Raw genomic sequence first — 56,028 nt, forward strand, 5'->3', positions numbered from 1 at the left:
TCCGCAGTAGCTCAGTGGTAGAGCTATCGGCTGTTAACCGATCGGTCGTAGGTTCGAATCCTACCTGCGGAGCCAAATGGAGAAGTACTCAAGTGGCTGAAGAGGCGCCCCTGCTAAGGGTGTAGGTCGCGCAAGCGGCGCGAGGGTTCAAATCCCTCCTTCTCCGCCATTTTTCTGGCCCGTTGGTCAAGCGGTTAAGACACCGCCCTTTCACGGCGGTAACACGGGTTCGAATCCCGTACGGGTCATTTTTTAAAGAGGTCTAATAAAGACCTCTTTTTTATTTTCCACAAAACGAAAGACCGCCATCATAGCGGTCTTTTCTTACATATTCATGGAATAGATCGTATAAGACAAGTATGTCGCAAAGAATCCCCATAAAACATAAGGAATCAATAAAATTGGGACAGCATTGCTTAGTTTACGTGAGACGATGACAAGTGCGAGTGCTGTCAGTGCTACAAGCAGGCAGTCGATCGTAGCTGCAAATAAATCTTTTTGTGTAAATTGAAAAAAGCTAAAGGCTTGATTGAATACATAATTTAAAAGAAACAGAATCCAAAATGGTAATGTGATTTTTTGAAAACCATACTTTGCATAAATGATGGCGGCAGATAACGAAATGATGGCGAATAAGACAGCCCAGACCGCACCGATGACACCACCACTAGGTGTCCATTCAGGTTTATTTAGTGCGTCATACCATTCTCTGTCGATAGGGAACAGGAACCCTGCAATAGAAAATAATGCGTATGTAATAAAGAAGACGATAACCGCCCAAATGATACTTTTTTTAGCCATCCAGAAATCTCCTCCCAATCAATTCACTCTTCAACTTATTTCCCAATTATTACATGATATAAACATCAAGCCCCCAATATGTGGGGACTAATCATTTTTTTTAGTATAAGGTTCTTCTTCGTAAGGCTTCAAGTCACCAAACACCGTCATGACGCCTTCTTCATCTAATGCTTCTTCATAAGCTTCGTGTGCTTTATTTGGATAGACCTTGCTTGCTTTTCCTTCAATATCAGCAGCTGCAAACCCTTCATAGTCTTCCACATAATCTTCATCTTCTGATTGTGTATACACATCATCGTATGTCAATGGAGGAAATTCCATATCGGATGGGGTATCAGAGTTCCCATAGCGTTCTACGTCTTGGTAGGCATCTTCACCATCATATGCAGCACTTTCTTCATTTTCAAATTGCCCTGAGGGCGGACTTAATAAGTCCTCTTCAATGGGACGGTTTTGTGAAACGGTCTGTTCTTTTGAATGCTCTGTGCATGTGACAGCGGTGGGAAGGGCTTCTAAGCGTTCTTTAGGAATAGGGGCTTTACACACTTTACACAAACCATAAGAGCCGTCTGCCATTGCTTGGAGTGCTTCATTGATATCGGACAGATGCTCATGTTCCAAACTGTTTAAGGCAATGTCTTTTCCGCGTTCGAATAGTTCTGTCCCTTGGTCGCCAGGGTGGTTATCATAGGCTGACAGTTCGCCCACTGAATCATAAGGAAATGATACTTTCTGTTCATCATCATGGCTTTTGGCTTCAATTTCTTGTTTTTCATCGAGAAGTCGCTGCTTCAACTGATGTAATTCGTTTTTAGACAACAAAGCGATCACCCTTTCATATCAAACATATTGTTAGTATGAGCAAATTTTGATGTAAGACTTGTGCCAATTTGAAGCAATTCTTCAATAAAAAACGCCTGCGGCTGCAGGCGTTTCGTGTTATGCGAGATAATATTGTAAGATCAATGCGATCGTTAACAGGAAACCAAAAAACGTATTGGTTTGTGCTGTCGACTTCATGGCATTCATTAATTCAATTGGTTTTTCTTTTTGCTTAAATTCTTTAATGGCTGTATAAGCTTTTGGCACACTGAGTAAGACAAGAAGACTCCAAAGACCCACGATATCCATAAAGATATAAACAAAAATGAGTACATATGAGATCACAAACATGGAAAGTAGGATGTTGACTGCCGCTTTACGTCCAGCTAGGATAGCAAGTGTCTTTCGTCCATTCTCTTTATCACCGTCTAAATCACGGATATTGTTCGACAGTAAGATGGCACCAACTAAAATAGAGATGGGTAATGAAATGAGCACAGCTTTTGATGTCAATGTTCCTGTTTGGATATAGAAACTAATTAAAATGATGCCTAGTCCCATAAAAGCACCTGATACAAGTTCTCCAAATGGTGTATAAGCAATTGGTACAGGGCCACCGGTATAAAAATAGCCTGCTGCCATACAAATTAGTCCTATGAGTGCAATCCACCAGCTAGACATCATGCAAATATAGATCCCAAGTAATAAAGAAAGCGCGAATAAGGCATAAGCGAGTCCTAAAACTGTTTTTGGTTTTACACCGTTTCTCACGATCGCTCCGCCGATACCGACAGATTTCTCATTGTCCAATCCGCGAACATAATCAAAGTACTCGTTAAACATGTTCGTTGCAATTTGGATAAACATCGATGCAAATAGCATAGCTAAAAATAGCCCAACATGTATTTGACCACTCGGAAGTGCTAGGACAGTTCCTAAAGTAACGGGAATAAATGCCGCTGTTAATGTATGCGGTCGTAGTAAATTCCACCAAATCCGCCAGTTTTTATCAGGCTTAATTGGTGAAAGCTGATCTGATATCGATTGATGCTGCATAAAATATACTCCTTTAAATAAAAAAATACGTACACGTCCAAATTCCAGTTTAGCAAAGTTCAAAAAGGTGTCAATATATTGATGCGATGAAACAAGAAAAAGATGTTTGCTAATCGTTCCCATCTAGAGAGAAAGCTTGATCTTCGAACAGGTCTTACCATTTTTTAAGGGATGTTCTCATTTCAATAAGCGGGAGCGAAAAAATCTTGAAAGCGTGATATAATAAGGATTCGAGGTTTTAAAAGCTGTTTTCTTTACTAAGTTCATCTGTTAAGGTTTATAATAGAAAAGCAGGTCATTCGACATACTCGAATGTTCATGTATTTTTTTACATGATGGTTTTATTTTTATATGTTATTTCATGGATTTTGGAGGAATGTATCATGGTGACAACAGTGCAAAGTACTTTCCGGCAGGAAGCGCTTGCGACATTAGAAGAAGCGAATAACGTCAACCATGCTGTTTTGATAAGCTACTCCAGAAGAGTTGACGATCTGGATCCTCTTGCCTTTTTCCAAAGCGGCGAAGCGGATTTTTTAGGCGAGCGGTTTTTTTGGTCTGATCCAGAAAGCCAAATGATATTTTCTGGACTTGGCAGAGCGGCCGTGATTAAATCATCAGAGCAAGGCAAAGAACGATTCAATATCGTCCATCAAGAATGGGAGCAGCTGAAACAGCATATGTTCCATTTTCATGATGAGAAGGAGTTAAAGCAAGCGGCAGTTGGTCCGCTTTTATTTGGAGGATTTTCATTTGATCCATATGAAGAGAAGGTGCGTCACTGGGAAGCATTTGGCGAGGCTCATTTTTTTGTGCCATCGATGATGCTGACTGTTTCAAAAGAAGGCACGTTTCTAACGATCAATGAATGGAACGAGGTGGACGGGAATGTTCATCAGCTCATTCAAGAATTAGAACAGAAAGCTTCTAATTTTGATGCATTGCCTGTCAGAAATCATGGACAAGCTGAGCTTGTTCATATGGAAGAGTTAGATGTCCAGGAATGGATGAAAGCAATCCATGAAGCGACAGAACACATTCGTGTGAACGAATATGAAAAGGTTGTTTTAGCAAGAGAAGTTTTGCTTCACTATAAAAATCAAATAGAACTCGCTCCACTATTAGCAGAATTACTAAAACATCAAACAACGAGTTATGTATTTGCTATAGAGCAGGGAAGACAAGCATTTGTCGGGGCGACGCCTGAACGTTTAGTGAAAAAAAGCGGTGGTGAAGTGTTTTCATCGTGTTTGGCAGGTTCCATTGTACGTGGTCAAGATGAAGTAGAAGATCAGGCACTAGGTGAGGAACTGCTTCATGATGAGAAAAATTTGATTGAACATCAAATTGTCGTGAATATGATTGAGCAGGCATTTGAAGCAAACTGCCATCATGTGCATAAGCCAAATCAACCAAGTCTTTATAAAACGAAAAACATTCAGCATTTATTTACACCCATTGTGGGAGAAATTAAAAGCAGCTGTTCACTCTTTTCATTAATTGAACAGCTTCATCCAACACCAGCACTTGGAGGATATCCTAAGGAAAAAGCGGTAGAGGTGATTCGTGAAATCGAACCGTTGAAACGCGGTTGGTATGCGGCGCCAGTGGGATGGATTGATTCTAAGGACAATGGAGAATTTGCTGTCGCCATTCGATCAGGTCTTATTGAGGAAGACCAAGTTCGTTTGTTTGCTGGATGTGGAATTGTAGAGGATTCCCTTGCAAAACAAGAGTATGAAGAAACGCAAGTGAAATTAAGACCAATGCTGTCTGCTCTTGGAGGTCGTCCTATTGAATAATCAAATCATGACAAGATATATTGGCAGATTAATGGATGAATTTGTGCAAAGTGGTGTGAATGAGGCAGTTGTTTGTCCTGGCTCCCGTTCAACACCGCTTGCGATGCTGGCTCTTGCTCATCAAGAAATCAATGTCCATGTGTTAGTGGATGAACGGTCTGCTGCTTTTTATGCACTGGGTCTTGCGAAAGCGAGCCAAACACCAGTGCTACTCATTTGTACATCAGGTACGGCAGCAGCTAACTTTTACCCAGCTGTTGTCGAGGCGCATTATTCCCGAGTACCATTGATTGTTTTAACTGCTGATCGGCCGCACGAATTGAGGGAGGTTGGGGCACCTCAAGCGATTGATCAGCAATTCTTATTCGGTAAGTTTGTTAAATGGTTCACAGACTTAGCCTTGCCAGAAGAAAGCCAAACGATGCTGCGGTATGTCCAAACTGCTGCTGCTAGGGCAAGTCATGTGTCAACGCAGGAGCCAAAGGGACCAGTTCAGGTGAATGTGCCGCTGAGAGAACCATTGCTACCTGACTTGTCTATTGATCCTTTTGTTAGAGAAGAAGGAGTTGCGAACAAAGTTTTAGCAGCAGGTCAAGCTCGTCCGGATGATCGGGTTATGTCAGAATTAGTGTCTATCATGAACAAAGCGGCAAAAGGAATCATTGTTGCTGGTGAACTTCACTCGCCGGAAGAGCAGGCGTCAGTGTTACGTCTTGCAAAAGCTTTGCATCTGCCAATTTTAGCTGACCCGCTTTCTCTTTTGCGAAATGGACATGAAAGTGAAGAATACATCATAGATGCATACGATTCTTTGTTAAAAGATGAGGCATTGCAGCAGCACCTCTTGCCTGAAATGGTCATTCGTTTTGGACCGATGCCTGTTTCTAAGCCTTTATTTAAGTGGCTAGAAAAGCATGCGGAAGTGAAGCAGATTGTCGTCGATGCTGCGGGTGGTTATCGAGATCCTGGTTTAAGCGCATCATACATGATTGAAAGTCATACAGCCTCTTTTGTAGAAGAAGTCTTGATGAGAGCGGAAAAGCGTCAGGATACATCTTACTTACGACGCTGGCAGAGTATCAATTCTTCTTTTAGAATGCATGCAAATCAATACAATGATGAGGACCTGACATTTGAGGGAAATGTCTATCGTCAGCTGCAGCACCTTTTGCCAAAAGAGAGCGTGCTCTTTATCGGAAATAGTATGCCTATTCGAGATGTCGATACCTTTTTTGAAACGCAGTCAAAACCGTTTCGGATGATGGCGAATCGCGGAGCAAATGGCATTGATGGTGTTGTGTCCACAGCTCTTGGAACATATGCAGCCTTGAAACAACCCATCACTTTAGTCATCGGCGATTTGTCTTTTTACCATGATATGAACGGTCTTCTTGCAGCTAAGCTAATGGACATTCCGCTCACGGTTGTGTTGTTAAACAATGATGGAGGAGGAATCTTTTCTTTCCTTCCGCAGGCATCCGATGAACCGTATTATGAAAAGCTCTTTGGTACGCCGACTGGGTTGAATTTTGAGTATGCATCAAAGCTATATGGGGGAACCTATTCGAAGCCGACAACGAAAGAAGAGTTAAAAGATGTGTACTTGGCGCATATCCAAGAACCAGGGCTTCATTTAATTGAGATTGAAACTGACCGGCATTCTCGCGTGGGCAAACATCGCCAAATGATGGACGAGATATTGAGGGAAGTGAAAAAAGAATGCCTTCACTCATAATACGAATGCACGATGGTGTGGCGTATGAGGTGATAGACCATAACCCATCTGCTGAAAATGCCACGTTATGTTTACATGGCTTTACAGGGAGTACAGCTTCTTGGGCTTTTTTGAATACTTATACAGAAAAACATACGAGATTGATTCAGGTCAGCTTGCTTGGACATGGCCGCACAGACTCACCAAAGAGTATAAGAAGATATGCAATGTCCCAGCAGCTGGCAGATCTTGCTGAGATTTTAGATCAATTAAAGCTTCACAAAGTGAACATTCTCGGATATTCTATGGGAGGGCGTATTGCTTTATCATTTGCCTCCCGTTATCCAGAACGAGTAAACAAGTTGATTCTTGAGAGTACATCTCCAGGGCTGAACTCTTTTAAAGAGCGGATGGAGAGGCTGAATCATGATCATCAGCTAGCTCAAAAGATCAGACATGAAGGATTAGCGCAATTTGTGGATTTTTGGGAGAACATTCCGCTGTTTGCTTCGCAGAAATCCTTGCCAGCGGACAGGCTAACGCAACTGAGAGAGGGAAGGCTAAAAGCCGATCCTAACGGGCTGGCTCGCAGCTTAGAAGGTATAGGAACGGGCTCACAGCCGTCTATGTGGGAAGCATTAAAGCAGATAAAACAGCCTGTTTTACTCATTTGCGGAACACTTGATAAAAAGTTCTGTGACATCGCCAAACGTATGCAGCAGGAGCTTGAATACAGTCAATTCACAGTAGTAGAGCATGCCGGGCATACAGTTCATGTGGAACAACCACATTTTTTTGGTAAAATAGTAAGTGAGTTTATTTTATCGCAAGATTAGAGGAGGAAATATTGATGGCTATTGAATGGCAAACTGAGCGTCAGTATGACGAAATTTTATATGAAACATATAATGGGATTGCAAAAATCACCATTAACCGTCCGCATGTACATAATGCATTTACACCAAAGACTGTAAGTGAATTAATTGATGCATTCTCACGTGCTCGCGACAATTCAGATGTTGGTGTCATTGTCCTTGCAGGTGCTGGAGGAAAAGCATTCTGTTCAGGTGGAGACCAAAAAGTACGCGGTCATGGCGGCTATGTAGGAGACGATCAAATTCCACGTCTAAACGTCCTAGACTTACAGCGTTTAATTCGTGTCATTCCAAAACCAGTTATTGCGATGGTTGCGGGCTATGCGATTGGCGGCGGGCATGTGCTTCATGTCGTGTGTGACCTTACCATTGCAGCAGACAATGCGATTTTTGGACAAACAGGACCAAAAGTGGGCAGCTTTGATGCTGGTTATGGATCTGGCTATCTTGCACGTATTGTGGGTCATAAGAAAGCAAGAGAAATCTGGTACTTATGCCGTCAATACAATGCACAAGAAGCGCTTGATATGGGACTTGTCAACACAGTTGTACCATTAGAGCAGCTGGAAGAAGAAACAGTGAAGTGGTGTGAGGACATGCTAGAAAAGAGCCCTACTGCTTTACGATTCTTGAAAGCTGCATTTAATGCGGACACAGATGGATTAGCTGGTATTCAGCAATTTGCAGGAGATGCGACCCTTCTTTATTACACAACAGATGAAGCAAAAGAAGGACGCGATTCCTTTAAGGAAAAACGGAAGCCAGACTTCGGTCAGTTCCCTCGTTTCCCTTGATTCAATGATATGGATGAAAACAGCTTAGTGCATCAGACTGAGCTGTTTTCTTTTATGAAAAGGAGGTGTCATGATGAAGCAACCGAATTGGCTGCTGCACCGTGCGTATTTAACGCCAGACCGGGTCGCACTCATTTATCAAGACAAAGAGTGGACATTTCGTGATTTAGCGAATGATGTAGACCAACTTGCAAATCGACTGACACGTGCATCTTTTAAAAAAGGGGATACGGTTGCGATTTTAATGAACAACCATCCTCACATGGTCATGCTTGTTCACGCTTGTTTTTTATTAGGCTTCAAGATTGTGTTATTGAACAATAAGTTAACAAAAGCAGAGAGACGTTTTCAGCTGAAAGATGCGAAAGTCATGGCTTTATTAACAGAACCTGCATATGAAAATGAGCATCATGGTGATTTACCTGTTTATACAATAGAGACTTTACCTGATGCAGATCATGATATGGAAAAGAAGGTCTTACATGATATTGATTTAAATGAGACGGCGACGATTATGTATACATCTGGAACGACAGGACGCCCTAAAGGGGTGGAGCAAACGTTTGGCAATCATTTTCATAGTGCTGTTTCCTCGGCATTGAATTTAGGGATCAGGGAGGACGACCGCTGGCTCATTGCCTTGCCTCTTTTTCATATAAGCGGTTTATCCGCTATATTTAAATCTGTCATATACGGTATGACTGTCGTGCTTCATCAAAAGTTTGATGTCGATGAAGTCAAGAATGCTATTGAACAGCATCGAGTGACGATGTTGTCAGTTGTTCAAACCATGCTGTCCCGTTTATTAAGTGGACTTGAAGAATGTCCGTCTTCTTTGCGCTGCCTGCTGTTAGGCGGAGGCCCTGCGCCTTATGCGATGCTTCAAGAGAGTAAGGAGAAAGGATTTCCTGTGTTTCAATCGTACGGTATGACGGAGACCTGCTCGCAAATTGTGACACTTGCGCCAGAATTTAGTGTGGAAAAGCTTGGATCAGCGGGAAAGCCCCTTTTTGGGTGTGAATTAAAGATTCAAGATGAGGACCGTCCGTGTCGTCCTTTTGAGCATGGTGAAATCATGGTAAAAGGTGCAAATGTCATGAAAGGCTACCTTCATCGTCAAGAGGCAACAGCTGCTGCATTTGAGCAGGGCTGGCTGAAAACGGGTGATATTGGCTATGTAGATGAGGACGGATTCTTATTTGTGCTTGATCGGCGGTCAGACTTAATTATTTCTGGCGGAGAAAATATTTATCCAGCAGAAATTGAAGCAGTTCTTTTAACACATCCAAATGTAAAGGAAGCCGGAGTGACGGGTATATATGATAAAAAATGGGGAGAGGTACCTGCTGCCTTCCTTGTGACAGATGAGCAGATTCCGGAGAATGAGCTCTATGCTTTATGTCAGTCGCAATTAGCCAAGTATAAATGGCCCGCCGCTTTTCACTTTGTGGATGAGCTGCCAAGGAATGCGTCGAATAAATTGCAAAGGCACAGACTCAAATCAAAGGGGTTTTTAGATGATTCAAATTGAACGTGTGATCTTATATCATGTCACGATGAAACTCAAACAGCCATTTACAACGAGCCTTGGGACCATTTCAGAGCGTGAGTTTATTATTGTCGAGGTCAAAGATCAAACAGGATTAACTGGATGGGGAGAGGTATCTGCCTTCTCTTCTCCGTGGTATACAGAAGAAACCATCGAGACCTGCTATCACATGCTGAGGGCATTCTTTATCCCGAACGTGCTGACCCGATCTTTTACACATCCTTCGGACATACCAGACAGCTTGTACCATTTTAAAGGCAATAGAATGGCCAAAGCGGGAATTGAGGCAGCTGTGTGGGATATTTATGCGAAGCGAGAAAATAAGTCCTTACGTGACGTCTTAGGCGGTACTAGAGATAGAATTCCATCTGGTGTCGTTGCGGGGTTAGGACCAATAGATGATATGATTCAGCAAATAGAGCAGTTTGTTGATCAAGGCTATCAGCGTGTGAAAGTGAAGATTAAGCCGGGACAAGATATTGGACTTCTACAAAAGATAAGAGAGTCTTTCCCTCACCTTCCGTTAATGGCGGACGCAAACTCTGCTTATGAATTAAAAGATATTAGCAAACTGAAGCAGCTCGACGATATTCGTTTATTAATGATTGAACAGCCTTTAGCCGCAGATGACATTGTCGATCATCGGCATTTGCAAAAGCATTTAAAAACACCAATCTGTTTGGATGAAAGTATTTGTTCTTTAGATGATGCGAGAAAAGCTGTAGAACTTGGAAGCTGTCAGATTATTAATGTGAAGCCTTCACGAGTTGGAGGGCTGACTGAAGCTCTTAAGATTCATGCGTTCTGCAAGGAGCAGCAGATTCCGTTATGGTGCGGGGGAATGATTGAAACAGGCATTTCTCGCGCGCAAAACGTGGCACTTGCATCACTTCCGCAATTTACGATTCCTGGGGATATTTCAGCATCGTCGAAATATTGGGAGCAGGATATCATTTTTCCTGAAATTAAAGTTGAAAATGGGTTTATTGAAGTACCGCGTTCTCCAGGTATGGGTGTAGAAGTTGATTATCAAGCGCTTCGTTCTTTCTCAGATAAAATTGATGTGTTTACAAAACATGATTTTGTGAAATGAAAACGAATGAATCGCCATTTGCACCATCCATAGAACCACTGTATAGTTGAGGAAAGTTTTTCCTTCCTGTCTGAACAAAAAGAAAGAGCGGTCATTTGCTCTTTCTTACTCTTCTACAAGCCCGCTGTCGTAAGCAAGCTGGCCAATATACTGATGCATGTCATTGGGCATGTCGGAAACATGTCCGTATTCATAATCCCAAAGATTTAAAAAGGAGTGAGCTGCTTGATAAAATGCAGCCTCGTCCGCGTCCTGAATTTCTTCAAGAAACGTTTGAGCAAGCCGATCGTTTTTCAAAGCGAAGCGCCTCCTTTAATGAGACTTAAAGGTCTTGAGGTTTAAACGTTTTACAGTCAGTTTCTTCACTTTTCTCAGCCGTATTTCCTGTATGGCTGACGACATAAATTGCATCTGCACCACAACGATTTCCAGCATTCCAGTAGGAACAGTTGTTTACTTCACAAAGGATTTTTTGACTCATACAGATGACCTCCTTTTGAGTATGTCTTTCATCTATAATGTAACCGAAGTAAGGGGCGTTCATTCATGTTAATCTTCCTGACGAATATAACGCTTATCTTTCATAAACAATTTCCAGAAGAAGTAGAACCCAGGGAATAGGATGATAAACCCTACAATATACGTAATAAATAATGCCCTAAATGTGACGGGATCTGTAAACCCAGACATGATGGTAATATCAGGATAGGCCATATAGGGCAAATGCGCATGTCCATACACATAGCTTGCTAAGAAATATTGAATTGTAATGGCGATAACCGCTAAACGTGGTCTCCCTTTCCGATGTTTAAAGCGACTGTTTGGTAAAAATAGAGCCAAACCTGCAAGCAAAAACATGAGTAGAGAAACAAGCAGGATCGGGATGTTCTGCATCATTTTAGTGAACAGCCAATTGGCCTCACTTCTCAGTGTGAGCATGATAAAGAAAGCCATCATGAGAGAAAGCGGACCTGTAATCAGTGCTCCTCTTCTATAAATGTTATAAGCCTCATCTTCGTTTGCAACATTAGAAAAATCAGCTAAAAGCAAAGATGAGAGAAAAAGGGTACTGAAAATCGCAAAACCTATGAAAGAATAGACATTTGCGCTTGTAAAGACCAATCCTAAATCTAATGAGTAGACATTATTCTCCTGAAAGATGAATCCACCATGTGTAATGGGGAGAACCATGATGAGGATGGACGGAATAATAAAGCCGCTAATTCCTGAAATATATGTCACGGCTTTTCTATATTTTTTAGGCAGTGAATGAGAGAAGACGAGAAATCCGCTTCGCAGTGCAAGAAGCAACAAAATAATGCTGCCGGGTATTAATAGAACAGTGCCTAGCACAAATGTTGCACCTGGAAACAAGCTAAACAAGGCAACGACGATTGCCACAATGAAGACGTTTGTTACTTCCCAAGTGGGAGAAAGATACTTATTTGCGATATTTGCGGCCTTTGTCTGCTCTTTATTCATGTAAATCATTGACCAAAATCCTGCACCGAAATCCATTGATGCCATCACTGCATAGATAAACACGAATCCCCATAAGATGGTGATTGCAATGAGTGCATCAGTTGTTACATCCATTTGCATCAAGATCGCTCCCTTTTTAAGATTCTGTTAACCGTAAGTCTTCTTCAATTGAATGTTTTCTAAAGTAGTACGTCAGTACAATCACAGTTGCGATGCCTAAAATGAGATAGACAATGGCAAAAAGGATGAAAAGTGTACCGATAGATCCTGATGATGTGACGACTTCAGAGGTTTTGAGCATTCGATAAATCACCCATGGCTGACGGCCAGTACAGGCAAAGATCCAGCCAAATTCAATCGCCAAGAGACTAAGAGGCCCGCCAAATAAATAAAGGACAAGCAGCCATTTTGGATAATGTTCGCGTTTTAAAATTTTGCGGTAAAACAGTGCTAACACAGCAAAGAAAATGAGCAATGAGCCGATAATGACCATTCCGTTAAATAATGTGTGAATAAATAAAGGCGGCCACTCGTCTCTAGGAAAATCATTTAACCCTTTAACCACAGTATCAAAGCTATTTCCTGCAAGAAAACTAAGCGCCCAAGGGATTTCGATTGCTCCTTTGATTTCTTGCGTATTGGCATCAGTAAAACCGCCAATGGCCAGAGGCGCATGTGATTGCGTTTCAAATAAACCTTCAGCACCCGCTAATTTTTCAGGCTGATATTCATACAGAAGCTGAGCTGATTCGTGACCGTTTAAGGCTGTGAGAAAAGAGAAAAGTCCACCAACAATCAGTCCAAGAAAAAGGGCTTTTCGATGAAAGGTATAGAGCTTTTCGTTTTTTCTTGTTTTCAACATTTTAAATGCAGCGACAGAAGCAATGACAAAAGCGCCTGTTGTAAAAGCAGACAGTACTACATGTGTAGCAGTTACAACAAAACTAGGATTGAAAAATGCCTTCCAAGGTTCGATATTCGTTATTTCTCCATTGACCATTTGAAAGCCAGCGGGTGTTCCTTCAAAAGCATGTACGTTTGTAATGAGAATCGCTGAAGCTGCTGCACCAATGACAACGAAAATAACGGTAATGATGCGCATGGCTGGTGATAGACGATCTGCTGCGTACACATAAATAGACATAAATAATGCTTCAATAAAGAAAGCATAAATTTCTATTTGAAATGGCAGTGACATGACTTTTCCGATGACCTCCATAAAACCAGGCCATAGAAGGGCAAGCTGCGTACCAGCAATGGTACCGGTTGGAATGGCAACACCTAACAGAACAGCCTGCGCTTTTGTCCATCGTTTGGCCATGATGGCATAATGCGGGTCCTTCGTTTTTTGAAAGATGAGTTCAGCTAACAAAATCATTAGCGGGATGCCTACGCCAAGCGAGGCATAAATAATATGGAAGCCCATTGTTGTGCCGAACAGACTTCTAGCTAAAACGAGATCAGTCAATTTTTTCTCCGCCTTTCTTATCGCATCTCTTTTGATGGTGTTTATTATTCTCCACCATTTTTAGATTATTCTTCCTGACTAAGAAAGCTTGTTTTTTGACAAGTTGTAAAAGAGGGAGTAGAATATAATTATAAAACGTAATCGTTACGTTTTAATGATGAAGGGAGTTTTGACATTGAAAAGAGATATTCATCCAACCTCACATGAAGTTGTATTTATGGACGTAAACAGCGGTTACCGCTTCTTAAGTAGATCAACAAAGACATCACATGAGACCGTAGAGTGGGAAGATGGGAAGACTTATCCTGTCATTAAAGTAGAGACAAGCTCAGATACGCATCCATTTTATACAGGACGCCAGAAATTCGGAGAAAAAGGCGGCAGAGCGGAGCAGTTTAAGAAAAAATATCAAATGTAAACAAAGAAACACACCTGATCATGGTGTGTTTTTTTGTGCAGTAAAAAACCCCGGCTGATCGCACAGGGTTCATGAATTCATTCAACATTTAAAGCTGTTTTTAATGTGTTTAAATTTTGTTTCATTAAGCTGACATAGCTTTCGCCATTTTTAGCATCATCTTCTGTAATGGATTCTAGATTTTTCAGTGTAAGGCTCTTTGCCCCAATTTCACTGCGAATCGTATCTGATACTTTACTGCTGACGTTATTTTCAAAAATGACATACTTGATGTGATGCTTTTCTGCCTGTTGTACGATATTTTCAAGCTGTTTTTGGGAAGGCTCTTCAGAAGCAGAGAGTCCTAGTACACTGATTTGCTCAATGCCATAGCGTTTTTCCCAGTAGCCGTATGCTGCGTGAGAAACAAGAATTTCTTTATGTTCTGCTTTAGATAACGTTGTTTTGAATTCCTGATCTAACGATTGTAATTCTTTTTTTAGTGATTCATAGTTTTTTGTGTATTCGTCTTTATGATCTGGATCTAGTGAAACGAGTGTGTCTTTAATGTTTTTTGCCATTTGCTGTGCATAAACAGGGTCTAGCCAAGCATGGGGATCTTTATCTCCGTGGTCGTGTCCATCATGGTCATGATCTTCACCTTCATGATCGTGATCATGGTCCTCACCTTCTTCATGAGCATGTTCTTCTTGTGTTGATAATAGCTTGATGCCTTCGGCTGCTTTCACTGTTTTCACGCCTTGGTCTTTTAACGTAGAAGCCGTTTTATCAGCAAATGCTTCAGCACCTGTTCCGCTGTAAATAAAGGCATCTCCTTCAGCCATTTCAACCATCGTTTTTGAACTTGGTTCAAAGCTGTGTGCATCTGCATTGGCAGGGTACACACTTTGAGCGTTCACGTGAGAGCCGCCAATTTTTTCAGTGAAATCTTGAATAGGGAAGATCGTCGTGTAAATGGTTAATTTCCCGTCTGCTTTTCCTTTTGAAGCATTTGTCCCCGCACTGCTTGAGCAAGCGGCAAGACCGACCGCTAATAAAGCAGCTGTTAAAATAAAAAAGATTTTTTTCATCTAAGAATGTCTCCTCTCAACCTATTAGATAGAAATGATTACGATTTAATGTCCTGAGTTATTGTATCGTAATAATTACGATTTGAAAAGAGGAAAATAAAAAATTTTCATCAGAAGATGTTTCCTCTAAAAAAATAGACGTCAAAACGTGACGAAATTTAAAACATTGTGCTATATTTATTTTTAAAAAAAGAAAAAGGAATGGACAAACTTATGAAACTTTTAGACGAAATCATCGAGTACAATCAACAATTTTGCGAAGAGAAGCGATATGAAGAGTTTACAACAACGAAGTTTCCACAGAAAAAAGCTGTCATTCTATCATGTATGGATACAAGACTTGTTGAACTGCTTCCGCGCGCCATGAACATGAAAAATGGCGATATTAAAATTGTCAAAAGTGCTGGCGCTCTTGTTTCTCACCCATTTGGAAGTATTATGCGAAGCATTTTAGTGGCTGTTTATGAATTGAATGCTGACGAGGTGTACGTCATTGGGCATCACGATTGTGGTATGAGTAAAATAGACAGCGAAACACTCTTAAATAAAGCCATTGAGCGTGGTATTCCAGAAAAACGAATTGAAGTACTGGAATACTCAGGAATCGATTTTAAACAGTGGCTCAAAAGCTTTAGCTCAGTTGAAGAAAGTGTGAAAGACAGTGTATCTGTCGTTAAAAATCATCCGCTTCTTCCATCTAATGTACCTGTACATGGTCTTGTCATTGATCCTGGGACAGGTAAGCTTGACTTAGTTGTCAACGGTTATGAAGAAAAGTAAGTTATTTTTCCTTTTTAGGCGGGACCGGATCCATGCCTCCAGGATGCAGCGGGTGACATTTTAAAATTCGCTTAATCGTGAGCCATCCGCCTTTTAAAGCGCCGTGCGTTTTGATCGCCTCTAGCCCGTAGTTTGAGCAAGTGGGGTAAAACCTGCAGCTCGGCGGTGTTAGAGGGGAAATGCATTTTTGATAAAAGCGAATGATGCCGATAAAAATTTGTTTCATAGAGGTTCCTCCTTGTCTGTCTTTTCACAGTATAAGAAAAAAGGACAAGGAAGGGAAGTTTTATAAACTAAACTGGTCGGAGCAATATGTTATAATATAGGAAATTGCAATTATAGGAGTGGTGATTAATGCCTTCAGTTGAAAGCTTTGAACTTGACCATAATGCTGTAAAAGCACCTTACGTTCGTCATTGCGGCGTTCATAAAGTGGGATCAGATGGGGAAGTGAACAAATTTGATATCCGTTTTTGTCAGCCAAACAAGCAGGCAATGAAACCTGATACGATTCATACATTAGAGCATTTACTTGCGTTTAATATTAGAACACACTCAGAGAAATACGATCATTTTGATATCATTGATATTTCTCCGATGGGCTGCCAGACTGGCTACTATTTAGTTGTCAGCGGTGCACCGACACCAAGAGAGATCGTTGAACTGCTTGATGCAACATTCAAAGATGCAGTGGAAGTAACAGAAATTCCTGCTGCAAATGAAGAGCAGTGCGGTCAAGCGAAGCTTCATGATCTTGAAGGAGCAAAACGTTTAATGCGTTTCTGGCTGTCTCAGGATCAAGAAGAGCTATTAAAAGTATTTGGATAATCAGTAATATGATGAACCGGACATATTGAATGTCCGGTTTTTTATATGAAATGAAACGAGAGCTGTTAAAATAGGGGATATTTGTTAAAATGGACATGTCAGTAAAAAAAGGGGGATACACGAATGCGGAAAATGGTAGGAATCATTTTGATGCTCGCATTACTTAGTGCATGTGGAAACTCGGCAGCGAGCAATGACAAGGGAGAAGTGCCTGAGCTATTAGAAGTCAAACTAACAGGGCCGGAGCAAGTGGAGAAAAATGAAAACGTTATCGTAAAAGCAGCTGTCACATATGGTGATACGCCTGTTGATGATGCAGATGATGTTGAATTTGAAGTGTGGAAAGATGGCGACAAGGATAACAGCAAGATGATTCAGCCAAAGAAAAAGGAGAAAGGTGTATATGAATTGCATACAGCTTTCAAACAAGATGGCCTTTATATCATACAAGTCCATGTGACAGCTAAACAGCAGCATAATATGCCAAAGACAAACATCCATGTAGGTGATGTGAAAAAAGAGAGTTCATCTACTGAAGAAGAAGATACCTCACATCATTGAAAGCGGTTTTATTTTGGGTTAGGACGTTGGTTTGGTTCAGCATCCTGTGGTGAATCGACTTTATGCTTGTAATCATAAGCCTTTGATGTCGTCCACAGTGATAAAAAGACAACGATTGAGATAATGATAAAGCTGATAATCCCAAGTAACAGCATCTAACTCCCTCCTTATTTCCATATTAACATATATTTCATGCGGTCAAAATAGAAGAAAATGATGGCAGGTTTCAGTATAATAAAAAAAGGGTAATCCCATACTAAACGCAACTACATAAGGAGGAATCAACATGTCTGAAAAATTATTAAACGTCGTCAATAAACAAGTAGCAGATTGGACTGTGCTTTACGTAAAATTACATAACTATCACTGGTATGTAAAGGGAAAAGATTTCTTTACACTCCATGAAAAATTCGAAGAATTATATACAGAAACAGCCACTTATATCGATGATTTGGCTGAGCGTATGCTCGCATTAAATGGACAACCTGTTGCGACAATGAAAGAGTGCTTAGAAATTTCTAGCATTCAAGAAGCGGAAGGCAATGAATCAGCCGAGCAAATGGTGAAAAATCTGTATGATGATTTCTCTAATATTGCAGAAGAACTTAAGCGAGGCATGGAGCTAGCTGCAGAAGTTGGCGATGAAACAACAGGTGATATGCTGCTTGCGATTCATCAATCCATTGAAAAACACAACTGGATGCTAAAAGCATATTTAGGATAAGCGAATGTGAAAGGAATGTCGATCATTAAACAGATCGGCATTCTTTTTTTATGGATTTGTGACAGACAGCCCATTGAATTGATGGGGCTTTCAGCCGAAGAGAAAAGGGAAGGGAGGGGAGAAAATGTCCTCAATTGCAGGAATGATGAGCCAGCAAGTGGCGAGTATTCAAAAAACACTTAATATCAGTTTATTGAATTCACAGCTTGCCACGAACACAGCCCAAGCCATGGTGATGCTCGATCAAGTGCAGCAGCAGCCTCAAGCTGTTCAGCCCAAAGATTCAGACGCTACGTTTATTGATGTCAGAGTTTAACCAAGAAAGCCGCCGTCACAGGCGGCTCTTTTTATGCGCTTCACGAATTTTTTGCACAGCTAACCATGCCTTTATTTTTTGTCGTCCAAGCTATTCATCAAATGCGGCATATACTATTGAGGTAAGAAGTTCCACTATGAAAGGATGTTGATGCCAAGTGAGCAAGGATTTAGGCATCTTTTCGTTGTTTACAGTCAGTTTGTCGGCAATGGGCTTTCTGTTTGGTGGAGCAGGATATTTACTCATGATATTAGTGACACTCATGGCTATAGAATTAATTTGTTCAAGCCTAAGAGAATCTGTGACTGGACAACTTACGATGAAGCGTTTTTTGACCAGGCTTGTTCGAAAGGTTGTGACGATTTCTTTAATATCCATGGCACACTTCTTCGATGTCATGCTGAAGACTGGGGGGACAATTAAGGATTTAGCGCTCATCTTTTATATTATTTATGAATCGTACCAGATTGTCTCAACAGCCAGAGCTCTCGGAATTCCCATTCCACAGTTGTTTATTGATGTGTTAGACATGATTAAAAATAAATTGCGCAAAAAGCCGTAATTTCTTCATATCTGGTCATACTAAAGGAAAAAGGATGAATCAGATGGCGAGACACACATACTATGTATCCGTTCAAGACGGATCAATCTCACAGCACAGAGACGCGGCTGCTTGGCAATTTCAGATAGAAGCAGATGATGACCAAATCTTGCAGTTAAGAGAGTATTTTGATGAACAGTATATGACAGATTGGAAAGGTTTCTTTCGGGCGCATGTTCCATTTCTTGAATATCATTATGATAGTCCAAACGACGAAATGGATAGGAAAAGAAAAGAAATTTACTCGATGATTCATGATCTCGGTAACGAAGAGACAAAGAACTTTATTGAGACCAATGGACTGATGAATTGAAAAAGCATGTAGACAAACCCTCGAATTCTTTGTCAGGTGCTCATGAATGTCAAATTCGCTCCGCGCCAGTACTCGTTTTTCCCAGACTGCAAAGGTTTTCTATCACGCTGAAAAGAAGACAAAAGGCTAAAAGAAAGTTCATTTTAGCCTTTTGTCAACGATCTGAAAGTATGTAGAGACATTCTACATGCTTTTATTTTCGAGGCTGTAAGATACCGCCGATTAGATCACTGATTCCGCCTCTATTTTCCTGCTGTGAGTTGGTGATTTCGTGTGAGGTACTCTGACTCTGGGGTTTGTACCGGTTATCATCTATCCCGACCCGCATTCCAGATGTTCGTTCAGATGGCTGGATAATCACAATTTGGTCCTGTTCATGAAATTCAAACAAGTAGGATTCGCCTGATGTTTGTCCAATGAACGTTTTCCAGTTCACATCTAATTTGACTTTCGGTGCTTTGCCCGTCCAAGCGACAATGGCGTCAGGATCTACACGGCAAGGTGCTTTTAAAATCAGCGGGTTTCCATTTGTTTTGATGGCAACCTGCGCCCCGTGACCTTGATACGAGAGCTTTGAAGTAAATAGCCCTTTCTGTGATAAAATCCCAACGCCTACCGGTGTCACGCCATAGTGACATTCTTCAGTAAAGGCAAGTAAATCTTCACTTTCCACGCTAACATGTTGCCAAGGACCGTTCGGCTCAAGATTGATGACGGTCACATGCTCGCTAGAAGCAGCCAAGTAGCAAGTGCCTTGTCCACTCACTTCCATCATCTCAAGGTTTTCACCGGTTAATTTTCTGCTAATATGATTAAATACTTGGCTGACCATATTCCCTTTATTCGTCCCAAGTAATCGTTTACGGTATTGAAATGTACCTTGATCGGCAATCATAGCGCCTTTTTTGGCAAAAAAGATCCCGTTGCCTTCTGCTTGTAAGGTCAGTTCTTCGATTGTGTTGAAATGAAATCCCATTTGTGCCAGCTCCTTTCCTTTGTCAAGATGTGAATCCGTAGATGCGGCATAGGTCGTTTAAATCAAGGGTCGTACCTTGTCCGGTTGCGGTGATTTTCCATTCGTTCTCAACTCTCGTTAGTTCAGCACAAATGATCGATGTAAAAAATGAATAATCTTCTGTTAACTGAAAGGTACAAATCTCCTGTTGTGTGATTTGATCGGAAAGGCGCAAGTAGGCATTGTTCACCTGTCCAAAATGATGTGCCCGCTCGTGTGCATCATGTATCGTGGCTGTTACGACGATTTTCTGAATATCGGGTGAGACTCTGCTCAGCTGCATAATGATGATCTCATTATCCCGATGGCCTCCGCCGACCTGATGATCACCTAGATGGCGAACAGCTCCATCTAAGCTTTGCTGCTGATGATAATAGATCAGGTGTTTTGGAGACAGAAGCTTGTCCTCTTCATTTAAGAGAAACACTTGCGTATCTAAATCAATTGGCTGACCAGATAAGTCCCAGCCAAGTCCGATATGAATTTGATCTACATTTGGATTGTCTTTTGTTAAATCTAACTTTTGTCCTTTCATGAGGTGTTTCTTCACTGCCTCAAGAGAAGCGTCTTCTTTCTCATGTTGCCTCATTGGCCATGCCTTGTTATTTTCTTGTTTTGATCCATTTGTGATGCTCATGCTGGTTTCCTCCTCGTCTGTGTAGGACAAACACTTATTGATTTACGTCATCATGGGCAAAAGGTTTCATGATTAAAATGGGATGAGGATGGAGATGATAAAAAGGTTTTAGCAAGAATACTTATTTTACATACAGACGAGATAGAAGTACTCGTTTGTTTCACTTTTCATAAAAATTCTTCAGAGAAATGTGATCTGTGGTATGATGTTTTACAAGAAGCAAGGACAGGATATGAGGGATTTCACATGCATGTATTTAAAGACTATTATCATAATACGGTCAAGCTCTCTTTTGAAGAGCAGCCTTTTTCAAGTCATCCTAAGCATGTTTGGGCTATTTGCCGCTATCAAGGAAAATGGCTACTTACTGAACATGAGGATCGAGGCTACGAGTTTCCAGGAGGGAAAGTAGAGCCAAATGAAGAAGCAGATCAAGCCGCTATACGAGAGATTCACGAAGAGACGGGTGCTGTTGTTCGTGAATTAACGTATATTGGTCAATATCAGGTGCTTGGCAGAGAGAAAGTCATTGTCAAAAATATTTATTTCGCTGATATTGAAAGGCTCGTCAAGCAGGACACGTATTTTGAAACGAAAGGACCCGTTCTTTTCGCAGACTTACCAAGATCCATCGCAAAAAATAAAAATTTCAGTTTTATTATGAAAGATGATGTCTTGAGACAAAGTCTTGCTTATTTAGAAAAGAACGGTTTGATTCGTTAAAAAAAGCGTAGGGAAATGACCCTGCGCTTTTTATTTTTGCAGAAAACGGCGTTCCAGCCATTCAACAAGCTGATACATGATGGTGGCGAAGACGGCGATAATGAAAAGACTTAAGAACACGAGTGTAAAGTTGAAGACTTGAAAGCCATAGATGATCATATAGCCGAGTCCTTTTGAGGAAACAAGGAATTCCCCCACAATGACCCCAACCCAAGAAAGACCAACATTGACCTTAATGGCAGAGATCATCGTTGGAATACTTGCTGGCAAAATGACCTCACGGAAGACCGTTCTTTTTTTCGCGCCAAAGGTTTTCATGACCTTTAAATAATTCTCATCGACTTCTTGAAAGGCTGTATAAATGACGATGGTGGTAATGATCACACTGATAATGGCACCCATCGCGACAATGCTGATCATGCCTGGTCCAAGGGCAACAATTAAAATGGGGGCGAGAGCAACTTTCGGCATCGCATTTAAAATAACCAAATAAGGATCAAGAACATTTGCAAGACGGGTGGACCACCATAAGGCGGCGGCTAATAAAATGCCGCAAAAAGTACCAAGTAGAAAGCCGAGCACTGTTTCAAATAGCGTAATGCTCATATGATTGATTAATGAACCATCTGATAATTTTTGTACAAACAATTGGCAGACGGCAGATGGTGAACTGAAAATGAGCGGGTCAATCAGTCTGAAATGGCTCGCAAGCTCCCAAAGCGAAAAGAAACTGGCGAAAATGATCAACTGGTAGACTCGCGTCATGCGTTTTTCCATTCGAACTTTTTTTCGATAGGCTTCATGTAAAAGGTCACTGTGTTTCAACTGTCTTCAGCTCCTTCCAAATCGTTTGAAAGAGCTCTTGGAAACTTGCTGTCTGTCTCGCTTCAAAAGGAGAGAGCGTCCTCAGATCATCTGGAACCGTAAACATTCGCTGGATAGAGCCTGGATGCTTTGAGAATAAGAAAATGCGATCACTCATCGCAATGGCTTCGCCGATGTCATGCGTGACAAGAACAGCCGTTTTTTGGTAGTTTTTTAATGTGTGAAAGACGAGGTCTTCTAATGTCAGTTTCGTCTGGTAATCTAGTGCTGAAAATGGCTCATCTAGCAGAAGCAGTCCGGGATCAACTGCAAGCGTTCGGGCGAGAGCCGCACGCTGCCTCATCCCGCCTGACAGCTCCTTCGGGTATTTATCTTCGACATCATTGAGTCCAAGCTTTGGCAGTAAGCTAAGGGCAGCTGAGGTGGCTTCATGTGAATCTTGTTTTGCAATTTTTAACCCGAGAATGACATTTTCCTTGATCGTTTTCCATGGGAACAAATAATCTTGCTGGAGCATATAACCGATTTGATGCTCCTGTTGATTCGGTTCTTTTCCTTCGATTAAAATTCGACCTTCAGAGGGTGGCGTAATGCCTGCGATGATGGAAAGCAAGGTTGTTTTCCCGCATCCGCTAGGACCAATAAATGAGATGAATTCACCTTGAGTGATCTCCATATTGATGTGCTGTATGGCCGTTGTTTTTTCTTTTAAAGAGAAGTACGTGTGGGTCACATGGTCAATTTGAAGGAAAGACATGTGCTACCTCCTGTTCTATTTGTGATCTGTGACCTTCCTTGCAATGGATGAATCGACAAGTTGTTTGTACGGGATAAATTCCGGTAGTTCACCACTTGCCTTCATGATTTCCTGTAATTTGTTCCATTCCTCTTCATTTAGAAGGGGATCTGTTGCATAGGAGTTCTGCTGTTTGTAGCGTTTGATAGCTGTTGATAAGACATCAAGGTCTGTATCAGGAAATTGAGATTGGATTGTCTCGGCAATCTCCTCTGGGCTCTTTGCTTTGACCCATTTTTGCGCTTTGTAAATGGCACGAGTAAAGGCTTCAGCTGTCTCTTTGTTTTCCTCTAAGTAACTCTTCTTTGCCATAAAGGTGGTATAAGGCACCTTGCCGGAAGCCTCACCAAAGGAGGCGGTAATGTACCCTTTGCCTTCTTTTTCAATTAAGGAAGCTGTCGGTTCGAATAACTGCACAAAATCTCCAGTTCCAGAGGAAAAAGCACCTGAAATGTTGGCAAAATCAATATTTTGAATCATGCGAAGATCCTGTTTCAAATCAATGCCTTCTTTTTTCAGGACATATTCACCGACCATTTGCGGCATGCCGCCTTTTCGTTGACCGAGAAAGTCCTTTCCTTTCAATTGATCCCAAGAGAATTGATTGATTTTTTCCCTTGAAACAAGAAATGTACCGTCTGTTTGTGTCAGCTGTGCAAAGTTCATGACAGAGTCTTTCGTGTCTTGTGCTTCCACATAAATAGAAGATTCAGATCCGGTCAGAGCGATATCAGCGCCGCCGGATAAGAGAGCTGTCATTGTTTTATCGCCGCCCCAAGTGGTTTTTAATTCAACCTCTAAGCCTTCATCTTTGAAAAATCCTTCGGATAGGGCGACATAAAGCGGTGCATAAAAGACCGAATGGGTCACCTCGGCTACTTGTACGGTCTGCTCTTGGTCTTTTTTACAGGCGACAAATGGAATAAAGAGCAGGACAACGAATATGAATGCCAGTCTGACTTTAATGGAACGATTCAAGAGTAATTCGCCTCCTTTGTTCTAGGTCACTAATTAAAGTATGTCAAAAGGGATTTTTGGTGAGTGCCTAGATGAAATAAGAAGCGCATTGTTTATTTATAGAACGTGTCTTTTTTTCTATACTAGAAGCATGAATGCTTTCTTGTATTTGGAAGAAATAAAGGAGCGGTTTCGTGTATAGATTGAGTTGGGTATTTGTTGGTTGGTATGTAGTAGGTCTTATTTTAATGGTCTTTTTTGAAGTGCCGGCATGGCTTCAGTTTGCGAATGGTATCTTTCTTGTGCTTTACGCCTGCTGCGTCATTGAGATTGGACGAAATATCTACGGGGCATGGAGCTTTGTGATCGTAAGAGCAGCCATTGTGGGTGTGTTGACGTTTACGGTTGAATGGGTGGGAATCACAACTGATTTTCCTTTTGGGGCCTATGATTATTATCCGACGCTAGGATTTCTTGTGGCGGGAGTGCCTTTGACGATCGCTTTTGCATGGGTTGGTGTGTTTTTAAATAGTCTTTTTTTATCAAGACAACAATCGAAGTGGAAACGAGCCGTCGAAACAGGTATATGGATTGTGCTGCTTGATCTCATATTAGATCCGGTAGCGGCTGAACGAAAGTTTTGGGTGTGGTATGACGGTGGAGGTTTCTTTGGTATCCCTTTTGAGAATTTTGTCAGCTGGGGTATCATTGGAGCAGGACTTTCATTTCTGTTCCCGCTCGTCTCCATTGATCAGCAGGCATTGCGCTGGAATGGACGTATTTATCAGGCCATGGTGTTCTTCTTTGGTCTTTTAGCATTAAAGGGCGGGCTGGATGTCATTTTTTATTTAGCACTGATCATTGTCATCTTGTGTGAAGGAAGGGTTCGATTTGAAAGAAAGCGACAAAAACCGATCGTTTAGACGACTCTTTTATTTTTATCTTAAACGATATTTACTGAACAAACATTTTCGCTGTGTCATGATGAAAGGTACGGTTGACCCAAAGGAGAAACATTCTGTTCTTTATCTTGCCAATCACAGTTCATGGTGGGATGGACTGATCATTTTTCTTTTAATAGAACAAATGTCTGAGCTGGATCATGCCATGATGATGGAAGAGAAGCAGTTGAAGCAATATGCTTTTTTTCAAAAACTTGGTGCATTTCCAGTTCATAAAGAGAAGCTGAAAAGTGTCAAGCAGGCATTAATGACCGCAAAGGAGAAGATGGAGGCTGGCGGGGCTGTGTGGCTCTTCCCGCAGGGGAAAATTATGCACCAAGACACACGGCCGCTTGAACTGGAAGGCGGAGCTTCTTTTTTAGTCAGGCAATTTGAGCAGGTCGTCATCAAACCTGTGACGCTACATTATACATTTAATCAATTTCAAAAACCGACGGTATCGGTTGAGTTTGGAGAAGATGTCCTAGTAGCTGGCGGATCACTTCGCAGTAAGGAAGTAACAAGTTTACTCGGAGACCTGCTTGAAACACAGTTAAACGCACATCAAGCACAGGTTATTGCTGATCCAGATTTTTCAACAAACGAACAATTTAGGCAGGTGACAAGGACAAGCCGGTCAACTAGTGATGCGTTTGATTCCTTTAAAAAGTGGGTGAAAACATGGCGGTCTTCTTAATTGTCATCAGTGTTTTGCTGCTCTGCCAATTGATGTTTACGATTTGGAATATGAAGCAATTTCCTGTACTCAAGCCGGCATCTCTTTCACCTGATAAACCCATTTCATTATCGATCCTCATTCCAGCGAGAAATGAAGAAAAACGGCTGGAAGCCTGCCTTCAGTCGATTGTTGATCAGCATCTCCATCCGAAAGAGTTGATCGTACTGGATGATCACTCGACAGATCAGACGAGAATGATTGCAGAGGGCTTCGCAGAGACATATCCATGGATTCGCGTGCAGTCAGGTCAAGTATTGAAGCGCGGCTGGCTTGGAAAATCATATGCTTGTTCCCAGCTTGCTGAGGCAGCATCTTCTGATTGGCTGTTATTTTTAGATGCAGATGTCCGCTTAAAACAAGGAGCTATTGAAGCGGTGTACAAGCAGTTATGCATACAAAAAACGGGCATGCTTTCAGGTTTCCCAGAGCAAAAAACGGGAACGCCTTTTGAGCATCTTGTTGTTCCTATGATGATGTTTACGATTGGCTGTCATCTGCCAGTGAAGTGGGTCAAAACATCTCAACATCCTGCTTTTGCCGCAGCACATGGCGGCTTTATTGCCATTGAAAAGAACTGTTATCACGAAATAGGTGGTCATGAAGCGATCAAGGATTCTCTTGTGGATGATATGGCTTTGGCTAAACGAGTGAAAGCGAAGGGCTTTCCGTTCACACTGGCAAGTATTCATTCTTTTGTCTACATGAGAATGTATGAGAGTGGACAGGAAGTATGGGAAGGATATCGGAAAAATTTGTTCCCGGGAGTGAATCGAAACATTGCTTTGTTAAGCAGTGTCTTTTGTTTATACTCCGTCCTTTATGTAGTTCCTGTTCTTTGCTTTATGATCGCACTGATTCATTTTGATGTGGTCAATCTCTGTTTAGCCCTTCTTTGCTACGGGCTGGGTGTATCCATTAAAGCGGTCATTGATATCGAAAATGGAAGAACGTCTACGATGGCCTTTTTATTGCCTGTCAGTATCATGAGCCTGATTGCCATTGGTTTTGCTTCTATGAAAATTGGGCTGAAAAAAGAAGGCTATGAATGGAAAGGAAGAAGGTACGAATGAAAAAAGTGATCATTATTGGCGGCGGACTTGGCGGGTTATCGGCTGCGATTCGCTTACAGTCACGCGGTTTCCAGGTCACCATTTTAGAAAAAGAAGCTTCTTTAGGCGGGAAATTACAACGCCATCAAGCGTCTGGCTACTCTTTTGATTTAGGACCGAGTACCATTACAATGAAGGCGTATTTTGAGGAAGTATTTACCTCCTGTAATAGACGAATGGAGGATTATGTGACGTTTTATCCGATTTTTCCCCTTACTAAAAACGTTTTTTCAGATGGACATACGGTCGAGTTTACGCCAGATATTGAGCAAATGGAATCACAAATTGCAGTTTTTAGTCCAGAGGATGCAAAGCAATACCGGGCATTTTTACAGGAATCGAAGAAGCTTTTTCAAATGGCAGAGGATCAGTTTTTAAATCGTTTATTATTGACCTGGAAGGATAAAGCGGATGTCAAGCTAATGAAAGCCCTTCTTGCTGTCAAACCTTTTACATCTGTTCAGCGCTTGCTGCGTCAATATTTTCGTCATCCTCATACATTGGCGATGTTTGGCCGGTATGCGACTTACATTGGCTCTTCTCCATACGAGGCACCTGCTATTTTTAATATGATGGCTTATTTAGAAGGAGAAAAAGGCATTTATGGTATTAAGGGCGGTACGTATCGTTTAGTTGAGGCATTTGAGACACTGGCAAAGGAATTGGGTGTCCAAATTCATCTCAATGAACCAGTCAAAAAGATTCATGTAAAGAATAAGCGGATTCAAGGAGTTGAAACGGATCAGCAGTTATATGAGGCAGATCAAGTCATTGCGGGGGCAGATGCACTGACTGTTTATCGCCAATTAATTGATGAAGAAGACCGCCCGAGTTTTGGAAATCAAAAACTGGCAAACATTGAGCCATCGTTATCAGGTTTTGTTCTTTTGTTGGGCGTCCCTAAAGTCTATGAACAACTGTCTCATCACAACGTGTTTTTTCCAGAGAATTATGAACAAGAATTCAAGGATATTTTTCAGAAAAAACAGCTTCCTCATGATCCGACGCTTTACATCTGTTATTCAGGTCATTCAGAGCCAGCTTTAAGCGGAGGGCCAGGAAGAAGTAACTTGTTTGTATTGGCCAATGCGCCATATGTGACAAAAGAGCAAAATTGGGACATGCTAAAGGAGACATATGGCCAGCATATGAAAACAAAACTAAAGGAAAAGGGTCTCTTTGATCTTGACCAGCTTGTAGAATTTGAAGCGGTACAAACCCCGCTTGATTTACAGCAAAAAACGGGAGCGTATCATGGGGCCATTTATGGCATGTCGTCAAACTCGTTCAAGCAGGCATTTTTTCGCATCAATAATCAATCAAAGGATATTGAAGGACTTTGGTTTGTTGGGGGCACAAGTCATCCAGGCGGCGGCACTCCGATGGTGACAAAATCAGGACAGCTCGTCGCAGAGGCCATTATCAAGCATTTGACGTAACACCGAATGAAAAGGAGAGAATTCAAGTGATTGTGGAAAAGAGAAGGTTCCCGTCGCCACATCCGCATATTCACTTATATACAGTGACATATGAGGCCGATGGACTTCGAATGAAGGGGCTGCTCGCTGAACCGGCCGGAGAAGGTCTCTATGACGGTTTTTTATATTTACGCGGCGGCATTAAAAATGTGGGAATGGTTAGACCTGGCCGAATTGTGCAATTTGCTGCGCAAGGGTTTGTCGTCTTTGCGCCCTTCTACCGAGGGAATCAAGGAGGGGAAGGGAACGAGGATTTTGCCGGAGAAGATCGGAAAGATGCATTTGCTGCATTTCAGCTGTTGAAACATCATCAAAAGGTGAAGCAGGAGCGCATTCATATCTTTGGTTTTTCCCGTGGCGGAATTATGGGCATATGGACCGCTGTTGAAATGAAGCATGAGGCCGCTTCCTTTGTGACATGGGGAGGCGTAAGTGATATGAAGCTCACCTATGAAGAACGTGTGGATATGAGAAGAATGATGAAGCGTGTGATAGGAGGTCCTCCGCATAAGGTACCAGAGGCATATGAGGCTAGAACGCCTTTGAATGATGTGCACCAAATTGAAGCACCTGTCCTAATCATTCATGGGGAGCTGGATGAGAATGTATCCATTGAGCATGCGTATTTATTAGAAGATGCCCTGCGTCAGCATGGTAAGTCTGTGGAAACATGGTATTTTCACGGATATCATCATTATTTCCCGCCACAGCATAACCGGGAGATTGTCAGACGGCTGACGACATGGATGCACAGCCGAAAAGGCGGAAATGTGGTAAAATAAACGGTAGAAAGAAATATAGAAAGTAGGGGGATTTTCATTATGGGAATGCCTGTTGAATTTAATACAATGATTGTCACAAAAGGAATAGAGACAAGAATTGAAGAAAATGTGTTTGAGCTCATGAAGGAAGGGTACCGTATTTATCCATTAAATATTCCGCTTGAGGTGCGTAAAACGAAAGACGGAGAAAAAACAGGGACAGCACATGTTGAAAAGCTGGAGCTCACAGACAATGTCACGAAGGTGACGTACCGTCTTGTGTCATTACATTCAACGAACTAAAAAAGCTGAGGGATTCATTCCCTCAGCTTTTTCCTTTTGATTAGACGAGTGGTCCGCCTTTTGCTTCAATATCACTTGCTGCATGGCTGAATTTTTTAAAGTTCTTTTTAAATTCATTTGCAAGGAAGTTTGCTTTTTCTTTGTAAGCCTCTTGATCGTCCCATGTTTTAGCAGGCTGAAGCACTTCATCTGGCACTCCTGGAATATGAAGCGGGATGTGTAATCCGAAGATGTCGTCAGTGATCATTTCAGCGTTGTCAAGATCTCCTTCGATCGCTGCCTGCACCATTGCTCTTGTATGAGCAAGATTCATTCGTTTGCCCGTACCGTAGCCGCCGCCAGTCCAGCCTGTATTCACAAGGAATACTTTTGCGCCGTGCTCATCGATTTTTTTACCAAGCATTTCAGCATAGACATGAGCAGGAAGTGGCAAGAATGGTGAACCAAAGCAAGTAGAGAACGTTGTTTCTGGTGACGTCACGCCACGCTCAGTTCCCGCTAATTTACTTGTGTAACCACTCAAGAAGTGGTACATCGCCTGTTCTTTCGTTAAACGGCTGATTGGAGGTAAAACACCGAATGCATCAGCTGTTAAAAAGACGATGGCAGATGGGTGACCTGCAATACTTGGTTTCACGATGTTATCAATCATTTCGATTGGGTAAGCTGCACGTGTATTTTCAGTAAAGAATGTGTCATCATAATCTGCTTCACGTGTTTCTTCATCAAGTACTACATTTTCAAGCACTGATCCGAAGCTGATGGCTTTGTAAATTTGTGGTTCTTTTTCTTCACTTAAGTTTACGCATTTTGCATAGCATCCGCCTTCAATATTGAAGACACCTGTGTTAGACCAGCCGTGCTCATCGTCTCCAATCAGCTTGCGGCTTGCACTTGCAGAAAGCGTCGTTTTTCCAGTACCTGAAAGGCCGAAAAATAAAGCGACATCGCCTTCTTGACCGACGTTAGCAGAGCAGTGCATTGATAAAATATCTTGTTCAGGAAGTAGGTAGTTCATAACAGAGAAAATGGATTTTTTCATCTCTCCTGCATATTCTGTTCCACCGATCAGAATCGTACGTTTTTCAAAAGAAACGATAATAAACGTTTCAGAGTTTGTGCCATCTGTTTCAGGATCTGCTTTAAAGTGAGGTGCAGATAAGATGGTGAAAGGTTTTTCGTTTGATGATGGTGTTGATCCATCAGGTCTGATGAATAGCTGCTTTGCAAAGAGATTGTGCCAAGCGAATTCATTTACAACTGTAATTGGCATACGGTATTTTTCGTCAGCACCGGCAAAACCATCAAAGACAAATAGTTCATCACGTTCTTTTAAGTATGACACAACCTTTGTATATAAACGATCAAATGCCTCTTTCGAGATCGGCTGATTGACTTGACCCCAATCAATTTTATGTTCAGAGTTTTCTTCTTTTACGATGAATTTATCTTTAGGCGAACGTCCAGTGTAGGCACCCGTTGTGGCGCGTACAGCACCAGTTGAAGTTAAAACGCCTTCATTACGTGCCAGAATCTTTTCAACAAGTTTCGGAACAGATAAATTTTGGTGCGTATTTTCTAATGAGAGCAATGACTGCAAATCTTCTTTTAAATCCACTGAGTTCATAAAAAAACCCTTCCTTTACCGTTGAATTTGTTTGTTTTGATTAGTATAACACATTGATAATAATAGTCTATACTATTTAAACATTTTTGTGTGTGTTTTTTCATTTCTGCTATGAAAATATGCTTTTTGGTGATGCTAATGATGAGGTGAAAAAAAGGGGAGATAATTCCTATGAACCATTGACATGACGCAAGGGTTTAAGATAAGATATCTTATTGAACGGATACTCTTATCCCGAGTTGGTGGAGGGACAGGCCCGATGAAGCCCAGCAACCGGTTTCTTATGAAAAAGGCATGAACATGCTGAGAAACCAAGGTGCTAACCTGATGCAAGGTACAAGAACACCTTGAGCGATAAGAGTGAAAGGCATGCGATCTCAGACCCTTTCCTCGCAATGAAGGAAATGGTTTTTTTATTTTTGGGATATCATATGAACAAATTGCCAATAACATCTCTAATATAAACATGTTGAAATATAAGAGGGAACGAGTTCCGTATCATATTGGAGGCCTCATCTTGGGATGATGTGGTCTTGTACAGGAGGAAATAGCCATTATGAGTCAAAATCGTCGTTTATTTACTTCAGAATCAGTGACCGAAGGACATCCAGATAAAATCTGTGATCAAATTTCAGACAGCATTTTGGATGAAATTTTAAAGAAAGATCCAAATGCACGTGTTGCCTGTGAAACTTCTGTAACAACCGGTCTCGTATTAGTAAGCGGTGAGATTACAACGTCTACTTATGTCGACATTCCAAAGACGGTGCGTGACACGATTAAGGAAATTGGCTACACACGTGCGAAATATGGTTTTGATGCGGAAACATGTGCGGTTCTTACATCAATTGATGAACAGTCTGCTGATATTGCGCAAGGTGTAGACAAAGCGCTTGAAGCACGTGAAGGAACAATGACTGAAGAAGAAATTGATGCGATCGGTGCAGGTGACCAAGGTTTGATGTTTGGTTTTGCAAACAACGAAACTGAAGAGCTTATGCCACTGCCGATTTCTCTTGCACATAAATTATCTCGCCGTTTAACAGAAGTACGCAAGAATGAAACACTTGCATACCTTCGTCCAGACGGAAAAACTCAAGTAACAGTTGAATATGATGAACAAAACAAACCAGTTCGTATTGATACGGTGGTTATTTCTACACAGCATGCACCAGAAGTGACGCTTGAACAAATTCAAAGCGACTTAAAAGAGCATGTCATCCGCCCTGTCGTTCCAAGTGAACTGATCGATGAAGAAACAAAATACTTCATCAACCCAACAGGCCGCTTTGTTATCGGTGGACCTCAAGGGGATGCTGGTTTAACTGGACGTAAAATCATCGTTGATACTTATGGCGGGTATGCTCGTCACGGTGGCGGTGCTTTCTCTGGTAAGGATGCAACGAAGGTTGACCGTTCTGCAGCATATGCGGCTCGCTATGTAGCGAAAAACATCGTAGCAGCTGGTCTTGCAGATTCATGTGAAGTGCAGCTTGCTTATGCAATTGGTGTTGCACAGCCTGTCTCCATTTCAATTGATACATTTGGAACAGGCAAAGCCTCTGAAGAGAAATTAATTGAAGTGGTACGTGCAAACTTTGATCTTCGTCCAGCTGGCATTATTAAAATGCTTGACTTACGTCGTCCGATCTATAAACAAACCGCTGCATACGGTCACTTTGGCCGTCATGACTTGGATCTTCCATGGGAAAAAACGGATAAAGCCGACAAGCTTCGCAAGGAAGCATTAGGAGAATAACAACATACAAAACCGCTTATTTTAAGCGGTTTTCCTTTTGATTAAAAAAAATTCTACAAAAAGCGTAAAAATGTGAAACAAAATTGGACAAAATACTGTCTAATTATAGGTCTACTTTTAAGAAATAACATAACGTGGAGGCAATAATATGTGTGGGTTTGTTGGTGTATTTAATCACCGTCCATTGTCCGAAACTACTGAGCAGGAAGAGTTAATTAAGCAAATGAATCGTCTCATCGTTCATCGAGGTCCGGATGATGAGGGGTACTTTCATGATGAGCATGTAGGATTTGGATTTAGACGTTTAAGCATTATAGATGTTGAACACGGAAAGCAGCCGCTTTCTTATGAAGATGAAAAATATTGGATTATTTTCAACGGAGAAATTTATAACTATGTGGAGCTGAAAGAAGAGCTTGTGAAAAAAGGCTATACGTTCAGCACAGATTCTGATACGGAAGTCCTTCTTGCCACATATCGCCACTATAAAGAAGAAGCGGCATCGAAGCTTCGCGGGATGTTTGCCTTTTTAATTTGGGATAAAGAAGCGCAGTTATTATATGGCGCAAGAGATCCTTTCGGCATTAAACCGCTCTATTTTACACAAATGGATGACCAAGTGTACTTTGCTTCTGAACGCAAAAGCTTAATGGCTGTGAATGAGAACATTTTATTTGATGAGACTGCTTTGCAGCAGTACATGTCTTTTCAGTTCGTTCCTGAGCCAAATACACTTGATCAAAAAGTGCACAAAGTCGAGCCAGGTCATCAGTTTACACTGCGTCCAGGCCAAGACATTGCATTTAAGACTTACTGGAAAGTTCAATTCAAACCTGAACAAACACAAGAGCAGAAATTAGTAGAAGAAGTACGTGATGCTATCTATGATTCTGTAAAAGTCCACATGAGAAGTGATGTGCCTGTTGGTTCATTCCTATCAGGTGGGATCGATTCTTCTTTCATCGTGTCGGTCGCAAAGGAATTTCACCCTGAACTGAAGACATTCTCTGTTGGTTTCCAGCAGGATGGATTCAGTGAGGTAGATGTAGCAAAAGAAACAGCTGATAAGCTGGGATTGCAAAACTTTAGTGCTGTGATTTCTCCTGAGGAATATATGAATGAGCTTCCAAAGATCGTCTGGCATTTAGATGATCCTTTGGCTGATCCAGCGGCGATTCCATTGTATTTCGTGGCAAAAGAAGCGAAAAAACAAGTCACAGTTGTTCTTTCAGGTGAGGGAGCAGACGAGCTGTTCGGTGGATATAATATTTACCGTGAGCCGCTATCTCTAAAGCCTTTTGAATCTGTACCATCCATGCTGAAAAAGCTTCTTCTTCGTCTGGCTCGTTTAATGCCAGAAGGAATGAAAGGGAAAAGCTTTATCGTTCGCGGCTGTACGCCATTAGAGGAACGTTATATCGGCAATGCGAAAATCTTTGAAGAGCCAGTGAAGAAAAATCTCTTAAAGCAGTATGATCCGAACATCACGTATCGCGACGTGACGAAAACATACTTCGAGGAAAGTGCAGGCTACAGCGATATTAACAAAATGCAATATGTTGATATCCATACGTGGATGCGCGGGGATATCCTGCTGAAAGCAGATAAGATGACAATGGCGAATTCTCTTGAGCTTCGTGTTCCATTCCTTGATAAGGTCGTATTTGAAGCAGCTTCTAAAATTCCAGAAGAGCTGAAAACGAAAGACGGCACAACGAAATATTTATTGCGTAAAGCAGCAGAAGGCATTGTACCAGACCATGTGTTAAACCGTAAAAAACTAGGTTTCCCTGTACCTATTCGTCATTGGCTGAAAAATGAGATGAACGCTTGGGCGAAAGATATCATTAAAAACAGTCAAACAGATGAATACATTAACAAGGCATATGTTCTTGATTTATTAAATGATCATTGTGCTGGAAAAGCAGATCATAGCCGTAAGATTTGGACTGTCCTGATCTTTATGATCTGGCATAGCATCTATGTAGAGCGCAGCATTGATCCAGAGCAGTTGAATCACCAGCCGAAAGAAGTTATTTTTAGCTAATGAAAAAGGTTTTCAGCTTTGTGCTGAAAACCTTTTTTGTCATGATAGAAAGTAGTGGAAAAGGGTAAAATAACAAGCGGTACACAGTTATTGCTTAATATCCTGAAAAAAACATGATAAAGTGAAGATACATGTATGATGTTAACGCGATAAAAGGGAACGATAGTATTGTCCTTTTTCTACATATTCTCTGCGGATACGATCCATGTCTTGGATATCTTCATCTGTTAACTGGCGAACGACTTTGGCTGGACGGCCAAAAGCGAGTGAACCTTTTGGGATGACTTTTCCTTGCGGGACAAGGCTACCTGCACCAATAAAGGCTCCTTCGCCAATTTCCGCACCATCGAGAATGATGGATCCCATGCCAATGAGGGCATTTTTTCGAATGATAGAACTATGTAATGTGACTTGGTGTCCAATGGTAGCACCATCTTCAATAAGAAGTGTTTTTCCAGGACTTTGATGCAGACAGGATAAGTCTTGAATGTTGACGTTTTTTCCAATTCTCACAGGAGCTACATCGCCTCTAATGACCGTTTGGAACCAAACGCTTGAATATTCTCCAATTGTGACATCACCTGTAATGGTGGCGTTTTCTGCAACAAAGACCGATTCATGAATCTCAGGTGTAAACTGATGATATGGATAAATCACTTTTTCGACTTCCTTTCTTAATACAACATTTGTGAGGTGTTTACTTTGTGGACTTGGCATGCTGAAAGACCGGTTGGTACAATTGTCATTGTACATGGTGCTAGTGAATATCATGGCCGATATAAATGGCTGATCGAAATGTGGCGAAATGCAGGCTATCACGTCGTCATGGGTGACCTGCCTGGGCAAGGGACATCGACACGTGCGAGAGGCCACATTCGTTCTTTTCAAGAATACATTGATACAGTCGATGAATGGATTGAACATGCGAAGTCGTTCAGACTTCCGACATTTTTACTTGGACATAGTATGGGGGGACTGATTTCGATTGAATGGTTCAAGCAGTATACCCATACGAAGATTGATGGCCTTATTTTATCATCACCTTGTTTAGGTCTGCAATTTAAACCGAAGAAGCTGATGGATTTTGCGTCAAAAGGGCTAAATGTGCTGGCGCCGTCTTTTAAAGTCGAATCTGGGCTGTCGATCGAACTTGCCACACGGAATCAAGATGTGATTGAGGCGGATTCGAATGATTCTCTTTATGTGACGAAGGTGTCGGTTCGCTGGTATCGAGAACTGGTCAAAAATATCGATGCGGCGATGCAGCCAACGAATGTCTTTCGGTCGATTCCGCTCCTGCTCATGCAGGCAGGCGATGACAAGATAGTAGATAAAACAAGAGTGATGAAATGGTTCAATGGCATTGAATCAACCAATAAATCATACCGTGAATGGGAAGGGCTTTATCATGAAATTTTTAATGAGCCCGAGCGAGAAGATGTGTTTAAGGCGGCAAGAGCCTTTACTGATCAATATATTTGATTGTGAGCTTAAGTTGGGGGTGGATTGATTTGTCAGTACCAGAACGTCCTTTTGCACTGATGACGAAGGTGTATAAAGATATTTTTCCGCTAGTTCATCAGGAGCTAAAAAAGTGGCGGGCTCATGCAGAAATGATTGAAAATGAAGAACTGAGAACGCAGGCACTAGCGAGCATATCTAGTAAAACCTTTCACTGTGAAGGCGGGGGAATTTTATCTCTGCTTGCAGGTGAAGCGAAGGAAACGTGTATTGAATTCATTGTGGCGTACCAAACGATTAGCGATTACTTAGATAATTTGTGTGACCGCAGTACATCACTTGATCCAAAGGATTTTCATATGCTGCATCAGGCAATGAGAGATGCACTCGATATTCATGCGGAGCTTAAGCCGTATTATCAATTCCGTGATGATCAAGAGGATCATGGGTACTTGCATGCGCTAGTCAGGACGTGCCAAGATGTGCTGTCACGTCTAGCGCATTATCCGATCATTCAGCCCTATTTACATACGCTGTGTGATTATTATAGTGATTTACAAGTACATAAGCATGTGGTTCCTCATGAGCGTGAACCTCGATTAGAGTCATGGTTCCGCCAGTATGAAAAGGATTTACCAAAGATGGAGTGGTATGAGTTTTCCGCATGTGCAGGATCAACGCTGGGTATTTTCTGTCTTGTGGCTTATGCACTGCAGCCTGATTTTACAGAGAAGCAGGCGAAGCAAATTTACGAAAGCTATTTCCCTTATATTCAAGGTCTGCACATCTTACTGGACTATTTAATCGACCAAGAAGAGGACAGGTTGGAAGGCGATTTGAATTTTTGCTCGTACTACAACTCTCATCATGAGATGATGGATAGACTACAGCATTTTATTGAAAAAGCGGATGAACAGCTGAAAGGCATTCCACACGAGAATTTTCACAAACTAATCAATAGAGGGTTACTTGCGGTCTATTTGTCTGATGAAAAAGTGACAGCCCAAAAAGAGATGAACAAGCTGGCAAAGCGGTTGATCAAATCAAGCGGGAAAACATCGTTCTTTTTCTATATCAATGGCAGAGCCTATCGAACCTATCAGAAAATGCCTTGGAAGAAATCTTCTTAAAGGATAAAGAAAGCTCATCAGCTTGTAGAAAATGGTTTTCTACAAGCTTTTTTGTTTTGAACTGTTTCGCTTTGGGCCATGTACAGTTCTTTTATGATTACAATCCTCTTATTTGCTGCCGATATTATTCTTAGTGTACGAAAAATAGGAGAAAAGTATGGATCGAATGAATCGTATCTACTCCTTATGACGTATATTTGTTGAAAAACTTAAAAAAGGGGAAGGTCGAATATGTCATTTTTTAAAAAGTTTGCAGCAAGTGTGGGAATCGGTGCAGCAAAAGTGGATACAATTTTGGAGAAAGATGCGTATGAACCAGGAGAAGAAGTAAAGGGAACAGTCCATGTGAAGGGCGGAAAAGTGCCTCAAGATATTCGCTATATTGATTTAAAGTTGAATACATGGTACACCATCGTAAAAGATGATGAAGAGCAGCGAAAATACACAACGATCCATTCTCTCCGAGTGACTGAATCATTCACGATTCAGCCTGGGGAAGCTCATCAGTTTACTTTCTCTTTTTACCTTCCTCTTGATACACCAATGACTGTAGGTAAAGTAGAGGTGGCTGTTGTGACAGACCTTGATATTCAAGGCGGTATTGATAAATCTGATCATGACCGCATTTTTGTAAGCGCGCACCCGTGGGTGAAACGTGTGCTTGAAGCTGTTGGAAATTTAGGCTTTCACCTTCATGAGGCAGACTGTGAAGAAGCACCTTATTTCAGGCGCCGCCTTCCCTTTGTTCAAGAGTTTGAGTTCATACCGACTTCCGATTATTATCGTCAAATGCTTGATGAGTTAGAGGTGATTTTCTTCATTGATGAAGAGGGGCTAGATATCATTTTTGAAGTTGACCGCAGAGCAAGAGGGCTGCGTGGCTGGCTGGAAGAAATGTATAATGACGGAGAACAGCTTGTACGTGTCCGCTTTACTCGATCAGAGCTTGCAGATGCAGAAGAGCTGGAAGTAGTGCTTGAAGAAATCATTGACCAATACGCTTATTAAATAATAAAACTCAAATCCATTAAGAGGATTTGAGTTTTTTTTCGATGGCTACCACAAAGGGCGGATCGTTTTGAATATTCATGTATTGATAAGATATTACCTGTACTTCTTCGTGATGGAGTGTTTTGCAATAATCAAGAAGGATGTCCTTCTCTTTTTTTCCTTCGGGATGACCGTGGTAAATCACAAGAACGATCAGACCTCCAGGCTTAAGCCAATCCATGAGCTGTTTGATCGCTTCAATGGTCGTATGTGCCTGAGTCGTGACGGTTTTATCGCCTCCTGGTAAATATCCAAGATTGAACACTGCACCAGATATGTGGCCATAAGCATCCGCTGGCAGATGCTCAGCAAGTTGTTCATGTCCGTCATGGATCAGGTGAACGTTTGGGTAGTGCTCACCAAGTCTTTTGCTTGTTTGCTCAATGGCTTCCTTCTGTACATCGAATGCGAAAACTTGTCCATCCTTCCCGACAAGGTCAGCTAAATAGCGTGTATCATGCCCATTCCCCATCGTTGCATCAATGACAATATCGCCTTTTTGACAAGCACGCTCTAACAGTTCTTTACTAAAAGGGAGCATCCGTTTTAAAATCATTTTGCCGCTTCTTCCAATCTGACGAAGCGTTTGCCCTGGTAGCTGTTACGTCTTTCAAGCTCAGCATTAATGGCATTAAGCACTTCCCATTTATTCACACTCCACATTGGACCTACCATTAATTCAATGGGACCATCACCTGTAATACGGTGAATAATCATTTCTGGGGGCAGGATCTCCAGTTGATCACAGACAAGCTGGACATATTCCTCTTGGCTGAGAAATTCTAGTTTGCCTTTCTCATATTGCTTTACCATCGGTGTTCCTTTTAACAAGTGAAGTAGATGAATTTTAATTCCTTGCACATCTAAATCAGCGACAGCTTTTGCTGTCTCCATCATCATATCTCGGTTTTCAAGAGGAAGACCGTTGATGATATGTGAACAGACTCGAATGCCATGTTTTCGCAGTTTTTCTACACCTTCTACGTAGCATTCATAATCATGAGCACGGTTGATGAGCATCGCTGTCCGCTCATGTACAGTTTGTAGACCAAGTTCAACCCATAGATAGGTCCGTTCGTTTAACTCAGCTAAATATTCCACGACGTCATCTGGCAGACAATCAGGTCTTGTGGCAATCGATAAACCAACCACTCCATCCAGATTCATGACGGTTTCGTATTTTTCTTTTAAAACAGGAAGCGGCGCATGTGTGTTTGTGTAAGCTTGGAAATACGCCATGTATTTTCCGTCTTTCCATTTTGTATGCATCCGATCCTTGATTTCATTAAATTGAGTGATGAGATCATCCGCCCGGTTCCCTGCAAAATCACCAGATCCTGCTGCGCTGCAAAATGTGCAGCCTCCATGTGCGACAGTACCATCACGGTTTGGACAATCAAAGCCGCCGTCTAATGCGACTTTAAATACTTTATGACCAAAGTGCTCACGCAAATGATAATTCCATGTGTGATAACGTTTTTCGCTGTTTGAATATAAAAAAGGGTTATGCTGATCCAAGTCAGTAACCTCCTTGCATAATAATAGGCATCCTTAAAGTTTAACAAAAATCACGAAAGAGGACAATTGAATCTGTCCAACATTTTCTTTAGTGAAAAAGCTTTACGTGGGCAAAATAGGCGAGAGCAATGATGAAATGGAGGGATGGTAAGATGGCAACTAGAAAATCAATCGATGAATTTGTCCAAAAAAGCACTGAAACTCTTGAGTTTGCAAGCGAACAGTTTGATTTGAGCTCTCGCCAAGAACATTATAACGTAGAAGAATTTTCAAAAGCGCAGCTCTTGCTTGAGGATGCGGTGAATGAATTAGAAAAGTTAAAAGATGTCGCCAATGATCAGCAAAGAGAACGTTTAGACAGAACGCGTGTACAAATTCAAAGTCTGCAAAACCAAATGATTTTAGGTATTTCATACGAGAACGAATGATGAACAGATCCTTCTTTTAAGGGTCTGTTTTTATTTTTTGGCTGTTTTCGCAAAGATTGTTGTTTTTGGATATATATTTGTAATAGGTTTTTGTTCTGTTAAAGTATGTTATATATAGAAATTGCAAATATCTTCAAGGGGGTAGAAGAAATGTTGGAGACTCTTCCTGATTGGTTTTGGGCATTATATTACTTGTTTTTCTTAGCAACATTAGGAACCGCAATATTCAGTGTTGTGAAAAATAAACATAGGGGATTGTCCATTCTAACCATTGTATTTACTGTTACAATTCCGATTATTAGCCTGATAAATAGCATTGGTAGAGTAGAAGGAATGAATGAATTTGAACACTTATTTAGTCAATTGCGACAGGGTGCAGTTTGGTCTATCTTTACAGTTATAGGCTATATATTTTTATTAGTATGGTGGGTGCTAATCCTGTTCAAAAGCAAGTCCAAAAACAAAGGAATAGTATCTAATTAAAACATTGTAGAGACCTCAATATTCGGGGTCTTTTATTATGCACTTTTTCAGGCGATTATGAAAGTGATGAACGTGTTGAACACCCTAAACCAGAAGCAAACCTGACTTCACGAATGCTTTTGAGTAGTTTCGTAAATTTTATCTGGTTCGTCTGCCTATTTTTTTCTAGAGTCCCTTGACTTTTCAATCAAGTGTCTATATTGTATTAAGTGTACTATATCAACTAATACACTATAGACACTTAAACGTGAAGAAAGGTGTTTAACCATGAAAAAAGAAAAAAAACCAATCAATTTAAAGTGGATGGTGCTGGCTGTTGCGTTAGCATGTACATTTTTTTTCGTTCTCGTTTTCATTGGTTTTGAAGTTCAAAAAGATTTCATTCCAAATTCGGTCCCTTTAATGCAAGGACATGATCAAGCGATAGGACTGCAAAAGCATGAATGAGAAAAGAGGGAGCCATCATGATTCAAATAGATCCAAGAAGCGCTGCACCAATATATGAACAAATCATTGAGCAGTTAAAAATTTTGTGCTTAAAAGGCGTGATGAAACCAGGTGACAAACTGCCCTCTGTGAGAGAGCTTGCCACCATTATTATTGCGAATCCAAACACCGTCAGCAAAGCGTATAAAGAGCTTGAACGGGAAGGAATTATTGAAACATTAAGAGGCCGTGGAACGTATGTGACAGAAGGTGCACAGTTAAAGCTGAATGAAGGGAAGGTGTTAGAGATGAAGGAGCAATTAAGGCAACTCATTATTGAAGCTCATTATGCCGGTATTGATATTCATCAACTCAAAGAGTGGTTGGAGGAGATCGGCTCAAGTCTAAAAGGAGGAAACCAAGTTGATTGAGGTCAGAAATGTATCAAAGAAATTAAATGGACGTGAAGTACTCAGCAACGTTTCCTTCAAGATAGGCGAAGGAGAGATCTTTGGCCTGCTTGGCCGGAATGGCTCTGGTAAAACAACACTTCTTCGCTTGATTCAGCAAATCCTTCTTCCAGATGAAGGAGAGATTTATTTTAAAGATGTACTCGTAAAAGACCACCCGTTAGTGAAGCAAAATATTGTGTATATGCCAGTCGTAAATCCCTACTTTGACCGGTACAATTATGGACAGCTTGTGAAGCTGTTAAAACAACTGTATCCAAAGTTTGACGTGACATATGCCAATGAGCTTGTGAACCGGTATGAGATTCCGGAAAAAGTGAAATACCGTGAATTGTCGACAGGTTTAAAGAAACAGCTGTCTCTCATTTTAAGTTTTGCCATCAAACCAGCAGTCATTTTGTTAGATGAGCCGACAGACGGGATTGATGCAGTCACAAGAAATGACGTTCTTCAGCTGATGATTGACGAGGTGGCAGAACGACAAACAACGATTTTAATTACATCGCACCGTTTAGAGGATATTGAGCGTATGTGTAACCGAATCGGGTTTTTGGAAGGAAATCAGCTCACAAGTGTTATGGATTTAGATGAATTAAAGAATGACTACGTCAAAATCCAGATGGCATTTGAAGAGGATATGAACTTAAGTATTAGAAAAAAAGGCGTTGCCATCTTAGATCAAGCGGGTGTGTTCTATACAGCACTTGTACTCAAAACAGATGAAGAAGCAAAAGAGTATTTGAAATCACTTGAACCAAAAGTTTGGCATGAACTGCCTGTAAATTTAGAAGAAGTATTCATTGCGAAGTTTGGAGGGAAACGCAGATGGTAAAGCGGCAATTGTTATATAAGGAATGGAAGCAGTCTGAGCTGACATTCATTTTAGTGATGCTTGTTGCGGTCTTTGCGACGCCATTATCCCTCTTAATGGAGTACTCAACCTTTCAAGATTGTTTGGAAAACCGAGACTGTCTAATGGATACAACAACATTCACTTATATTTTTAAGACGGACGCATTTCTCTCACTTTCATGGGTCATGGGAATATTTTTTGCTGTGATTCAGCTAGGATTTGAAAGAAATAAAGGGCAGATGGACTTTACCGTATCCTTGCCGTTTAGTAGAAGTTCCATCTTTCACACAAAGTTTTTCTTAGGTGCTGGAATTATTGCAAGTGTTCATGCTGTTTCATACCTTCTCATTTATTTATTAAAATTAGGTCTTGGTCCAATAGAGACACCTGGATTTAACAGTCTTTATGTCTCTGCACTGTTGTCAGCCTTGATGATCTATAGTTTGTTTTTTGCAGCAGGTGCTTTAACAGGGAGTGCTATTTCTCAAGCAATCGTTGGATTTAGTACAGCTATTTTACCTTACTTAGTGATTGGTTTACCAATCCTTCATTTAGATTTTATCTTTAAAACAAGCGGGATGTGGCTGGATAAAATCTTTAATTTCTTGATCACGCCCATTTCCCCAATTAATTATATTACAGCTACCAGTTTTTATCAGGAATATCCGCTTTGGTTCAATGGTGAAGAATACATCGTTCCAATTGTCATGATGTTGCTATTTTACCTTATTGGCTTGTTTAGCTTTATTAAACATCCAATTGAACGAAATGGCCGATTCTTCCTTTATTCAATAATGGATCGCCCAATTCAAATTATGGTGATCGTGTTTGGCGTCTTAGGGTTTGGCTGGGTTGGTTTCTCCTCAGATTCCTTAATTGGATATTTTGTTGGCATGTTCATCGGTGGAGCTGTAGGTGCACTGACGAGTTATTTCTTAATCTATCGAAAAAGATAAACAGAGAGCAGGGGAGTAGAGATGATTCAAATTCAATCGTTAGATCATGTGTTTAAAATTGGGAAAAAGGGCAGGGAGAACGAAATTCCTGTGCTCAAAGACATTGACTTGTCTATTAATAGAGGCGATATTGCATGTATCGTCGGACGAAGCGGTTCGGGGAAGTCGACTTTACTGAATCTAATATCGGGATATATTACGCCAACAAGCGGACAAATTATCGTTGATGGCACCAATGTGACTGGCTTTAATGAGAAAGAATGGGCAGACTTTCGGTTAGATCATTTTGGCTTTATCTTTCAAAGCTTTCAATTGATCGGGAGTTTAACAACATATGAGAACGTTGAACTTCCGCTCACTTTAAAAGGTGTGAAGCCGTCTGAGCGAAAAGTGAAAGTAAAGGAAATGCTGAAACGAGTTGGTCTTGAACATCACGCAGGACATTATCCTAATGAACTATCAGGTGGACAGCAGCAGCGTGTGAGTATTGCAAGAGCCTTGATCCTTAATCCGTCTATTATTTTAGCGGATGAGCCAACAGGCAGTCTGGATTCAGAAACTGAAGGCGAAATTCTAGCCTTTATCCAGCAGCTTAATCGTGAAAAAGGAATTACATTTGTCATCATTACACATGACGATGAAGTCGCTTCAATCGCAGACACAACGTTCCAGCTTCATGATGGTGTATTAAAGAAAGGGGATCAGTCCATTGAAATTTAGAGATCAGGTCAAATTCATCAGAAGAAATATGAAGAAAAATAGATTGCGTGTGTTTATGACCATACTTGCAACGACAATGGCATGCTCTTTCTTAATCGTTCTAGCGTCAGTTGGTTTTGGTCTGCAAAAATCGGCTCAAGATGAAATCATGAAACAACAAATTATCACAGAAATTAAAGTGTTAGGCAAAGAAAAAGGTGACGTCAAGGTTGACGATTTAAAGAAATATGATCATGCGAAATCTGTCGTTGCGAGAACGTCAATCATTCCATCGGTTCACGTCGAGCTCGATAATCGCTCAAGTGATACGCAGGCTGTACTGACAGATATGAAAGAAGAAAAAGAGGCAGGCCTTGAACTAGACCGTGGAAAAGTCCCAACATCGGCGAATGAAATTGTAGTTGGGTATCAAATGGCAGAACAACTTTGGACGGAAAAAGAACGAAAAGACTATGAAAAAGAAATGAATCAGACATCAAATGGTGAAGAGACACCGGAAGAGCCAAAAGGCTATACGAAGGAAATTTTAAACAAAGTCATTCAAATCAAGGTGCCAAAACTGAATGAAGAAAATGAAGTGGTGAAAGAAAAGACGTTCGATTTCCGTGTCGTCGGTGTATTGAAGAAACCGAATTTGGAGTGGCAGCAGGATCATAAAATTCTTATTCCGAATGCTTATGAAAAAGAATTTAGTCAAGTGCTCGATCTGTCTCCTGATGCAGGAAATGTCGAAAAAATGACGTCTGTCTATGCTGATAAGTTCGACAATGTCGGTGCGCTCACAGATAAGCTGACAGATGACGGCTATCAAGTCATCTCTGTGACGAATCAGCTTGAAGGAATGGATATGTTCTTTACAGTCTTTAAAATTGGACTCATCTTTGTTGGATGTATTGCGGTCATTATTTCGGCGATCGGCATTTTCAATACGATGACAATGGCCGTAACAGAGCGGACACAAGAGATTGGGATCATGAAAGCCATTGGTGCGAATCCTTCCATTATTAAGCGAATGTTCCTCATGGAAAGTGCTTATATTGGAGTGATTGGATCGATCATCGGGATCATCATCTCGTACATCGTTAGTTTTGCAGTGAATTTAATCATTCCAGCGATTTTGTCTTCCATGTCTGAGGGAGCATCAAGCGATCAATTCTCGATCACCTTCTCCTATATACCGCTAAGCCTTGTGGTCACAGCAACAGTGATTAGTGCAGGAGTTGCCATTATTTCTGGACTCAATCCAGCACGTAAGGCGACAAAAACGAATGTATTAACAGCATTAAGAAGAGAAATTTAAAGAAGAACCTCCTGTACCTATAGTGGGCTGACAGGAGGTTTTTTTATCGTCAAAAGATGTCTATTGCTTTGGTGCCCGGTACCCTGCACGCTCAGCTTCTTCTACGGAGCAGAACATTTTGGTCACGTTTTTTGTCCGTGAGTAGTATCTGCTACTTGGTGTGTGATATATGCCGTTGACACTTCCTTTAATATTACAGGCGGCAGATTCTTTTTTTGTTTCTTTTTGTGACTCATGACCGCCAGTATTCGACCCATCATCTTTAGGAGCAGATCGCTGTGCCGATGACGTGGTGTCTTTGTTTACTTTCTGGTGTTCTTTTTTGAGTGTTTCGTTTGTAGAGGTTAGCTTGTCTATTTTCTCTTCAAGCTCATGGATGGTTTTTTCTTGCTGTTTGACTGTCTTCTTTTCGGAGGTGATGTTTTCTAATTTCTTGGATAGCTTTTCTTTTTCTTTGGTCACGTCTTCTAAAGAGGCCGTCAGCGTTTCTTTGTCTTCCTTTAGACGAGAAAGGTCAGATGCTAATTGTTTTTGCTCTTTCAGCAGCTGTTCAGAAGATGGATCTGCTTGTGCTTTCGGAGCACCTGTGCCGGCAAACGGTAATGACATAATAGAAAAAACAAGACCAATGGTCAAAAAAGGATAGAAGAGTTTCTTTGAAAAGATTTGTTGATTTTGGTGTTTGAGTAATAAGAAATTCACGGCATATCCTATGGCGAAACAAATACATAAAAGACCTATGATGAGTAACATCATCATCTGGCAGCCCCCCTATATCGCTATTTATACCTATCATACCTCATTTTTCCATTTTGGGGAGCGGTTCAATTAAAAAAACCCTGTTTATACAGGGTTTTCAGCGTGTAGACAAACCCTCGCATTCGGTGTCAGTCCTGTGTGCCGGTGCTCACGAATGTGAAATTCGCTCCGCTCCGGTACTCGTCCTTCCTAGACTGCAAAGGTTTTCTATCACACTGAAAAGAAGACAAAGGGCTAAAATAAAGATCATTTTAGCCCTTTGTCAACAATCTGAAACCCTGTTTATACAGGGTTTTCAGCTAATGGCAATCCTTTGATTGCTTCTTTTACTGTTAAGTAAGTGATCGTATTCTGGAAGTCTGTATCTAAGTCTTTCATTTTCATCGCAAGCTGTGGTTTGATCCCAGTGATGATGAGTTCAGTTCCAGTTAAGTTCAGCAGGTGATGCAGTTTGAAAATTCGCGCTGCAACGGAATCATCGACATCGATTAAACCAGAAAGATCGACAATTAAATAATCATCCTTTGAATCTTCTAATATACAAGTTAACTTCGCGACGATGGCATCAAAGCGTTCTTCTGATAATTTTCCGATGAGTGGAAGAGCGGAAACACCATTTTTGATTGGGACAATTGGCGTCGACAGAGAGGTGACTTCCTGTAAGGAATCTTCTAGGAGTTGTTCATATTCTTTCTGCTTTGTAATGTCCTTTTGAAAGCCAATAAAAAATGTTTTGTCATCTTGTTCAATGTATAGAGGATCTATATTGAGTTCATTCCAAAAAAAAGTACCGTCTTTTTTATAATTTTTGAGCTGTGTGGTAATAGGTGTTTTGTTTTGAATTCCGTGACGTATTAAGGCAAGTTGCTCTTGATTTGTGTCTTTTCCTTGGAGGAATCGACAATTACGTCCAAGAATCTCATCTGGTTTGTATCCAGTCATTTGTGTAAAGCCATGATTCACATAAACGATAGGGTTATCCTCTAAAGAAGGGTCTGTAATGACAACACCAATCCGCGCATGATCCAGCGCTTTTTTTATGAGTTCAAGCTGTTTTTGCAAGCCGAAGATGTTCGAGCTGACCATATTACCCTCCTTTGCTGCTACTATTAGACATTTAAGATGGTTTTTTTGAAACCAAATGAATTCTTTTTAAACGTAACATAACATATGTTCTGTTTCAATGATTGCAATCGCTTTGTTAAATTTGTCATCATAGTTTGTCCTCCATTAGAATAGAGTAAGTAAGGAGACTTTTCATTAGAAAAAGAAGGGATCATTTGAGGAAAATTCATAAAATGACAAAAATAGTTAATATGGATTAGGTAAAAATGATTCCAATGCATCAAGATTGTTTTTGGGTCATTCACATATAATGGAAGAAACAAGCTTTTTTTCTTCGTTAGAGAGAATAGACCTTTTACATGGATTATGACGGAACAGCAGAATGGCATTACAGGGGGCTGGACAGCCTGAAGTCGCTTTACTATTCTAAGGGCTTTAGGAAGGTGATGAAAATGCTGCAACAAGTCATTATTGCTTGCGCCATTGGAGGGGTCATGGGCATTCTCGGTCACGTAAAGAAAAAAGGCAGGCTAGAGAAGCCCAGAATGACAAAGAAGTTTATTTATCTAGGGTTTATTGAAGATTGGCTCGTTGGGATGATTGCTGCTACACTGCTTGTCTTATCCTCAAATCCCGAATCTAGTCTGCACTTGATCATCTTATCCATTATTTCAGGTTACGGAGGAGAAGCAGTTCTGCGAAGCTTCGATTTTGTGAGAGAAGAACGTTCACAGGATGCAGGCTCCAACCGTCATAACCGATCTCCACACGAATAATATCCTCACTTTACCCTAGTCTAGGGTACATTCCCATTGTATACAAACCTGCTTGCACTTATGATCATAATTCTATAAAATACTACTTAGATGACGGTTACGATAAGAACAGTGAAGAGGAGTAGTAGGAAAGCAGTATTTGTCTTTAGAGAATTGACGGCTGGTGAAAGTCAATCAAATCTGCTTCTGAACTCGCCTCAGAGTTGCAGTTGCGTTAAAGCTTCTGTCGCATGTCTGCGTTAAAGATATTAAGTGAGCGTATGAACAGTTCATGACGCTAACAAGGGTGGTACCGCGGGAACCAAAAAATCTCTCGTCCCTTTCTAGGGATGAGGGTTTTTTGTTGATTTTAGAAAAATCTGAATTCTTGCAGTGGTCATCTGTGCAGATAAAGCCGTACACATTAAAGGAGGTTTTCACATTGAGTTTTCAGCATCGGGAAATTGAAAAGAAGTGGCAGGATTATTGGCTGACACATAAAACATTCGCCACATCTGACTCGGAAGATAAGCCAAAGTTTTATGCGCTAGATATGTTTCCTTATCCATCAGGAGCAGGGCTTCATGTAGGGCATCCTGAAGGATACACAGCAACGGATATTTTATCACGTATGAAACGTATGCAGGGATACGATGTTCTTCATCCAATGGGATGGGACGCATTTGGTCTTCCAGCGGAACAATATGCGCTGGATACAGGAAATGATCCAGCTGCATTTACAGAAGAGAACATTAATAATTTCCGCCGCCAAATTCAATCATTGGGCTTCTCGTATGATTGGGATCGAGAAATTAACACGACAGATCCGAATTATTATAAATGGACGCAGTGGATTTTCTTGAAATTGTACGAAAAAGGATTGGCGTATATTGATGAAGTACCTGTAAACTGGTGCCCAGCACTCGGTACAGTCCTTGCAAATGAAGAAGTCATTGATGGGAAAAGTGAGCGCGGAGGGCATCCTGTTGAAAGACGTCCAATGAAGCAATGGATGCTAAAAATTACAGCATATGCGGACAGGCTGTTAGAAGATTTAGAAGACATTGATTGGCCTGAAAGCATCAAAGATATGCAGCGCAACTGGATTGGACGTTCTGAAGGTGCACATGTTCACTTCGAAGTAGAAGGACATGACGAACAGTTTACGGTATTTACAACACGTCCTGATACACTATTTGGTGCAACATATGCCGTTCTTGCACCAGAGCATGCACTAGTTGAAAAAATTACAACAGCTGCTCAAAAAGAAGCAGTTGAAGCATATATCAAAGAAATTCAATCTAAGAGTGACTTAGAGCGGACAGATCTTGCTAAAACGAAAACGGGCATTTTCACAGGTGCTTATGCCATCAATCCATTAAATGGGGAAAAGATGCCGATTTGGATTGCAGATTATGTGTTAGCCACATATGGCACTGGAGCGATCATGGCAGTTCCTGCTCATGATGAGCGTGATTATGAATTCGCCAAAACATTCGATCTTCCAATCAAAGAGGTTGTTGAAGGCGGAGACATTGACAAAGAAGCCTACACAGGTGATGGAAAGCACATCAACTCTGATTTCTTAAACGGCTTAGGGAAAGAAGAAGCAATTGAAAAAGCCATTGCATGGCTAGAAGAACATCAAAAAGGTGAAAAGAAAGTCACTTATCGTTTAAGAGACTGGCTGTTCAGCCGTCAGCGTTACTGGGGAGAGCCAATTCCAATTATTCATTGGGAGGACGGAACATCTTCAGCTGTTTCAGAGGAAGAGCTTCCACTGATTTTGCCTAAGACGACTGAGATTAAGCCAAGCGGAACAGGTGAATCACCTTTAGCAAATATTAAAGACTGGGTTGAGGTTGTAGATCCTGTAACAGGTAAGAAAGGCCGCCGTGAAACGAATACAATGCCGCAATGGGCAGGCAGCTGCTGGTATTTCTTGCGTTATATTGATCCACATAACTCAGAAGAGCTTGCATCTCCTGAGAAGCTAAAGAAATGGCTTCCAGTTGATGTGTATATCGGCGGAGCAGAACATGCTGTACTGCATCTTCTATATGCGCGCTTCTGGCATAAGTTCTTGTATGATATCGGTGTTGTCCCAACAAAAGAACCTTTCATGAAATTGTTCAACCAAGGAATGATCCTTGGAGAAAACAATGAAAAGATGAGTAAATCCAAAGGGAACGTTGTCAACCCAGATGATATTGTAGAATCTCATGGTGCAGATACATTAAGACTGTATGAAATGTTCATGGGGCCTTTAGATGCGTCAATTGCTTGGTCTGAAACAGGTCTTGATGGTGCTCGTCGTTTCCTAGATCGTGTATGGCGTCTGTTTACAAATGAAGATGGCTCCATCAGTGATAAAGTGACAGAGCAATCTGGCGGGCCATTAGAGCGCAGCTACCATGAAACCGTCATGAAGGTAACGGATCATTATGAAGGCTTACGTTTCAATACTGGGATTTCACAATTAATGGTGTTCATCAACGATGCATACAAGGCTGACACACTGCCGAAAGAATATGCAGAAGGCTTTGTGAAACTTCTTTCTCCAATTGCACCGCATGTAGCGGAAGAGCTTTGGAACAAACTTGGTCATGAAGGGTCTATTTCTTATGAAGCATGGCCGCAATATGATGAGTCAAAACTTGTCGATGATGAAGTGGAAATTGTCGTACAGCTAAATGGAAAAGTGAAAGCAAAATTAACGGTTCCTGCTGATGCAACAAAAGAGCAACTAGAAGAGCTTGCGAAAAATGATGCACGGATAAAAGAACAGCTTGAAGGGAAAACAATCCGTAAAGTGATTGCGGTTCCTGGAAAACTTGTCAATATTGTCGCGAACTAATGAACGCACCCATCGGTATCAGCCGATGGGTGTTGTTTATTTCCCGGGACATAATTTTGTCGAAAACAAGGTGATTCCTCCATCAATCTCGTATTTAACAAGTTGATCAAGAAAATGAGGAGTGACGTCAATGGAAAAGGAAAGCAAACGTGAACAACTGCTCAGTTTATTAGGGGAAATGCCAGAGCGCCATCGTGTGGAGGCGTATACGTTAAAGATTGAGGAACGTGAATCGTACTTAGTAGAAACACTCATTCTCTCTATTCATGGGGTGGAGGAAGTTCCGGCTTATTTTGTGAAGCCGAAAGATACAGTGAAAAAAAGGCCTGTTGTCTTGTTCCAGCATTCTCATGGTGGGAATTATGTGGATGGGAAAGAAGAGTTATTGAAGGGGGCTCATTATTTGCAAGCGCCTTCATACGCAAAAGAATTCACTTCAAAAGGTTATAGTGTGTTGGCGATTGACCACGCGGGATTTGGTGAAAGAAGGGGCAGAACAGAAAGTGAAATTTTCAAAGAAATGCTGTTAACAGGAAAAGTGATGTGGGGCATGATGCTGTATGAGAGCATGTGTGCAATTGATTATTTGTTGTCCCGCTCTGATGTGCTCCCAGAGCGTTTAGCTGTTTTTGGGATGTCAATGGGCGGTCTTCTTTCATGGTGGACGGCAGCACTTGATGAGAGGGTCAGTGTGTGTGTGGATCTTTGCGCACAGGTTGATCATCACACATTGATTGAAACGAATCATTTAGATAGACACGGTTTTTACTATTATGTACCAAGCTTAGCTAAGCACTTTACAGCAGCTGACATCCAAGAAATGATTTTCCCGAGACCGCATTTAAGCTTAGTTGGAAAACATGATCAGCTTACACCTGCTGAAGGTGTTGGACGAATTCAACAGACATTAAGTCAAGCCTATCAAGCTGCTTCCTTAAAGGAACGTTATCAGCTTGTAGGTCTACATGCAGGTCATTTTGAAACGGCTGCTATGCGCCACGAGGCTACACGTTTTTTGAAAAAGTGGCTGTAATCAACAGATGGCATGGACATACTACTCCGATAAAAGATGAAGGAGGAAACAGATGAAAAAAATCACCATGATTGGCGGATGTGGTGTCATCGGACGTTTATTAACTAAAGAGCTCTCTTCGGAGTATGACGTGACCATCATTGATCAAACAAGGTGTGTAGAAGAAGTCATCATGGCAGATGCGGCAATTGAAGAGAATTTGTTTCAAGCCATCCCAAGAGATACAGATGTGATCATTCATCTTTTAAACGTGGACATGACGCATGATGTGATGAATGAAAAGGAGTTTGCAAAAATGAATGATGTGTTTTGGAAAAGCACGTATGATATGTTTCGTTCAGCGGCCCGGTTAAGCATTCCAAAAGTCATTTTTGCAAGCAGTAATCATGTGACAGATCGCTATGAAAAAGATGGTCACTCCTTACTAGGGCGAGAAATTACGACTGATGATGTACCAGCAACGAAAAATGTGTATGGCATTTTAAAATTTGCTTCCGAACAGCTTGGGCGTTTGTTTCACGATCAAACAGGTATGTCTGTCATCAATTTGAGAATTGGAACCGTCGTGACAGATGAGATGGAAGGATTGCACACCAAAAAAAGAACGAAACGAACGCTTCTTTCACATGAAGACCTTTTCAGCATGATCAAGGTTGCCATCGAAACAGACGTTCCATTTGGGACTTATTATGCCGTATCAGAAAACGAGGGAAAACCTTGGTCTACTGAGAAAACGAAGCAGGAGTTAGGCTACAGGCCAGATGTCAATACGGCAGAAATTCTGAAAGAAAACGATCAGGCATAGGGCATAATCATGACATTAGCTCATGATCTTTTTCTTTTCATTGATGAGGCTAAAAGCACGAATGGCATGATCATCTCTGTGGTCTGTCATGATGATTATAGACGCTTTCTTCCCCCGTTTGTTACATTTTAATCACGATATCGTCAAAGGCTGCAGCTTATGTTCAGACGAAATGATAACGCTTACAAAGAAAGGGCGTGATGAACATAGATCGTTCTATTAAAGGCCGATTGTTCAATGTATTTAATTACTCTTTTCTACTCATGTTCGCATTAATATGTGTGCTCCCGTTCATCCATGTCATTGCCGCCTCTTTTGCGACAGTAGAAGAGGTCATCTCAAAGAAGTTTATTTTGTTTCCAACGACGTTCTCTCTAGAGGCCTATCGCTATATCTTTTCTACAGATATTGTGTATCGCAGCCTGATTGTATCCATTCTTGTGACACTCGTTGGAACAGCGGTCAGCATGTTTTTATCCTCACTCATGGCGTATGGGCTGTCTCGTCAAGAGCTAAAGGGCCGAAGAACCCTCATGTTTCTCGTTGTCTTCACGATGCTGTTTAGCGGAGGGATGATTCCGACGTTTATCGTCGTGAAAACACTTGGGCTGCTTGATACTTACTGGTCACTCATTCTACCAGTGGCCATCAATGCATTCAATTTGATCATTTTGAAAAACTTCTTTCAAAACATACCAGCAAGCCTTGAAGAATCAGCGAAGATGGACGGCTGTAACGATTTAGGGATCTTCTTTAAAATCGTACTGCCACTTTCTTTGCCTGCTATTGCGACGATTTCACTTTTTTATGCCGTGACATATTGGAATACGTACATGACAGCCATTTTATATTTAAACGATTCGGTGAAATGGCCAATTCAGGTCCTGTTAAGACAAATCGTCATTGTATCAAGCGGTATGCAGGGAGATATGTCAGATATGGGCTCATCAACACCGCCGCCAGACCAAACCATTAAAATGGCGGTCATCGTCGTGGCGACCATTCCCGTTCTGCTTGTCTATCCATTTATTCAAAAGCATTTCAACAAAGGGGCATTACTAGGTTCTGTAAAGGGTTAAAAAGATGGAATAACGGAGGGATCTTATGGGGAGAAAGAAATTATGGCTGATTGCCTTTGTTTTGTTATTTGCCGCAAGTGGTATTCTGTCAGCTTGTTCAAGTAAAGGGGCAAGCTCATCAGATGAAAAGGTTGATTTAGACAAAAAGGTGAAGCTGACATGGATGGCGATTTTGTATCATCAGCAGCCGCCGAAAGATTCAGTGTTAGAAGAGATTGAGAAGCTCACAAATACAGAGCTTGATATTACGTGGGTGCCTGATGCGGTGAAAGAAGACCGTTTAAATTCAGCACTTGCCGCAGGGAACCTCCCGCAAATTGTGACGATTCAAGACATTAAGAATTCATCTGCTATCAATGCGTTTAGATCAGGCATGTTCTGGGAAATCGGTCCATACTTAAAGGATTATCCAAATTTAAGTAAGATGAACGAACTGATTAATAAAAATGCCTCTATCGATGGGAAGCTTTATGGCATTTATAGAGAGAGACCACTTTCAAGACAAGGGATTGTCATTCGAAAGGATTGGCTTGAAAATTTAAATTTGGATACACCAAAAACGCTAGAAGACCTTTATGAAGTAGCCAAGGCATTTACTGAAAAAGATCCGAACAAAAATGGCAAGGACGATACGATTGGTTTTACAGACCGTAACGATTTGATTTACGGTGCATTTAAAACGCTTGGTTCTTATGAAGGAATGCCAACAGATTGGAAAGAAGAAAACGGCAAATTTACGCCAGACTTTATGACGGATGAGTATATGAATACAATGAAATATATGAAAAAGCTGCGTGACAATGGTTATATAAACAAAGACTTCCCAGTCACAAGCAAAACGCAGCAGCAAGAATTGTTTTCACAAGGAAAAGCGGGTATCTATGTTGGAAATATGGTAGATGCAGTGAACTTAAGAGATGATGCAACAGATAAGAACATGGAAGTGGATATTATCAACCGAATCAAAGGCCCAGATGGCAAAGAACGAGTATGGGCATCAGGCGGCCATAATGGCATCTTCGCCTTCCCTAAAACAAGCGTCAAATCAGAAGCAGAGTTAAAGAGAATTTTGGCTTTCTTTGACCGCATTGCAGAAGAAGACGTGTATGGTCTCATGACATACGGGATTGATGGAAAGCATTATAACAAACAAGATGGAAATACATTTGTGAGGGAAGAAAGCCAAGTGAAAAGCTGGCAGACAGATGTACAGCCGCTTGTCAGCCTCGTAGGGATTGATAAACGTTACTTGAAAAATAAAGGCGATGCAGTTCGTACAAAATATGAAGAGCTGGAAGAAGACAATAAAAACATCATTGTCGCTAACCCTGCTGAAAGCCTGTATTCAGAAACAGCATCAGAGCGAGGAAATGAATTGAAGAAAATCATCGATGATGCGACCTATAAGTTCATTCTTGGTGATATCAACGAAGAACAATTTAAGAAAGATGTAGAGAAGTGGAAATCAAATGGTGGAAATAAAATCATAGAAGAATATGAAGCTTCTTTTAAAAAATCAAAATGATGAACATGAAGACCCCCGCTTAGTAAAAAGCGGGGGTGTTTTCATTAAAAGTCGAAGTTGTCTGGATCAGGACCAATTCGTTTATTTTCATTTAAGGCAGACAGGCGCTTCATATCCTCATCAGATAGGACAAAATCGAAAATATCGGCATTTTCTTTTAAACGATGGGCTTTCGTTGATTTAGGAATCGTAATGACGCCTTTTTGCACATCCCAGCGCAAAATAATTTGAGCAGGTGTTTTGCTGTATGTGCCCGCAAGCTCCGTGATCAGCGGGTGATGCAGCAGCTCTCCCTGCATAAGTGGTGACCAGGCTTCCATTTGGATGCCATGTGTTTTCAAATACGTAAACAGCGTTTCCTGCGTGAGTTTTGGATGAAACTCGACTTGATTAATCGCTGGAATGATGTCCGCATCTTTCAATAATTCATCTAGATGATGCGGTTGGAAGTTACTCACACCGATGGCTCTAACTTTTCCTTCACGGTACAGCGTTTCAAGCGCGCGCCATGCTTCCTTGTATTTCCCTTCAACTGGCCAGTGAATTAAATACAGATCAAGGTAATCAAGCT

62 protein-coding genes, 3 tRNA genes, 1 riboswitch and 1 other annotated feature (1 of these 67 only partly in view) are annotated in these 56,028 nt (G+C 41.2%); of the genes, 43 read left to right on the top strand and 22 right to left on the bottom strand.

The genetic code is table 11. From position 1 onward, the window contains the following. The 3 genes from ACTJJD_RS17460 (at position 1) to ACTJJD_RS17470 (ending at position 248) form a co-directional block, all read left to right on the top strand. Positions 1 to 75 (top strand) — tRNA-Asn (locus ACTJJD_RS17460). Between the two features lie 3 nt (positions 76 to 78). Further along, a tRNA-Ser gene (locus ACTJJD_RS17465) sits at positions 79 to 169 on the top strand. A 7-nt stretch (positions 170 to 176) separates the two neighbouring features. Then, a tRNA-Glu gene (locus ACTJJD_RS17470) sits at positions 177 to 248 on the top strand. 76 nt (positions 249 to 324) lie between these two features. On the opposite strand, the gene ACTJJD_RS17475 is transcribed toward ACTJJD_RS17470, so the two are convergent. The 3 genes from ACTJJD_RS17475 to ACTJJD_RS17485 all read right to left on the bottom strand — a co-directional run bounded on the left by ACTJJD_RS17475 (position 325) and on the right by ACTJJD_RS17485 (position 2,679). Then, the gene (locus tag ACTJJD_RS17475) at positions 325 to 801 is read right to left on the bottom strand and encodes a TspO/MBR family protein (protein WP_317327842.1); all 477 of its coding nucleotides are present in this window, start codon (positions 799 to 801) and stop codon (positions 325 to 327) included. Between the two features lie 87 nt (positions 802 to 888). Further along, on the bottom strand, positions 889 to 1,623 hold the full coding sequence (locus ACTJJD_RS17480; protein ID WP_039168304.1) for a TraR/DksA C4-type zinc finger protein: 735 nt from the start codon (positions 1,621 to 1,623) through the stop codon (positions 889 to 891). A 117-nt stretch (positions 1,624 to 1,740) separates the two neighbouring features. Beyond that, positions 1,741 to 2,679 (bottom strand): 1,4-dihydroxy-2-naphthoate polyprenyltransferase, encoded by a 939-nt coding sequence (locus tag ACTJJD_RS17485; RefSeq protein ID WP_017358382.1) that lies wholly within the window; start codon positions 2,677 to 2,679, stop codon positions 1,741 to 1,743. Between the two features lie 383 nt (positions 2,680 to 3,062). Between ACTJJD_RS17485 and ACTJJD_RS17490 the strand changes: the two genes are divergently transcribed. From ACTJJD_RS17490 to menC, 6 genes are all read left to right on the top strand, one after another. Next, positions 3,063 to 4,481 carry an isochorismate synthase gene (locus ACTJJD_RS17490; protein ID WP_317327839.1) on the top strand — a complete coding sequence of 473 codons (1,419 nt, stop codon included), beginning with the start codon at positions 3,063 to 3,065 and terminating at the stop codon, positions 4,479 to 4,481. Beyond that, a complete protein-coding gene (gene menD / locus ACTJJD_RS17495; protein WP_440608706.1) occupies positions 4,474 to 6,216 on the top strand; it encodes a 2-succinyl-5-enolpyruvyl-6-hydroxy-3-cyclohexene-1-carboxylic-acid synthase in 1,743 nt (580 codons plus the stop codon). The genes ACTJJD_RS17490 and menD overlap by 8 nt, the downstream gene beginning before the upstream one ends. After that, on the top strand, positions 6,201 to 7,031 hold the full coding sequence (gene menH / locus ACTJJD_RS17500) for a 2-succinyl-6-hydroxy-2,4-cyclohexadiene-1-carboxylate synthase (protein WP_035391031.1): 831 nt from the start codon (positions 6,201 to 6,203) through the stop codon (positions 7,029 to 7,031). Before menD ends, menH begins: the two co-directional genes overlap by 16 nt. A gap of 14 nt (positions 7,032 to 7,045) precedes the next feature. Next, on the top strand, positions 7,046 to 7,864 hold the full coding sequence (menB, locus tag ACTJJD_RS17505; protein WP_008342913.1) for a 1,4-dihydroxy-2-naphthoyl-CoA synthase: 819 nt from the start codon (positions 7,046 to 7,048) through the stop codon (positions 7,862 to 7,864). A 70-nt stretch (positions 7,865 to 7,934) separates the two neighbouring features. Further along, positions 7,935 to 9,395, top strand: a complete 1,461-nt coding sequence (locus ACTJJD_RS17510; RefSeq protein ID WP_440608707.1) for an o-succinylbenzoate--CoA ligase — start codon at positions 7,935 to 7,937, stop codon at positions 9,393 to 9,395. After that, positions 9,382 to 10,506, top strand: a complete 1,125-nt coding sequence (gene menC / locus ACTJJD_RS17515; RefSeq protein WP_008342917.1) for an o-succinylbenzoate synthase — start codon at positions 9,382 to 9,384, stop codon at positions 10,504 to 10,506. Before ACTJJD_RS17510 ends, menC begins: the two co-directional genes overlap by 14 nt. A gap of 105 nt (positions 10,507 to 10,611) precedes the next feature. Here the strand turns inward: menC and ACTJJD_RS17520 are convergent, their stop codons facing one another. From ACTJJD_RS17520 to ACTJJD_RS17535, 4 genes are all read right to left on the bottom strand, one after another. After that, the gene (locus ACTJJD_RS17520) at positions 10,612 to 10,803 is read right to left on the bottom strand and encodes a hypothetical protein (protein WP_017358376.1); all 192 of its coding nucleotides are present in this window, start codon (positions 10,801 to 10,803) and stop codon (positions 10,612 to 10,614) included. 25 nt (positions 10,804 to 10,828) lie between these two features. Next, positions 10,829 to 10,987, bottom strand: a complete 159-nt coding sequence (locus ACTJJD_RS17525) for a DUF1540 domain-containing protein (protein ID WP_008360682.1) — start codon at positions 10,985 to 10,987, stop codon at positions 10,829 to 10,831. A 68-nt stretch (positions 10,988 to 11,055) separates the two neighbouring features. After that, a complete protein-coding gene (locus ACTJJD_RS17530; protein ID WP_440608721.1) occupies positions 11,056 to 12,102 on the bottom strand; it encodes a cytochrome d ubiquinol oxidase subunit II in 1,047 nt (348 codons plus the stop codon). Between the two features lie 22 nt (positions 12,103 to 12,124). After that, positions 12,125 to 13,456 (bottom strand): cytochrome ubiquinol oxidase subunit I, encoded by a 1,332-nt coding sequence (locus ACTJJD_RS17535; RefSeq protein WP_035391038.1) that lies wholly within the window; start codon positions 13,454 to 13,456, stop codon positions 12,125 to 12,127. Positions 13,457 to 13,631: 175 nt separating this feature from the next. Here ACTJJD_RS17535 and ACTJJD_RS17540 point away from each other — a divergent pair, with 175 nt between their 5' ends. Continuing rightward, the gene (locus tag ACTJJD_RS17540; RefSeq protein WP_017358374.1) at positions 13,632 to 13,874 is read left to right on the top strand and encodes a type B 50S ribosomal protein L31; all 243 of its coding nucleotides are present in this window, start codon (positions 13,632 to 13,634) and stop codon (positions 13,872 to 13,874) included. 77 nt (positions 13,875 to 13,951) lie between these two features. On the opposite strand, the gene ACTJJD_RS17545 is transcribed toward ACTJJD_RS17540, so the two are convergent. Continuing rightward, a complete protein-coding gene (locus ACTJJD_RS17545) occupies positions 13,952 to 14,944 on the bottom strand; it encodes a metal ABC transporter solute-binding protein, Zn/Mn family (protein ID WP_024719324.1) in 993 nt (330 codons plus the stop codon). 213 nt (positions 14,945 to 15,157) lie between these two features. Here ACTJJD_RS17545 and ACTJJD_RS17550 point away from each other — a divergent pair, with 213 nt between their 5' ends. Then, on the top strand, positions 15,158 to 15,724 hold the full coding sequence (locus ACTJJD_RS17550; protein ID WP_079920371.1) for a beta-class carbonic anhydrase: 567 nt from the start codon (positions 15,158 to 15,160) through the stop codon (positions 15,722 to 15,724). 1 nt (position 15,725) lies between these two features. On the opposite strand, the gene yidD is transcribed toward ACTJJD_RS17550, so the two are convergent. Beyond that, a complete protein-coding gene (gene yidD, locus ACTJJD_RS17555; RefSeq protein WP_008342933.1) occupies positions 15,726 to 15,950 on the bottom strand; it encodes a membrane protein insertion efficiency factor YidD in 225 nt (74 codons plus the stop codon). 128 nt (positions 15,951 to 16,078) lie between these two features. Between yidD and ACTJJD_RS17560 the strand changes: the two genes are divergently transcribed. Together ACTJJD_RS17560 and ACTJJD_RS17565 are read left to right on the top strand one after the other, a co-directional pair. Next, entirely contained in the window at positions 16,079 to 16,552 is a 474-nt protein-coding gene (locus ACTJJD_RS17560) for an S-ribosylhomocysteine lyase (RefSeq protein ID WP_008342935.1), read from the top strand. Positions 16,553 to 16,675: 123 nt separating this feature from the next. Further along, on the top strand, positions 16,676 to 17,113 hold the full coding sequence (locus tag ACTJJD_RS17565; protein ID WP_008342936.1) for a FixH family protein: 438 nt from the start codon (positions 16,676 to 16,678) through the stop codon (positions 17,111 to 17,113). Positions 17,114 to 17,121: 8 nt separating this feature from the next. Here the strand turns inward: ACTJJD_RS17565 and ytzI are convergent, their stop codons facing one another. Continuing rightward, entirely contained in the window at positions 17,122 to 17,268 is a 147-nt protein-coding gene (gene ytzI, locus ACTJJD_RS17570; RefSeq protein WP_017358370.1) for a YtzI protein, read from the bottom strand. A gap of 131 nt (positions 17,269 to 17,399) precedes the next feature. Here ytzI and ACTJJD_RS17575 point away from each other — a divergent pair, with 131 nt between their 5' ends. From ACTJJD_RS17575 to ACTJJD_RS17590, 4 genes are all read left to right on the top strand, one after another. After that, positions 17,400 to 17,837, top strand: coding sequence for a Dps family protein (locus ACTJJD_RS17575; protein WP_007501934.1), 438 nt, complete (start codon positions 17,400 to 17,402; stop codon positions 17,835 to 17,837). Positions 17,838 to 17,961: 124 nt separating this feature from the next. Next, positions 17,962 to 18,153, top strand: coding sequence for a hypothetical protein (locus ACTJJD_RS17580; protein WP_008342942.1), 192 nt, complete (start codon positions 17,962 to 17,964; stop codon positions 18,151 to 18,153). 157 nt (positions 18,154 to 18,310) lie between these two features. Beyond that, on the top strand, positions 18,311 to 18,715 hold the full coding sequence (locus ACTJJD_RS17585; RefSeq protein WP_008342944.1) for a phage holin family protein: 405 nt from the start codon (positions 18,311 to 18,313) through the stop codon (positions 18,713 to 18,715). 43 nt (positions 18,716 to 18,758) lie between these two features. Beyond that, the gene (locus ACTJJD_RS17590) at positions 18,759 to 19,067 is read left to right on the top strand and encodes a hypothetical protein (RefSeq protein WP_008342945.1); all 309 of its coding nucleotides are present in this window, start codon (positions 18,759 to 18,761) and stop codon (positions 19,065 to 19,067) included. 193 nt (positions 19,068 to 19,260) lie between these two features. Here the strand turns inward: ACTJJD_RS17590 and ACTJJD_RS17595 are convergent, their stop codons facing one another. After that, positions 19,261 to 20,043, bottom strand: coding sequence for an AIM24 family protein (locus tag ACTJJD_RS17595; RefSeq protein ID WP_440600190.1), 783 nt, complete (start codon positions 20,041 to 20,043; stop codon positions 19,261 to 19,263). A 22-nt stretch (positions 20,044 to 20,065) separates the two neighbouring features. Next, positions 20,066 to 20,719, bottom strand: a complete 654-nt coding sequence (locus ACTJJD_RS17600) for a TerD family protein (protein ID WP_440600191.1) — start codon at positions 20,717 to 20,719, stop codon at positions 20,066 to 20,068. Between the two features lie 246 nt (positions 20,720 to 20,965). Between ACTJJD_RS17600 and ytkD the strand changes: the two genes are divergently transcribed. Then, the gene (gene ytkD / locus ACTJJD_RS17605; protein ID WP_008342951.1) at positions 20,966 to 21,442 is read left to right on the top strand and encodes an RNA deprotection pyrophosphohydrolase; all 477 of its coding nucleotides are present in this window, start codon (positions 20,966 to 20,968) and stop codon (positions 21,440 to 21,442) included. A gap of 30 nt (positions 21,443 to 21,472) precedes the next feature. Here ytkD and ACTJJD_RS17610 read toward each other — a convergent pair whose 3' ends face one another. From ACTJJD_RS17610 to ACTJJD_RS17620, 3 genes are read right to left on the bottom strand one after another with little or no spacing between them, the layout of a single operon-like run. Next, positions 21,473 to 22,219 carry an ABC transporter permease gene (locus ACTJJD_RS17610; protein ID WP_370529235.1) on the bottom strand — a complete coding sequence of 249 codons (747 nt, stop codon included), beginning with the start codon at positions 22,217 to 22,219 and terminating at the stop codon, positions 21,473 to 21,475. Positions 22,220 to 22,253: 34 nt separating this feature from the next. Further along, complete coding sequence (locus tag ACTJJD_RS17615) at positions 22,254 to 23,024, bottom strand: ABC transporter ATP-binding protein (RefSeq protein WP_048001453.1); 771 nt, start codon at positions 23,022 to 23,024, stop codon at positions 22,254 to 22,256. 15 nt (positions 23,025 to 23,039) lie between these two features. Then, positions 23,040 to 24,041, bottom strand: a complete 1,002-nt coding sequence (locus tag ACTJJD_RS17620; RefSeq protein ID WP_046527566.1) for an ABC transporter substrate-binding protein — start codon at positions 24,039 to 24,041, stop codon at positions 23,040 to 23,042. A 173-nt stretch (positions 24,042 to 24,214) separates the two neighbouring features. Between ACTJJD_RS17620 and ACTJJD_RS17625 the strand changes: the two genes are divergently transcribed. From ACTJJD_RS17625 to ACTJJD_RS17650, 6 genes are read left to right on the top strand one after another with little or no spacing between them, the layout of a single operon-like run. After that, positions 24,215 to 24,943 carry a carotenoid biosynthesis protein gene (locus ACTJJD_RS17625; RefSeq protein WP_017358367.1) on the top strand — a complete coding sequence of 243 codons (729 nt, stop codon included), beginning with the start codon at positions 24,215 to 24,217 and terminating at the stop codon, positions 24,941 to 24,943. Beyond that, positions 24,912 to 25,658 carry a lysophospholipid acyltransferase family protein gene (locus ACTJJD_RS17630; RefSeq protein WP_440600192.1) on the top strand — a complete coding sequence of 249 codons (747 nt, stop codon included), beginning with the start codon at positions 24,912 to 24,914 and terminating at the stop codon, positions 25,656 to 25,658. The genes ACTJJD_RS17625 and ACTJJD_RS17630 overlap by 32 nt, the downstream gene beginning before the upstream one ends. Next, positions 25,643 to 26,770: a glycosyltransferase gene (locus ACTJJD_RS17635; protein WP_440600193.1), complete on the top strand. Its 1,128-nt coding sequence runs from the start codon at positions 25,643 to 25,645 to the stop codon at positions 26,768 to 26,770. Before ACTJJD_RS17630 ends, ACTJJD_RS17635 begins: the two co-directional genes overlap by 16 nt. Then, on the top strand, positions 26,767 to 28,248 hold the full coding sequence (locus ACTJJD_RS17640) for a phytoene desaturase family protein (RefSeq protein WP_440608708.1): 1,482 nt from the start codon (positions 26,767 to 26,769) through the stop codon (positions 28,246 to 28,248). Before ACTJJD_RS17635 ends, ACTJJD_RS17640 begins: the two co-directional genes overlap by 4 nt. Before the next feature lie 26 nt (positions 28,249 to 28,274). Beyond that, entirely contained in the window at positions 28,275 to 29,069 is a 795-nt protein-coding gene (locus ACTJJD_RS17645) for an alpha/beta hydrolase family protein (RefSeq protein WP_008342969.1), read from the top strand. A 39-nt stretch (positions 29,070 to 29,108) separates the two neighbouring features. Continuing rightward, positions 29,109 to 29,351, top strand: a complete 243-nt coding sequence (locus tag ACTJJD_RS17650) for a DUF2584 domain-containing protein (RefSeq protein ID WP_440600195.1) — start codon at positions 29,109 to 29,111, stop codon at positions 29,349 to 29,351. A gap of 40 nt (positions 29,352 to 29,391) precedes the next feature. Here ACTJJD_RS17650 and pckA read toward each other — a convergent pair whose 3' ends face one another. Then, positions 29,392 to 30,978: a phosphoenolpyruvate carboxykinase (ATP) gene (gene pckA / locus ACTJJD_RS17655; protein WP_007501908.1), complete on the bottom strand. Its 1,587-nt coding sequence runs from the start codon at positions 30,976 to 30,978 to the stop codon at positions 29,392 to 29,394. 226 nt (positions 30,979 to 31,204) lie between these two features. Continuing rightward, positions 31,205 to 31,339: riboswitch (SAM riboswitch) on the top strand. A gap of 195 nt (positions 31,340 to 31,534) precedes the next feature. On the opposite strand from pckA, the gene metK reads away from it, so the two are divergent. Continuing rightward, positions 31,535 to 32,737 (top strand): methionine adenosyltransferase, encoded by a 1,203-nt coding sequence (gene metK / locus ACTJJD_RS17660; RefSeq protein ID WP_440600196.1) that lies wholly within the window; start codon positions 31,535 to 31,537, stop codon positions 32,735 to 32,737. A 148-nt stretch (positions 32,738 to 32,885) separates the two neighbouring features. Further along, a complete protein-coding gene (gene asnB / locus ACTJJD_RS17665) occupies positions 32,886 to 34,784 on the top strand; it encodes an asparagine synthase (glutamine-hydrolyzing) (RefSeq protein ID WP_008342976.1) in 1,899 nt (632 codons plus the stop codon). Positions 34,785 to 34,925: 141 nt separating this feature from the next. Here the strand turns inward: asnB and ACTJJD_RS17670 are convergent, their stop codons facing one another. Beyond that, a complete protein-coding gene (locus tag ACTJJD_RS17670; RefSeq protein ID WP_008342977.1) occupies positions 34,926 to 35,441 on the bottom strand; it encodes a gamma carbonic anhydrase in 516 nt (171 codons plus the stop codon). Positions 35,442 to 35,486: 45 nt separating this feature from the next. Here ACTJJD_RS17670 and ACTJJD_RS17675 point away from each other — a divergent pair, with 45 nt between their 5' ends. The 3 genes from ACTJJD_RS17675 (at position 35,487) to ACTJJD_RS17685 (ending at position 38,383) form a co-directional block, all read left to right on the top strand. Then, a complete protein-coding gene (locus ACTJJD_RS17675) occupies positions 35,487 to 36,266 on the top strand; it encodes an alpha/beta hydrolase (protein ID WP_019743683.1) in 780 nt (259 codons plus the stop codon). Between the two features lie 29 nt (positions 36,267 to 36,295). Next, on the top strand, positions 36,296 to 37,375 hold the full coding sequence (locus tag ACTJJD_RS17680) for a tetraprenyl-beta-curcumene synthase family protein (RefSeq protein ID WP_041507625.1): 1,080 nt from the start codon (positions 36,296 to 36,298) through the stop codon (positions 37,373 to 37,375). Between the two features lie 231 nt (positions 37,376 to 37,606). Beyond that, complete coding sequence (locus tag ACTJJD_RS17685; protein WP_327868403.1) at positions 37,607 to 38,383, top strand: sporulation protein; 777 nt, start codon at positions 37,607 to 37,609, stop codon at positions 38,381 to 38,383. Between the two features lie 19 nt (positions 38,384 to 38,402). Here the strand turns inward: ACTJJD_RS17685 and ACTJJD_RS17690 are convergent, their stop codons facing one another. Then, positions 38,403 to 38,981 carry a tRNA (mnm(5)s(2)U34)-methyltransferase gene (locus ACTJJD_RS17690; RefSeq protein ID WP_327868404.1) on the bottom strand — a complete coding sequence of 193 codons (579 nt, stop codon included), beginning with the start codon at positions 38,979 to 38,981 and terminating at the stop codon, positions 38,403 to 38,405. Then, positions 38,978 to 39,943, bottom strand: coding sequence for a TIGR01212 family radical SAM protein (locus tag ACTJJD_RS17695; RefSeq protein ID WP_017358356.1), 966 nt, complete (start codon positions 39,941 to 39,943; stop codon positions 38,978 to 38,980). The genes ACTJJD_RS17690 and ACTJJD_RS17695 overlap by 4 nt, the downstream gene beginning before the upstream one ends. 152 nt (positions 39,944 to 40,095) lie before the next feature. On the opposite strand from ACTJJD_RS17695, the gene ACTJJD_RS17700 reads away from it, so the two are divergent. The 8 genes from ACTJJD_RS17700 (at position 40,096) to ACTJJD_RS17735 (ending at position 45,579) form a co-directional block, all read left to right on the top strand. Further along, entirely contained in the window at positions 40,096 to 40,371 is a 276-nt protein-coding gene (locus ACTJJD_RS17700; RefSeq protein WP_440608709.1) for a YtzC family protein, read from the top strand. Between the two features lie 150 nt (positions 40,372 to 40,521). After that, on the top strand, positions 40,522 to 40,854 hold the full coding sequence (locus ACTJJD_RS17705; RefSeq protein WP_079919401.1) for a hypothetical protein: 333 nt from the start codon (positions 40,522 to 40,524) through the stop codon (positions 40,852 to 40,854). A gap of 267 nt (positions 40,855 to 41,121) precedes the next feature. Further along, on the top strand, positions 41,122 to 41,301 hold the full coding sequence (locus tag ACTJJD_RS17710; protein WP_008342991.1) for a hypothetical protein: 180 nt from the start codon (positions 41,122 to 41,124) through the stop codon (positions 41,299 to 41,301). Positions 41,302 to 41,318: 17 nt separating this feature from the next. Further along, positions 41,319 to 41,711 (top strand): GntR family transcriptional regulator, encoded by a 393-nt coding sequence (locus tag ACTJJD_RS17715; RefSeq protein WP_017358353.1) that lies wholly within the window; start codon positions 41,319 to 41,321, stop codon positions 41,709 to 41,711. Next, entirely contained in the window at positions 41,704 to 42,582 is an 879-nt protein-coding gene (locus ACTJJD_RS17720) for an ATP-binding cassette domain-containing protein (RefSeq protein WP_007501894.1), read from the top strand. Before ACTJJD_RS17715 ends, ACTJJD_RS17720 begins: the two co-directional genes overlap by 8 nt. Further along, a complete protein-coding gene (locus tag ACTJJD_RS17725) occupies positions 42,576 to 43,559 on the top strand; it encodes an ABC transporter ATP-binding protein (protein WP_440608710.1) in 984 nt (327 codons plus the stop codon). Before ACTJJD_RS17720 ends, ACTJJD_RS17725 begins: the two co-directional genes overlap by 7 nt. Positions 43,560 to 43,580: 21 nt before the next feature. Beyond that, positions 43,581 to 44,279, top strand: a complete 699-nt coding sequence (locus ACTJJD_RS17730) for an ABC transporter ATP-binding protein (RefSeq protein ID WP_019743693.1) — start codon at positions 43,581 to 43,583, stop codon at positions 44,277 to 44,279. Continuing rightward, on the top strand, positions 44,269 to 45,579 hold the full coding sequence (locus ACTJJD_RS17735; RefSeq protein ID WP_017358351.1) for an ABC transporter permease: 1,311 nt from the start codon (positions 44,269 to 44,271) through the stop codon (positions 45,577 to 45,579). The genes ACTJJD_RS17730 and ACTJJD_RS17735 overlap by 11 nt, the downstream gene beginning before the upstream one ends. 60 nt (positions 45,580 to 45,639) lie before the next feature. On the opposite strand, the gene ACTJJD_RS17740 is transcribed toward ACTJJD_RS17735, so the two are convergent. Beyond that, positions 45,640 to 46,338 (bottom strand): sunset domain-containing protein, encoded by a 699-nt coding sequence (locus ACTJJD_RS17740; protein ID WP_341021066.1) that lies wholly within the window; start codon positions 46,336 to 46,338, stop codon positions 45,640 to 45,642. 282 nt (positions 46,339 to 46,620) lie between these two features. Continuing rightward, complete coding sequence (locus tag ACTJJD_RS17745; RefSeq protein ID WP_007501884.1) at positions 46,621 to 47,424, bottom strand: PAS domain-containing protein; 804 nt, start codon at positions 47,422 to 47,424, stop codon at positions 46,621 to 46,623. A gap of 425 nt (positions 47,425 to 47,849) precedes the next feature. On the opposite strand from ACTJJD_RS17745, the gene ACTJJD_RS17750 reads away from it, so the two are divergent. From ACTJJD_RS17750 to ACTJJD_RS17775, 6 genes are all read left to right on the top strand, one after another. Beyond that, on the top strand, positions 47,850 to 48,179 hold the full coding sequence (locus tag ACTJJD_RS17750) for a DUF4257 domain-containing protein (RefSeq protein ID WP_008343006.1): 330 nt from the start codon (positions 47,850 to 47,852) through the stop codon (positions 48,177 to 48,179). Between the two features lie 102 nt (positions 48,180 to 48,281). Beyond that, positions 48,282 to 48,503: a binding site (T-box leader), on the top strand. Positions 48,504 to 48,600: 97 nt separating this feature from the next. Next, positions 48,601 to 51,015, top strand: coding sequence for a leucine--tRNA ligase (gene leuS / locus ACTJJD_RS17755; protein ID WP_019743697.1), 2,415 nt, complete (start codon positions 48,601 to 48,603; stop codon positions 51,013 to 51,015). A gap of 130 nt (positions 51,016 to 51,145) precedes the next feature. Continuing rightward, positions 51,146 to 52,048 (top strand): dienelactone hydrolase family protein, encoded by a 903-nt coding sequence (locus ACTJJD_RS17760; protein ID WP_017367887.1) that lies wholly within the window; start codon positions 51,146 to 51,148, stop codon positions 52,046 to 52,048. A 52-nt stretch (positions 52,049 to 52,100) separates the two neighbouring features. Continuing rightward, positions 52,101 to 52,853 (top strand): NAD-dependent epimerase/dehydratase family protein, encoded by a 753-nt coding sequence (locus tag ACTJJD_RS17765; protein ID WP_377836842.1) that lies wholly within the window; start codon positions 52,101 to 52,103, stop codon positions 52,851 to 52,853. Positions 52,854 to 53,071: 218 nt separating this feature from the next. Next, positions 53,072 to 53,932, top strand: coding sequence for a carbohydrate ABC transporter permease (locus ACTJJD_RS17770; RefSeq protein WP_098680761.1), 861 nt, complete (start codon positions 53,072 to 53,074; stop codon positions 53,930 to 53,932). 25 nt (positions 53,933 to 53,957) lie between these two features. Further along, the gene (locus ACTJJD_RS17775; RefSeq protein WP_057079182.1) at positions 53,958 to 55,457 is read left to right on the top strand and encodes an extracellular solute-binding protein; all 1,500 of its coding nucleotides are present in this window, start codon (positions 53,958 to 53,960) and stop codon (positions 55,455 to 55,457) included. Positions 55,458 to 55,501: 44 nt separating this feature from the next. On the opposite strand, the gene ACTJJD_RS17780 is transcribed toward ACTJJD_RS17775, so the two are convergent. Continuing rightward, positions 55,502 to 56,028, bottom strand: partial view of an aldo/keto reductase gene (locus ACTJJD_RS17780; protein WP_039168372.1) — the 3' portion only. Its footprint extends 313 nt past the window's final position; the window shows 527 of its 840 coding nt (coding positions 314-840); its start codon lies off the right edge, out of view; the stop codon is at positions 55,502 to 55,504.

Source organism: Bacillus sp. 22446, from assembly GCF_052044955.1.
Lineage (GTDB): Bacteria > Bacillota > Bacilli > Bacillales > Bacillaceae > Bacillus > Bacillus altitudinis.

What these genes read in the sequence shown, in the direction of transcription:
- ACTJJD_RS17475 (WP_317327842.1), bottom strand. Translation starts at nt 801, where the DNA reads ATGGCTAAAAAAAGTATCATTTGGGCGGTTATCGTCTTCTTTATTACA.
- ACTJJD_RS17485 (WP_017358382.1), bottom strand. Translation starts at nt 2,679, where the DNA reads ATGCAGCATCAATCGATATCAGATCAGCTTTCACCAATTAAGCCTGAT.
- ACTJJD_RS17490 (WP_317327839.1), top strand. Translation starts at nt 3,063, where the DNA reads ATGGTGACAACAGTGCAAAGTACTTTCCGGCAGGAAGCGCTTGCGACA.
- menH (WP_035391031.1), top strand. Translation starts at nt 6,201, where the DNA reads ATGCCTTCACTCATAATACGAATGCACGATGGTGTGGCGTATGAGGTG.
- menB (WP_008342913.1), top strand. Translation starts at nt 7,046, where the DNA reads ATGGCTATTGAATGGCAAACTGAGCGTCAGTATGACGAAATTTTATAT.
- ACTJJD_RS17510 (WP_440608707.1), top strand. Translation starts at nt 7,935, where the DNA reads ATGATGAAGCAACCGAATTGGCTGCTGCACCGTGCGTATTTAACGCCA.
- menC (WP_008342917.1), top strand. Translation starts at nt 9,382, where the DNA reads ATGATTCAAATTGAACGTGTGATCTTATATCATGTCACGATGAAACTC.
- ACTJJD_RS17525 (WP_008360682.1), bottom strand. Translation starts at nt 10,987, where the DNA reads ATGAGTCAAAAAATCCTTTGTGAAGTAAACAACTGTTCCTACTGGAAT.
- ACTJJD_RS17530 (WP_440608721.1), bottom strand. Translation starts at nt 12,102, where the DNA reads ATGGATGTAACAACTGATGCACTCATTGCAATCACCATCTTATGGGGA.
- ACTJJD_RS17545 (WP_024719324.1), bottom strand. Translation starts at nt 14,944, where the DNA reads ATGAAAAAAATCTTTTTTATTTTAACAGCTGCTTTATTAGCGGTCGGT.
- ACTJJD_RS17550 (WP_079920371.1), top strand. Translation starts at nt 15,158, where the DNA reads ATGAAACTTTTAGACGAAATCATCGAGTACAATCAACAATTTTGCGAA.
- yidD (WP_008342933.1), bottom strand. Translation starts at nt 15,950, where the DNA reads ATGAAACAAATTTTTATCGGCATCATTCGCTTTTATCAAAAATGCATT.
- ACTJJD_RS17560 (WP_008342935.1), top strand. Translation starts at nt 16,079, where the DNA reads ATGCCTTCAGTTGAAAGCTTTGAACTTGACCATAATGCTGTAAAAGCA.
- ACTJJD_RS17565 (WP_008342936.1), top strand. Translation starts at nt 16,676, where the DNA reads ATGCGGAAAATGGTAGGAATCATTTTGATGCTCGCATTACTTAGTGCA.
- ytzI (WP_017358370.1), bottom strand. Translation starts at nt 17,268, where the DNA reads ATGCTGTTACTTGGGATTATCAGCTTTATCATTATCTCAATCGTTGTC.
- ACTJJD_RS17575 (WP_007501934.1), top strand. Translation starts at nt 17,400, where the DNA reads ATGTCTGAAAAATTATTAAACGTCGTCAATAAACAAGTAGCAGATTGG.
- ACTJJD_RS17580 (WP_008342942.1), top strand. Translation starts at nt 17,962, where the DNA reads ATGTCCTCAATTGCAGGAATGATGAGCCAGCAAGTGGCGAGTATTCAA.
- ACTJJD_RS17590 (WP_008342945.1), top strand. Translation starts at nt 18,759, where the DNA reads ATGGCGAGACACACATACTATGTATCCGTTCAAGACGGATCAATCTCA.
- ACTJJD_RS17595 (WP_440600190.1), bottom strand. Translation starts at nt 20,043, where the DNA reads ATGGGATTTCATTTCAACACAATCGAAGAACTGACCTTACAAGCAGAA.
- ACTJJD_RS17600 (WP_440600191.1), bottom strand. Translation starts at nt 20,719, where the DNA reads ATGAGCATCACAAATGGATCAAAACAAGAAAATAACAAGGCATGGCCA.
- ytkD (WP_008342951.1), top strand. Translation starts at nt 20,966, where the DNA reads ATGCATGTATTTAAAGACTATTATCATAATACGGTCAAGCTCTCTTTT.
- ACTJJD_RS17610 (WP_370529235.1), bottom strand. Translation starts at nt 22,219, where the DNA reads ATGGAAAAACGCATGACGCGAGTCTACCAGTTGATCATTTTCGCCAGT.
- ACTJJD_RS17615 (WP_048001453.1), bottom strand. Translation starts at nt 23,024, where the DNA reads ATGTCTTTCCTTCAAATTGACCATGTGACCCACACGTACTTCTCTTTA.
- ACTJJD_RS17635 (WP_440600193.1), top strand. Translation starts at nt 25,643, where the DNA reads ATGGCGGTCTTCTTAATTGTCATCAGTGTTTTGCTGCTCTGCCAATTG.
- ACTJJD_RS17640 (WP_440608708.1), top strand. Translation starts at nt 26,767, where the DNA reads ATGAAAAAAGTGATCATTATTGGCGGCGGACTTGGCGGGTTATCGGCT.
- ACTJJD_RS17650 (WP_440600195.1), top strand. Translation starts at nt 29,109, where the DNA reads ATGGGAATGCCTGTTGAATTTAATACAATGATTGTCACAAAAGGAATA.
- pckA (WP_007501908.1), bottom strand. Translation starts at nt 30,978, where the DNA reads ATGAACTCAGTGGATTTAAAAGAAGATTTGCAGTCATTGCTCTCATTA.
- metK (WP_440600196.1), top strand. Translation starts at nt 31,535, where the DNA reads ATGAGTCAAAATCGTCGTTTATTTACTTCAGAATCAGTGACCGAAGGA.
- asnB (WP_008342976.1), top strand. Translation starts at nt 32,886, where the DNA reads ATGTGTGGGTTTGTTGGTGTATTTAATCACCGTCCATTGTCCGAAACT.
- ACTJJD_RS17685 (WP_327868403.1), top strand. Translation starts at nt 37,607, where the DNA reads ATGTCATTTTTTAAAAAGTTTGCAGCAAGTGTGGGAATCGGTGCAGCA.
- ACTJJD_RS17690 (WP_327868404.1), bottom strand. Translation starts at nt 38,981, where the DNA reads ATGATTTTAAAACGGATGCTCCCTTTTAGTAAAGAACTGTTAGAGCGT.
- ACTJJD_RS17700 (WP_440608709.1), top strand. Translation starts at nt 40,096, where the DNA reads ATGGCAACTAGAAAATCAATCGATGAATTTGTCCAAAAAAGCACTGAA.
- ACTJJD_RS17705 (WP_079919401.1), top strand. Translation starts at nt 40,522, where the DNA reads ATGTTGGAGACTCTTCCTGATTGGTTTTGGGCATTATATTACTTGTTT.
- ACTJJD_RS17710 (WP_008342991.1), top strand. Translation starts at nt 41,122, where the DNA reads ATGAAAAAAGAAAAAAAACCAATCAATTTAAAGTGGATGGTGCTGGCT.
- ACTJJD_RS17715 (WP_017358353.1), top strand. Translation starts at nt 41,319, where the DNA reads ATGATTCAAATAGATCCAAGAAGCGCTGCACCAATATATGAACAAATC.
- ACTJJD_RS17725 (WP_440608710.1), top strand. Translation starts at nt 42,576, where the DNA reads ATGGTAAAGCGGCAATTGTTATATAAGGAATGGAAGCAGTCTGAGCTG.
- ACTJJD_RS17730 (WP_019743693.1), top strand. Translation starts at nt 43,581, where the DNA reads ATGATTCAAATTCAATCGTTAGATCATGTGTTTAAAATTGGGAAAAAG.
- ACTJJD_RS17740 (WP_341021066.1), bottom strand. Translation starts at nt 46,338, where the DNA reads ATGATGATGTTACTCATCATAGGTCTTTTATGTATTTGTTTCGCCATA.
- ACTJJD_RS17745 (WP_007501884.1), bottom strand. Translation starts at nt 47,424, where the DNA reads ATGGTCAGCTCGAACATCTTCGGCTTGCAAAAACAGCTTGAACTCATA.
- ACTJJD_RS17750 (WP_008343006.1), top strand. Translation starts at nt 47,850, where the DNA reads ATGAAAATGCTGCAACAAGTCATTATTGCTTGCGCCATTGGAGGGGTC.
- ACTJJD_RS17760 (WP_017367887.1), top strand. Translation starts at nt 51,146, where the DNA reads ATGGAAAAGGAAAGCAAACGTGAACAACTGCTCAGTTTATTAGGGGAA.
- ACTJJD_RS17765 (WP_377836842.1), top strand. Translation starts at nt 52,101, where the DNA reads ATGAAAAAAATCACCATGATTGGCGGATGTGGTGTCATCGGACGTTTA.
- ACTJJD_RS17775 (WP_057079182.1), top strand. Translation starts at nt 53,958, where the DNA reads ATGGGGAGAAAGAAATTATGGCTGATTGCCTTTGTTTTGTTATTTGCC.